Raw genomic sequence first — 56,106 nt, 5'->3', positions numbered from 1 at the left:
GAACCGGAACGCGCGGATGCCGACCTTGGTGCGGCACCACCCCACGAGATACCAATGGTCGCGGTGGACGAGGCAGGTGACGGGCTCGACGTCACGGGAGGTCACCCGGCCGGACGCGTCGCGGTAGTGCAGGCGGATCACCTGCCGACTGGTCACCGCGCCCGCGATCGTGCGGGCGCGCCTGGCGACCTCGGGCGGCAGCGGCGTGGTCAGGGTGTCGAGGGTCGTCGCGATGACCTCGTCGCCGAGGTCGAGGTTTTCGAACACGCGGCGCAGCCCGCGACGGGCGGTCAGCGCTTGCGGTCCCTCGCCGAGATGGGCGAGGGACAGGGCGAGAGCGGCGATTTCGGCGGTCGTCAGAGGGGGCGTGGTGACGTTGGCCATGCGTCCAGACTACGTCTCGACACCGACATTTTTCGAACACCAGATCTTGTTCCGGCCCTCCGGAAGGTGACTGTTGTTTACCTTCCGGTGAGGGCCGGCTTCCCTTCGAGCACATGCCTGCGAGTGCGGTGACCGCTCGCCTTCGCCGGGCGCCGTTCTTCGCCCGGTGTGATGCTCAGCGTGGTGCTCAGTGCTGCGAGAGCTGGGACAGGTCGCGGGAGGCTCCGGTGGAGGCGGAGGTGGTCAGGGCGGCGTAGGCCTGCAGCGCCGCGCTCACCGGACGCTCGCGGTCGCGAGGGCGGTATCGGCCGAGATCGGCCAGCAGCCGCTCGCGGCGCGCCGCGAGGTCGGCCTCGGAGACCTTCAGCTCGATGCCCCGGCCCGGGATGTCGATCTCGATGAGGTCGCCGTCCTCGACCAGCGCGATGATGCCGCCCTCCGCCGCCTCGGGAGAGGCGTGCCCGATCGACAGGCCAGAGGTGCCCCCGGAGAAGCGGCCGTCGGTGATCAGCGCGCACGCCTTGCCGAGCCCCTTGCCCTTCAGGAAGCTCGTCGGGTAGAGCATCTCCTGCATGCCGGGGCCGCCCTTGGGGCCCTCGTAGCGGATGACCACGACGTCGCCGGCCTTGACCTTGTTGCCCAGGATGCCCTCGGAGGCGTCCTCCTGTGACTCGAACACCACGGCGGGGCCGCTGAAGCGCCAGATCGACTCGTCGACGCCGGCGGTCTTGACGATGGCCCCCTCAGGAGCGAGGTTGCCGTACAGCACGGCCAGGCCGCCGTCGCGGGTGTAGGCGTGCTCGAAGTCGCGGATGCAGCCCTCGGCGCGGTCGAGGTCGAGGGACTCCCACCGGGCGTTCTGGGAGTAGGCCTTCACGGTGCGGACGTTGCCGGGCGCGGCGTGCCAGAGCTCCAGGGCCTCCTGCGACACGGTGGGCGACGCGGGATCCCAGGCGGACAGGAAGTCGGTGAGAGAGCTCGCGTGGATGCTGTGGGTGTCGCGGTGGAGCAGCCCCGCCCGGTCGAGCTCGCCGAGGATCGCCGGGATGCCGCCGGCGCGGTGGACGTCCTCCACGTGGTACTTGGCGGTGGCGGGCGCGACCTTGCACAGGCACGGCACCCGCAGCGACAGCTCGTTGATCTCTTTCAGGCCGAAGTCGACGCCGGCCTCGCGGGCCGCCGCGAGCAGGTGGAGGATCGTGTTGGTGGAGCCGCCCATGGCCACGTCGAGCGCCATGGCGTTCTCGAACGCGTCGCGGGTGGCGATGTTGCGCGGCAGCACCGACTCGTCGTCGCCCTCGTAGTAGCGCTTGGTGATCTCGACGACCTGGCGCCCGGCCTGCTCGAACAGCGCCTTGCGGGCCTGGTGGGTGGCCAGCGTGGTGCCGTTGCCCGGCAGGGCCAGGCCGATGGCCTCGGTGAGGCAGTTCATCGAGTTGGCGGTGAACATGCCGCTGCACGAGCCGCAGGTCGGGCAGGCGTTCTCCTCCATCTCGAGCAGCTCGGCGTCGGAGACGCTCTCGTCGGCCGCGGCGATCATCGGGTCGATGAGGTCGAGCTTGCGGCCGGGCGTCTTGCCGGCCTCCATGGGGCCGCCGGAGACGAAGACCGTCGGGATGTTCAGCCGCAACGCGGCCAGCAGCATGCCCGGGGTGATCTTGTCGCAGTTGGAGACGCAGACCAGCGCGTCGGCGCAGTGGGCGTTGACCATGTATTCGACGGCGTCGGCGATCAGCTCGCGCGAAGGCAGGGAGTAGAGCATGCCTCCGTGGCCCATGGCGATGCCGTCGTCCACCGCGATGGTGTTGAACTCGCGCGGAATCGCCCCCGCCTCGCGGATGCCGCCGGCCACGACCTCGGCCACCTCGCGCAGATGGACGTGACCGGGGACGAACTGGGTGAAGCTGTTGGCCACCGCGATGATCGGCTTGCCGAAGTCCCCCCCGGCTACACCCGTGGCCCGGAGCAGGGCACGAGCGCCCGCCATGTTCCTGCCGTGAGTGACCGTGCGAGATCTGAGGGCCGGCATGACCGTTCTCCCATCCGACGACTGCTGAGTCTTCAAATGGTACGGCCATCGCCCGCCTGGCGAGACCCACGGTCCACAGCGTGGACAGAACGGGGACGGAACGGGGCCGGAACGGGAGGGGGCATGGACGTCACAAGGTCCTTCGGGATCCCCGGGGGCAGTGGTGGAACAGGGACGGGAATCCCGAAGGACCTTCGCGACGGTCGGCTATTCGGGGTAACGCGGGGGCAGGACCTCTGCCGCGACGGCGTAGATGTCCTCGACCTCTTCGCCGGTCAGCGAACGCTCACGGTTGGTGATCCACTTACGCACGCGGGAGCCGTCGAAGACGTCGACCTCGCGGATGTTGAGGATCTTCCACGGAATCGCGGGCCCGTAGATGGCCAGGGACGGCACCACGGTGATCTCGCGGCCGAGCGCCTTGGTGATGAGCTCGCTGGCCTGGGAGGCCTCCCAGCGCGCCTCGTCGAGCCGGGGCTTCTGGTTGAACGGCCCATGGAACAGCTTGCGGTGGGACTGCACCCGCACCGGCAGCCGCTTGTCCCACTTCTCGGAGTCGACGGCGTACACCCCGGTCGGGCCGACGACCAGATGGTCGATCTGCGCGTCGCTGTGCGGGATCGCCCGGGCGTGCAGCGTCAGATAGCCGTTCCTCTCAAGCTTCCTGAGCTGGGCCTCGGTGCGCCGCTCGGCGGCCGACGCCCGGCGCCAGGGCGGCACCGTGGAGGTCGTCCGCGCGCGGTACACCGTGTCGGCGATGGCGGCGATGATCGCCGCGGCGAGGCCGAGCCGCCAGCTCCACAGCGGGATGCCGACCAGCAGCCCCGCGCCGGCCGCGATCAGCGCGCGAAGGCGCAGATGCCGGTATCTGGGCTGCTGAAGCATGCCGAGCAGCGACGCGCGGCCGACCGGAGCGTAAGTCTCCTCCGGGGCGGCGGGCCGAGATCTCGGCTGCGAGGGGCGGTCACTCACCCAGATGGGTGACGTATTGTGACCGTCATCGGGTTCTAGACCGGAATCCACGTAACTCACGGTAGTTGACGCCCAAGGGTGTGCCTAGTGTTGGCTAGTTCACATTTTTGTGGCCCCGTGTTCCCGCATTGTAGGGCGGAAGGACGGGTATCTACTTCTCTTCCTTCTGGATACCTCGTGCTGGATATCTCGTGGTCACAGGCCCTACTGTGCAGTAGCGTGGCGCACATACATGATCTTACAGCCCTGGAGCAGGCCGCGGCCGTCCGCGCCCGGGAGCTGTCCCCCGTCGAGATCACCGAGCACTACCTTGAGCGCGTCGAGCGGCTCGACCCCCAGGTCGGGGCCTTCGTCACGCCGACCCCCGAACGCGCTCTGGAGGAGGCCCGCCAGGCCGAGGCCCGGGTCCTGTCGGGCGCCGACCTGCCCGCGCTGCTCGGCGTGCCCATCCCGATCAAGGACCTGAACCTCGTCAAGGACGTGCCGATACGCTTCGGCTCGGCCACCTACGAGGGCTTCGTGGCGCCCGTGGACGACAGCGTGGTCGAACGGCTGCGCGAGGCCGGCACGATCATGCTCGGCAAGACCGCCACCCCCGAGTTCGGGCTGCCCTGCTACACCGAGACCGACGTGTCGGCCCCCTCGCGCACGCCCTGGGACCTGACCCGCTCGGCCGGTGGTTCGAGCGGGGGAGCGGCGGCCGCGGTCGCGGCGGGGCTCGCGCCCGCGGCGCAGGGCAGCGACGGTGCGGGCTCCATCCGCATCCCCGCCTCGGTGTGCGGCCTGTACGGCATCAAGCCCACCCGGGGGCGCATCTCGTTCGCGCCGATCATCCCCGACCTGGCCGGTCTGTCCACCAACGGGCCGATCACCCGCACGGTCGCCGACGCGGCCGCGCTGCTGGAGGTGATGGCGCACAACCAGCCGGGTGACCTGTACGTCGCGCCGCCCTCCCCGGTGGGCTTCGTGGAGGCCGTCACCCGCGAGCCCGGACGGCTGCGCATCGGCAGGAGCGCCACCCCCGCCGTGCCGGGCGCCGAGGTGCACCCGGACGTCATGGCCGCCTACGAGAAGGCCTCGGCGCTGCTGGAGTCGCTCGGTCACGAGGTCGTCGACATGCCGCCCGCCTTCGACGGCTCCATCCTCGGCGAGTTCGAGCGGCTGTGGTTCTGCTTCTCCTGCATGCACCCGGTCGATCCGTCCATGGAGCCCAAGCTGCGGCCCCTGACCAGATGGCTGCGCGAGCGGGGCTTCGCCACCCCTGCCCCCGTCTTCCTGCAGGCCCAGGCGACGCTGCAGACCGCGACCCGCTTCGCGTTCCTGGTGATGAACGACTACGACGCGATCTTGAGCCCGACCGTCACCCAGCCGCCCGTGCCGGTGGGCTGGTTCGAGGACGTCGAGGACCCTGAGGAGACCTTCCACCGCATGGAGCGGTTCGCGCCGTTCGCCGCGCCGTACAACATCAGCGGCCAGCCGGCGGTCAACCTCCCCCTGCACTGGACCGACGCGGGTCTGCCCATCGGCGTGATGCTCGCCGGCCGCTTCGGCGGCGAGGCCACGCTCATCTCCCTGTCGGCCCAGGTGGAGGCCGCGGTGGGCGGCTTCTGGGCGGACCGCCGCCCTGAGATCTGGTGACCTGGGGACGGCGGCTCGACGGCGGGCCGCCGCCCGAGGCCGTCCGAGCCGCGGGGCCTGCCCTCAGACGCGGGCCTCGCGCAGCACCGGTCCGCCGATCAGCGCGACCAGGTGGGCCGCCACGTCCGCGAGCAGCGTCGCGGGGGCGATCGGCGCGGCCGCCACCGCCGAGAACAGGCTCGGCAGGCCGGGCAGCGGGAAGCCGTCGTCCCGGGCGGCCTCGTGGCCGACGTCGTTCTTGTCCAGGTGGACGCGGCTGCGCGCCCAGGCGTCCAGCACCTCCTCCGGCGACGGGACGCCGAACCCGTGGCCGACGGGCGCGGCGTGCCGCAGCCGGATCAGCGGGGTCTCGGCGAACGTGAGCGCCACCTTGCACCGTTGCGACAGGCTCTCGCGGACCTCCGCCGGGATCCAGTCCATGGCCGTACACGGCCTGCGGCACTTGGCGACGCAGGTGGCCATGGCGCCGGAGAGCTGGCTGTGCTGCCGGTCGAAGTACGCCCGCCAGCCCTCGCCCGGCTCACGGGAGACCCGCAGCGTGCGCTCGGCGGCGGACTTCTCGGGCTTGGTGTGGTCGCACTCGCGGTCGCCGATCACGCCGAACCGGCTGCCCTCGGCCCGCAGGCCCTCAGGCCAGCGGGCGGGGTCGCCCGCGTGCCCGAGCACCGGCTCGAAGGCGAGGAGCGGCAGGTACTCGCCGGCGATGTGCAGCGCCGACATCACCGAACTGAGCTCGCGCCGCTGCCAGTGGACCTGGATGACCTCCAGCAGCAGCTCGTACGCGGGCCGCAGCGACGACAGCGCCCCGCGCGGCTGCTCGCGCGGGGTCTGCGGCATGTGGCACTCGCGCGCGCGGCGCCGCAGCGAGCCGGGAACGGCCTTGGCGTCCACTTCGGTGGCGAAGTCCTCGGCGTCCAGGGTGAGCAGGCGCTGGCCGAACTCGCACAACGCGGGGATCGCACCGGCCTCCCGCATCACCAGGGGAGCGAGGTCGCCGAGGTCGCCGAAGGCGTACCGCCGGGCGAGCGCGGTGAGCAGGTCGAGCGGGGCGAGCGGGTAGAGAGGGGCAGGGGGCGCGTCCACCCGGACACCCTCTCACGTTACCGGCGATCATTGTCGTCGCCGTTCACACCGCAGGCCCAGGACGGCAGGTCATGGACGAGCCGGGCGGCGGCGGACGCGGACCGGCCCGCCTGGGCGTCCAACCGGACTTGGCCGCCAGGCGGGCCGGGCTCGAGGAGGGTGCACCTCAGAATGGGAGGGCCCGCCGGGCGGCGGGCCCTGGTGACCGGCGGGTCAGGCGGCCGAGGCGTCCTTGGCGCGGGCGCGCAGGGCCCGGCTGATGGAGTCGGCGCCCTCGAGCAGCAGGCGCCGCAGCGCCGGGACCGGCTGGGAGGAGGAGATGTAGTCCTGGGTCCTGGCCACGGTCTCGGGCGCGATGAGCAGCGCCGGGTAGCACCCCATGGCGAACCGCTGGGCGCTGTCGGACGGCCAGCTCTTGTAGATGCGGCCGACCTCCTGGAAGAACCGCTCGCCGTAGGGCTGGAGCAGATCGACGTGGTGGGGGTCCATGAACCCGACGATCGTGGCGCGCAGCACCGCGCCGCTCAGCGTGCCGCCGGTGATCGAGGCCCACGCGTCGGCCTTGCCCTCGGCGGTCGGGATCGCCGCCTTGCACAGCGCCGCCGACTGCTCGCCCCTGGCCGACGGGTCGCGCCGCAGCTCGGCCGCGATGTCGTCGCCGGACAGCGCCCCGCCCGAGGCCAGCGCGTGCGTCAGCGTCCAGCGCAGTTCGGCGTCCACGGTCAGGCCGTCAAGGCCCGAGGTGCCGTCGAGGATGCCCTTGACGAAGGCGAGGTCCTCGGTGGTGGTGGCCACGGCGGTGAAGGCGTTGACATAGGCGAGCTGGTGGTCGGAGCCCGGCTCGGCCGAGGCGATCAGGCGGCGCAGGGCCGAGGAGAGCTCGGCCAGGCCGTCGGCGCGCCACGCAGGGTCGGCGTACTGCTGGACGGCCAGCCGCGCCTGGCGCAGCACCGTCTGCAGGACGGTGATGTCGGCGATCGCGTGGACGTTGGAGGTGACCAGCCGGACGTAGTCGCGCGTGGCCATCTCGGCGTCCCGGGCCATGTCCCAGGCGGCCGACCAGCTGAGCGCGCGCGGCAGCGACTCGGCGAAGCCGGCGATGCCGCCGTCGACCAGCGTGCGCAGCGAGCGCTCGTCGAGCCGGATCTTGGCGTAGGTCAGGTCGTCGTCGTTGATCAGCACCAGGTCGGGCTGGGTCTCGCCGACCAGCTCGGGCACGGCCGTGCGGGCGCCGACGACGTCGAGCTCGACCCGCTTGACCCGCTTGAGCGAGCCGTCGGCCCGGGAGTACAGGCCGATGGCGACGCGGTGCGAACGCAGGGTCGGGTAGTCGGCCGGGGCCTCCTGGAGCACCTCGAAGGTCAGGAAGCGGCCCTCGGAGTCCACCGTGAACGACGGCCGCAGCGTGTTGACCCAGGCGGTCTCCAGCCATTCCTTCGACCAGGAGGACAGGTCGCGGCCGGAGGTGCGCTCAAGGGCCGACAACAGGTCCTTCAGCTCGGTGTTGCCCCAGGCGTGCTCGTCGAAGTAGTCGCGCACGCCCGCCAGGAAGTTGTCCAGGCCGACGTAGGACACCAGCTGCTTGAGCACCGAGGCGCCCTTGGCGTAGGTGATGCCGTCGAAGTTGACCTCGACGGCCTGCATGTCGGGGATGTCGGCGGCGATCGGGTGGGTGGAGGGCAGTTGGTCCTGGCGGTAGGCCCAGGACTTCTCCACGTTGGCGAAGGTCGTCCACGCCCCCTGGCCCCAGCGGGTGGCCTCCGCCTGGCACAGCACCGACATGTAGGTGGCGAAGGACTCGTTCAGCCACAGGTCGTCCCACCAGCGCATGGTGACCAGGTCGCCGAACCACATGTGCGCCATCTCGTGCAGGATCGTCTCGGCGCGGCGCTCCACCACGGCGTCGGTGACGCGGGAGCGGAAGACGTAGTCCTCGAGGAAGGTCACGGCGCCGGCGTTCTCCATGGCCCCGGCGTTGAACTCGGGCACGAACACCTGGTCGTACTTGCCGAACGGGTAACGGGTGCCGAAGACGCGGTGGTAGAAGTCGAAGCCCTGCTTGGTGACCTCGAAGATGTTGCCGGCGTCCAGGTGCTCGGCCAGGGAGGCCCGGCAGAAGACGCCGAGCGGGATGCCGTCGTGCTCGTCGCGGACGACGGCGTACGGCCCGGCGATGAGGGCCGTGATGTAGGTCGACATCACCGGGGTCGGCGGGAAGTGCCAGCGCTTGGCGCGCTGGAGCGTGCCGTGGCGGCCGTGGTGCTCGTCGAGCTCCTCGACCGAGTCGGGCGCGGCGTTGGAGATGATCTCCCAGTCGGACGGCGCCAGCACGCCGAGCTCGAAGGTCGCCTTCAGGTCGGGCTGGTCGAAGCAGGCGTACATGCGGTGGGCGTCGGCCGTCTCGAACTGCGAGTGCAGGTAGATCTTCTGGTCGAGCGGGTCGACGAACCGGGTGAGGCCCTCGCCGGTGCGCATGTAGGTGCAGTCGGCGTCGACGAGCAGCTCGTTCTCGGCGGCCAGGCCCGGCAGGGGCAGGCGGCCGGTCTCGGCGTCGTAGGACGTCACGTCCAGCTCGGCGCCGTTCAGGACGGCCTTGCGGATCTTGGCCTCGGCCAGCTCGATGAACGTCGTCGCGCCGGGTTCGGCGCAGGAGAATCGGACCGTGGTGACGCTCTCGAAGCGCTCGTCGCCCTCGGTGAGGTCGAGCTCGACCGAGTAGGACCGCACGTCAAGCAGACGAGCCCGCACCCGGGCTTCGTCACGGGTCAGATTGCCTGCCACATCCGCTCCTCATCGCGACTCTCCCTCGCTCCGTCGCGAGAGGGATGCATGAATCCTGCCACGCCGGGCTCCGTGATGCGGCACCGGAGGCGTCGCATAAGGGGCACGAGACGAAATGATTTCCCACCTGGGTACAAGGGATAGGGAATACCGCGAGCCGGGTTGGGGCTGGCAGGTGTATCGAACGTCAACCCGCGAGCACGATCAGGAAGCTGGCCATGACTGAACCGACTCCAGTCGATCTTTGGTTCGACCCTCTTTGCCCGTGGGCCTGGATGACCTCGCGCTGGCTGCTCGAGGTGCGCGAGGTCCGGCCCGTCGAACCCCGCTGGCACATCATGAGCCTCGCCGTGCTGAACGAGGACAAGGACATCCCCGCCGAGTACCGCGAGATGCTCAAGGACGCCATGGCCTCGGTGCGGGTCGTACAGGCCGCCGCAGAGAAGTACGGGCAGCACGTCGTCGGCGACCTCTACACCGCGATCGGCACCCGCATCCACAACGAGGGCCGCCTCAAGCAACACGAGGGCGAGGAGGGCTTCGACGCGGTCGCCGCCGTGCGTGCGCTGCTCGCCGACGCCCTGGAGTCCGTCGGCCTGGACCGCGGGCTCGCGTCCGCCGCCGACTCCACCGAGTACGACGAGGCCGTGCGCCGCTCCCACCGCGAGGGCATCGAACTGGTCGGGCAGGAGGTCGGCACCCCGGTCATCTCCGTCGAGGGAGTGGCCTTCTTCGGCCCGGTGGTCTCTCCGGCCCCCAAGGGCGAGGCGGCCGCGAAGCTGTGGGACGGCGTGCTGCTGGTCGCCGGCACCGACGGCTTCTTCGAACTGAAGCGCTCGCGCACCCGTTCGCCGATCTTCGACTGATCCGCTGACCTGCGGTCCGGCCGTGACCGGTCGCGTGCGGAGGGTTGCGCCCCGGCTGACAGGCATGGTCAACTCGATCCGTTCGCCCAACTTGACCGTACTGAGAGACAGGACGGCGGCCGGATGGCGGCGACCGCGCGGCAGCACGGTGACGGCCGTCTTGACCGCCGGACGGTGATTCCCACCGTCCGGCGGCTCGTCCGCCCGCCATATGGACCGCGCGCGAGGATCGAGGGTCATGCGTCACCTTTACGTGCAAGGAGCCTGGGTAACCTCCTCGTCGGGTGAGGGCGTCGACGTCATCGACCCGTCGACCGAGCAGGTCATCGACCGGGTGCCCGCGGGCTCCCCCGCCGACGTCGACCGCGCCGTCAGCGCGGCCCGCGCCGTCTTCCCGTCATGGTCGGCCACCGCCGCCGCCGAGCGCGGGAAGATCCTCGAAGCGGCGGCCGACCTGCTGAAAGATCGCGCCGAGCAGGTGGCGCGCACCATCGCCACCGACATGGGCTCGCCGTACGCGTTCGCGCTCAAGGTGCAGACGCTGATGCCCGCCGCGGTGCTCGCCGACCACGCCCGGCTGGCGGAGGAGCGGGGCGAGGCCGAGACGCGCGTCGGCAACTCGCTGATCCTGCGAGAGCCGGTCGGCGTCGTCGGCGCGATCACCCCCTGGAACTATCCCCTGCACCAGGTGGTCTGCAAGGTGGCGCCCGCGCTCGCCGCGGGCTGCACCGTCGTGCTCAAGCCGAGCGAGGTCGCGCCGCTCGCGGCCTACGCCCTCGCCGAGATCCTGCACGACGCCGGTCTGCCCGCCGGGGTGTTCAACATGGTCAGCGGCCCTGGGCCGGTCGTGGGAGAGGCGATCGCCTCCCACCCGGACGTCGACATGGTCTCCTTCACCGGTTCCACCCGGGCGGGCAGGCGCGTCGCGGCGCTGGCATCCCACACGGTCAAGCGCGTCGCGCTGGAACTCGGAGGCAAGTCGGCCAACGTGATCCTCCCCGGCGCCGACCTGGCGACCGCCGTGAAGCTCGGGGTGGCGGGCGCGTTCGTCAACTCCGGCCAGACCTGCTCGGCGCTGACCCGCATGCTCGTGCACCGCGACCAGTACGACGAGGCGGTCGCCCAGGCGGCGGCCGTCGCCGGCACCTACACCCTCGGCGGCCCGTTCGACGAGGGCACCCGCCTTGGCCCGCTGGTGTCCGCCGCGCAGCGCGACCGCGTGGTCCACTACCTCAACCGGGGGCAGGAGGAGGGCGCCCGGCTGGTCGCGGGCGGCGGCGACCGGCCGCGCGATCGCGGCTTTTACGTCGAGCCGACCGTTTTCGCCGGCGTCGCGCCGGGCATGGTGATCGAACAGGAGGAGATCTTCGGTCCCGTGCTGTCGCTCATCCCCTACACCTCCGTCGACGAGGCCGTGGACATCGCCAACGGTACCCCCTACGGGCTGTCGGGCGCGGTGTGGGCGGCGACACAGGAGGAGGCCGTGGCCGTGGCGCGCAGGCTGCGCACCGGCCAGGTGGCGATCAACGGCGGCCGGTTCAACACCTCGGCTCCGTTCGGCGGTTACAAGCAGTCCGGCGTCGGCCGAGAGCTCGGTGAGTTCGGCCTGGAGGAGTACCTCGAGGTCAAGTCCCTGCAGCTTTAGCGAGAAGGGCGGTCGCGAGTGAAGCCGTCGGTCCGCCGAGCGCGCCGCATCAGCGCGTTCGAGATGGCGCTGGCGCTCGGCGGGCTGCTGCTCATGCTGCTCGCCGTCCAGAACGCCGGCCCGGCCCTCGCCGCCGTGCGCGGCCACGGCGTCCCGGGCACCTTCACCGCCCGGCGGCTCGACTGCATCCAGCACCCGGGCCATGAGCAGTGCACGTGGGTGGGCACGTTCCGCTCGCGCGACGGCAGGGACGTGCGGCAGGAGATCGGGTTCTACGGCAGCGAGCGCGGCACCTTCACGCCCGGCGCCACCTCGCCGGCGTTCGACACCGGCAGGCGCGGGCACGTGTACGGCCCCGGAGGCTCCAACGAGTGGGTCGTCGTCGCGGCCCTGTTCCTGGCCGGCCTGGGTCTGGTCGCCCGCCCCCTGCTGTGGCTGGCCTCGCTGCCCAGGGCGGCGCGACGCGGCCCTCAGGACCACGCGCCGGAAGGCTTCTAGGCGACGCCCGCCCCGGCGCGGGAGCGCCGAGGCGGGCGCGTGGCGGCTAGTGGGTGCGCAGCAGGATGTCGCGGGCGGCGTCCTTGGGCAGGCGGTCGACGTAGATGATCCCGTCGAGGTGGTCGAACTCGTGCTGGAAGCACCGGGCCAGCAGGCCCCGGGCCTTCACGCGCACCGGCCGCCCGAGCCGGTCGAACCCGCGGACGGTCACCCCCGCCGCGCGCGGCGTGCGCGCGTACAGCGGCTTGCCGGTGTCGCGGCTGGGCACCGAAAGGCACCCCTCCTCGTCCAGCACCTCATCGGCGTCGTCGACGGTGAGCTCGGGATTGACGACGTGACCCTTGCGCCCGCTGGCGTCGTACACGAAGAGCCTCTTGGACACCCCGATCTGCGGCGCGGCCAGGCCGACGCCGTCGGCGGCGTACATGGTCTCCATCATCTCGTCGATCAGCCGCCGCAGGTCGCGGTCGAAGGACGTGACCGGCTCGCCGGGCGTGCGCAGGACGGGGTCCCCGATCACGCGGATCTCTCGCATCAGGCTCTCCTGTAAGGGGTGATCTGGTCAACCGCCTATTACTGTAACGGAATCGCCGCCGATGGAGACAGGTGATCGGCATACGGCGCGGCCCGATGGACCGCGGGGAAGCCGTGCTGCGACAATGGGGCACGTGCGCGTCTACATCGCCGCCGATCACGCCGGCTACGAACTCAAGAACCACCTCGTCTCCTGGTTGAAGGAGCACGGTCACGACGTCGTCGACGGCGGCCCGTTCGTGTACGACGCCGAGGACGACTATCCGGCGTTCGTGCTGCGCGCGGCCGAGGGCGTGGTGAACGACCCCGGCGCCTTCGGCATCGTGATCGGCGGGTCGGGCAACGGCGAGCAGATCGCCGCCAACAAGGTGCGGGGGGTACGCGCTGCGCTGGCGTGGAGCGAGCAGACCGCCTCGCTCGCCCGGCAGCACAACGACGCCAACGTCATCAGCCTGGGCGCCCGCATGCACTCCGTCGAAGAGGCCACGCGCTTCGTCGAGGTCTTCTTGAGCACGCCGTTCTCCGGCGAGCAGCGCCACCAGCGCCGCATCGACCAGATGGGGGCGTACGAGGCCACCGGCGAGACGCCGCCCCTGCCCGGCCGCTGACCGCCCTCCACCCGCCCGCCGGCCCGCCCACGGGCCGGACGGCGCGCGCCCTGGGGGCCGGAGCCCGCCGTGGGGCCGGACGGCTCACTCGAGGCGTGGTGCTCCGGTGAGCCCTAGCCGTCCTTGCGGCGGCGCGTCTCGTTCTTGCGGGCGGGCTCGGGCCGTCGCGCCGGCTCGTTCTTGCGCGGGGTCTCGGCCTTGCGGGGCATCTCGTCGCGCAGGGGCCGGCGGTCGGCGGCCTCCTGCTGGCCGGTCGAGGGGCGCGAGACGTCGCGCGCCCGCATCGCGGTGATCGCGGTGATCTGCAAGCTCTGCAGTGCCATGCCCACACCCTAGGTCAGCGCGGCGTCCCGCGCCTCGCCCGTCAGAAGACCAGGCCGCCCCACGGCGCGGTCTCCCAGCCCATCGCGGCGGAAAGGGCGCGCAGCGAGCCGGGACGGGTCTCGCGGACGATGCCCGCCGCCTGGTAGGAGCCGAGCGTGCGCCCGCCCAGGTAGGCCGCGCCGAGCACGCTGACCGGCAGTTCGACGTCGGCCGGTTCGCTCGTGCGCTCGCAGGTGACCTCGCCGGCGTCCGCCGACAGCCGCCAGCGTCCCTCGTTCCACGGGCAGACGGCGTCCCGGACGTCCAGGACCACGTCCACCGGCGCGGCGTAGGCGCGGGAGGCGAGGGCCCGGTCGACGTCCACCAGCCGCACCCACATCTCGTCGAGGTGCGCTGCCTGCAGCAGGCGGGGCTCGGCGAGCAGATGCATGATCGGGTCGTCGACGGGGCGGTTGGCGGCCTGCACCCGCGCGCACAGGTCGCGCTCGAGCAGGTGGCGCCACAGCTGGGCGTAGGCGGCGGGGTCCAGGCCGAACAGCTCCGACAGCCGCACCTCGCCGTCGGGCAGGTCATGGTCGGTGAAGCCCGACCTGACGCGGAACAGGGCGTACCCGCGCGGCCCGGCGTCGTCCTCCGCGATCACGCAGCGTAGAGAACTCGCCCCGTGGCGCGAGTCGGGGTCGTCGTTCAGCACCAGATCCCACTTCGCGTCGCTGCGGGCGTACAGGCCCGGGCGGGTGGGGAGCACGGCGTCGAAGACCTTCCGCAGGTCGGCCCGCGCATCGGCGGGCGGCCGGACCAGGCGCAGTCGCAGGGAGGGGTCGACCGGCGCGTGCGGGACGAGACCGGCCCCGCGGGTCGGGATCCGGAAGAACAGGTTGTCGGTGGCCCTGCCGTAGCCGAACCGCCCGTAGATGGCGGCCTCGGACGCGTACAGCGCCGCGACCGGCTCCCCGCCCTCGTGCAGGTCGGTGAGCTGGCGCCGCATCAGGGAGGACAGCACGCCCCGGCGCCGGTGGGAGGGCCGCACCGCGACCGCCGTGACGCCGCAGACCGGCTTCGGCCCGCCGGGGACGGTCATGGTGAAGGTCAGCCCGGCGGTGACCCCGATCAGCAGGTCGCCGTCGAAGGCGCCGAGGGAGCGGTCGAACTCCATCGACGCCTTGAAGCGCTCGGCCCGGCCGGGGGAGTTGTCCTCGGCGAAGGCCTCCTCGTCCACGTCGAGCCACGCGGGCCACTCGGACTCGTCGAGCGGACGGATGACCGTGCTCGGCCGCACGCTTGGTTCGCTGTTCACCTGGCCAACGTTATGACCGGGCAAACCGGATCGGCCACCTAATATCCCCGTTTAATGATCAAGGTATTGGTCAAGTCGGCTGCCCAAACGGCAGATGGGCAGATAGAGTCGAGCGCATCATGACTTCCCGTCCGGCGCCGTTGATCCCCCCGCGGCTCCGCGCGATCTTGGTGCGCATCCCGTTTCTGGTGCGGATCGTGCGATTCCTGCGGAGGGGACCGTTGGCGCGTGATCGGAACCTGCTCATCACGCTGAGCGTCTCCACCCTGCTGCTCGGCGCCCTCGCCGCGCGGGTCTCCACCGAGTGGTTCTCGCCCAGCCTGTTCATCCTGGTCACCCTGGTCGGCGGCCTGCAGCTTCGCATGCGCAGCCTGGCCGTCCTCGTCGGGGCCGTCGCCGTGGCCCTGTCCTACATCGCCATCGTGCTCGGCGTGCGCTCCGTGGGCCCCGGGCTGCTGGTCACCATCGGGTTCACGACGGTGCTGGCCTTTCTCATGGCGCGCACCCGCGGCAAGCTCGGCGTGCAGGGCCTGCGCGGCGACGTGATGCTGCTGGAACTCAGAGACCGGCTCAAGCGGCAGGGCGAGCTTCCGCCGCTGCCGGCCAAAGACTGGGGTTCCCGCGTGGTGCTCAAGCAGGCCGGCGGCTCCTCCTTCGGAGGCGACTTCCTGGTCTCCATGCGCCACGGCGACATCCTGGAGGTCGCGCTGGTCGACGTGTCAGGCAAGGGGGTCGACGCGGGCACCCGCGCCCTGATGCTCTCGGGCACCTTCGGCGGGCTGCTCGGCTCGGTCGAGTCCTTCCTGCCCGCCTGCAACGCCTACCTGCACCGCCAGCCCGAGGGCGAGGGGTTCGTCACCGCCGTCCACCTGCGGCTCGACCTGTCGACGGGCGCCTACGAGATCACCTCGGCCGGGCACCCGCCGGTGGTCAAGTTCGACGCGGGCACCGGCACCTGGCAGGTGTCGGCCGCCAAGGGCGTCGTGCTGGGCGTCGTCCCCGATCTGCACTGCGAGCCCGACAGCGGCGTGCTGCGCAAGGGCGACGCGCTGATGCTCTACACCGACGGCCTGATCGAGCAGCCGGGGCGCGACATCGACTCCGGGCTCGACCGGCTGCTCGGCGAGGCCGAGCGCCTGGTGCCCTCGGGCTTCCACGACGGCGCCCGGCCGCTGGTCAACTCCATGTCGGCCGGGCACAACGACGACTGCGCGCTGATCCTCATCTGGCGGCCGTGACCATGGCGGCCCGGGTCTCAGAGCCAGCCGGTCTCCGCCGCGATGCGCACCGCGTCGGCGCGGTTGCGCGCTCCCGTCTTGCAGATGATGCGCGACAGGTGGTTTCGGACCGTTCCCACTGAGAGGTACAACTTCGCGGCGATCTCCTTCGAGGACGCCCCCTGCGCGGCGATGCGCAGAACGTCCTGCTCGCGAGGGGTGAGGGGGTTGTCGGCCGAAGTGAGGGCGGCGATGGCCAGGTCGGAGTCGACGGCCTTGCGTCCCGAGGCGACCCGGCGGATGCCGTCCGCCAGGTGCTCGGGGGCGACGTTCGTGCTCAGGAAGCCGAGTGCGTGGGCGGCGAAGGCCCGGCGCACCTGCCCGGGGTTCGGCCGGGCCGACAGCAGGACCACCTTGCAGCGGGGGGCCTTCTGGTGCAGGCGCGCGGCAGCGGTGAGCCCGTCGACGTCGGGAAGGTCAACGTCGATCACCGCCACATCGGGCGCGAGCTCCATGGCTGCCGGCACGATGTATTCGCCGGAGGCGACGTCGGCGATCACCATGAGATCTTTCTCGCCGTTCAGCGAGGCCACGAGGCCCCGCCGCACGAGCGGGAGATGTTCGGCAACCAGGATGCGTATCAAGGTGCTCCCTTGGGGCCTTGGAACAGATCCGGCAAATTATGCTTCGCCAGCTCATATCCCACGGTGTCTACATGATTGCTTACCGTCAATGCAGTCTCCCGATTCGCTCCACCGCGCGCAAGTCACTCCTACGCTTGGTCGTTGAGAGTTGTATTCCGGGGGAGACCGAAGTCCTCGCGCGTTCGGTTACGCTCGGAAGGGGCAATCCAAACAGAAGGCATCTTCTCCGCAGGTGGGGGTAGCACGTATGAGCTGGCTCGTCGTGGCCGGGTTTCTCATCTTCTTCGTCGGGATGGCCTTGTCCATTGCCCTCCACGAGTTGGGCCATCTGGTGCCCGCCAAGTACTACGGCGTCAAGGTGACGCAGTACATGGTCGGTTTCGGGCCGACCCTGTGGTCGCGCCGCCGGGGCGATACCGAATACGGCCTCAAGTGGATTCCACTGGGCGGCTACATCCGTATGATCGGCCCCCTGCCCCCGAGGCCCACCGACGATCCGAACAAACTGCGCAACATGTCCACAGGCCCGTGGCAAGGGCTCATCGAGAGCGCCCGGCAGGCATCGCTGGAGGAGGTCAAGCCCGGCGACGCCGACCGCGTCCTGTACCGCAAGCCCTGGTGGCAGCGAGTCGTCATCTTCACCGGCGGCCCCGCCATGAACTTCCTGCTGGCCTTCGCGCTGTTCGCGGTCGTCCTGATGGGCTTCGGCATCTCGGTGCCCAAGCCCGCCGTCGGCGAGGTCTCCAAGTGCGTCATCACCGTGGCCGAGCAGGAGAAGGGCCGGCAGTGCACGCCGGCGCACCGGCCCACCCCCGCGGCGGTCGCCGGCCTGCGGGCCAACGACAAGATCGTGTCGTTCGGCGGCAAGCCGGTGCGGTCGTGGGAGGACGCCACCGCGCTGATCCGCGCCCACGGCGCCGGCCCGGTCGCGATCGGCATCGAGCGTGACGGCAGGCCGATGACGCTGAACACCACCCTCATCGCGCAGGACCGCCCCTCCCTCGACGATCCCACCAAGCTGGACAAGAACGTCGGTTTCCTCGGCATCACCCCCGTCTTCGTCGTGGAGAAGCAGGGGCCGGGCTACGTCTTCGGCTTCATGGTGGACCTGGTCCAGCGCAGCGCCGACGCGCTGCTGCACATGCCCCAGAAGCTCGTCGGGGTATGGCAGGCGGCCTTCGGCGGCGCCGAGCGCGACCTCGACAGCCCGCAGAGCGTCGTCGGCGCCGGGCGCCTCGGCGGCCAGATCGCCGCCGCGGCCATCCCGCTGGAGAACAAGATCGCCGGGTTCATCCAGCTGCTCGCGGGGTTCAACCTCGCCGTCGGCATGTTCAACCTGATCCCGCTGCTGCCGCTGGACGGCGGTCAGATCGCCGGTGGTCTGTGGGAGGGGTTCAAGCGCGGGTACGCCCGGGTGCGCCGCCGGCCGATGCCGGGTCATGTGGACATCGCCAAGGCGCTCCCGCTGACGTACGCGGTGGCGCTCATGCTGGTGGCCATGGGCACCTTGCTCATCTACGCCGACATCGTCAACCCCATCCGGCTGCCGGGCTGATCCGCTCAGAGGGGGGTCGCGTGGAGACGTTGGAGGCCCCGGAGGCGCTCGAACGGCTCAGAGCGCTCTGCCTGGCGCTGCCCGAGACCAGCGAGCGGCTGAGCCACGGCGAGCCCACATGGTTCATCCGGGGCAAGAAGACCTTCGTGATGTTCGCCGACCACCACCACGACGACCGCCTGGCCTTCTGGTGCGCGGCCCCGCCCGGCGTACAGGAAGCCCTGGTCGCGGAGGCGCCCGACCGGTTCTTCCGGCCGCCCTACGTGGGTCACAGGGGCTGGCTCGGCGTCTATCTCGACGTGGCGGCCGACTGGGATGAGATCGCCGAGATCGTCACCGACGCCTACCGGCTGGTCGCTCCCAAGAGCCTGCTCGGCCGGCTCGGCTGAGCCCTCGGGCCGCCTGGTCCGGCCGGGCGGCGGGTCACGGAAGTCGCACCTCCAGGCCTGTGTCGAAGTGGAAGTTTCACTCCGCCGCGCCGCCGTGATGCCGTACCCTGACGCCGCCGTCCCGCTCCGGACCCTCAGCCGAGCGGCCGGACGGCTCGCGGCGCCGGCACATCGGCTCGTGGCGCTAGTACATCGAGATGTGCACGTGGTCGAAGTGGTTGGCCGTGATGCCGCCGCGGTTCGCCATCGCGCGCCAGCCGGGGAAACCCAGGTTGTAGATCCGCTGCCGGTAGATCACGTACTTCACGCCCAGCTTGCCGCCGTTCTTGATGGCCCAGGCGGCGACCTGCTCGCCCATCGCGACGCCGGCGGGCGAGGGCATCGCCCCGCCCGAGCTGAGCATGAAGTCGCACGCCCTGCCCAGAGGGTGCTCCCCGCTGTTCTCGGCGCGGTAGCAGCCGACGGGGAAGCGCAACGGAAAGTGGTCCTTGACCTCGGCGCGCATCAGCCGGGTCCGCGGGGTGATGTTGTCGCCGCCGGCGGGCAGCTCGGGAGCCCACGACCCGTTCGCCCGCTTGCCGGGGGCGATGGGGACGAGCCGGTCCAGCTTGTCCTTGATCTGGGCGATGAGCTGCTCGGCGTCCTTGCGCTGCGAGGTCACCTCGACGACGTCCTCGCGCAGGCGGTCGGTGAGCGCGGCCGCGTCGTCGGCGGCCTTCTTGCGGTCGTCGCGGGCGGCTGTGTACTGGCCGATCTTCGCCGCCTGCTCGGCCTGGAGCTGTTCCAGCATCGCCGCGCCGCCGAAGCCGGGGGCCAGGACCTCCCGCATCATGCCGAGGCCGCTGCCCGCCTGGTAGCGCAGCTGGGCGATGTCGCCGACCTGGCCCGCGGACGCGGTCAACGCGGTCTCGGCGGCCTTCAGCCGCTCGCGCGCCGTCTTCTCCTCGGCCTTGGCCTTGGCGACCGCGACGCGCTTTGCGTTGTAGGTGACGATCAGCTTGTCGACCCGCTTGCCGAGCGCGGCCAGCTGCGCCTTGAGCTGTTTCTCGGTGGGCTTGGGGGCGGCGTTCCCCGCCGTTGACGGGCCGAGCACGAGAGCGGCCACGACCAGAGCGCAGGCGGCCACGGAAGCATGGCGACCGGAAGTCGGGGGCAGAGCCCACTCCTCTCCATCTGCCGACCGGGTTAGCTGACGGGTTCGGGCCGGAGTCGCCCTACCACCTGAGTGGATTCACCCCAAGGAACCATTGGGTCCCCGGCTCCCAGGCGGGGCGCCTGGGATTAGGCGGACCGGCCGTTACGGCCGGTGTCTGAAGGATGCTAGTGGTAGATCCGTATATATGGCGACCCCGGGCATTGACGTGTTGTGAGTCACGGCTGTGACCGCAGCATCCGGGCCGCCTCCTCGGGCAGCACGTCGTTGACGAACGCCCCCATCGCCGACTCCGACCCGGCCAGGTACTTCAGCTTCTGCGCCGCCCGCCGGATGCTGAACAGCTGCAGGTGCAGGTAGGCGAGGTCGCGCCCGGTGCGCACCGGCGCCTGGTGCCAGGCCGCGACGTACGGCATCGTCACCCCGAACAGCCCGTCCAGCCGGCGCAGCACGTCGGTGTACAGCGGGCCGAAGGCCGCGCGCTCCTCGGCGTCCAGCTCGCGCAGGTCCGCGGCCTTGCGGTTGAGGTAGACGTGCACCTCGAACGGCCACCGCGCCGCCGCCGGGACGAACGCCGTCCAGTGCTCGTTCGACGCGACGACGCGCGTCTCGGCCTTGCGCTCGGCGGCGAGCACGTCCGCGAACAGATCGCCGCCCGTGCGCTCGCGGTAACGGGCGGCCGAGGCCAGCATCTGCCGCGTGCGCGGCGTCACGTACGGATAGGCGTAGATCTGGCCGTGCGGATGGGCCAGCGTGATGCCGATCTCCGCGCCGCGGTTCTCGAACGGGAAGACCTGCTCCACGCCGGGCAGCAGGGAGAGCCGCTCGGTGCGGTCGGCGAGCGCCAGCAGCACCAGGTCGACCTGCTCGGGCGAGAGCCGGGAGAAGGAGGAGTCGTGGTCGGCGGTGAAGCACACCACCTCGGTGCGGCCGACGCCGGGCCGCACCTCGCTCAGGCCGCCGACGTCCTCGTAGTGGCCGAGATTGAAGCTGAAGGACGGAAAGCGGTTCTCGAACACGGCGACGTCGTAGTCCGCGGCCGGGATCTCCGTGGGGTGGCCCGGCCGCGACGGGCACAACGGGCACTCGTCGGTGGGCGGCAGGAACGTGCGGCTCTGCCGGTGCCCGGCGATCGCGATCCACTCGTCCATCACCGGGTCGTAGCGCAGCTCCGAGGCCGGGGGACGCGCGGGAAGATCCCGGGTGTCGGCCGCGCCGCGGTCGGCGCCGTCACGGCGGTCGAAGTAGATCAGCTCTCGCCCGTCCGCGAGATGGGTGACGGTCCGCTTCATCGGGCCACCTCCTGTCCGGCGGCATCCTGCGCCGCCTGTTCGGTTCTGCCGGCGGCCCGCGCCGCTCGTTCGTCTGTTCCGGCGACGGCCCGCGCCGCCTGTCCCGTCTCCGGGCTCTGTGCCGTCCGGCCCGACGGGACGGCGGGTTCCGCGGCGGCGTCGTGCGCCGCCGTCTGGAGCGTCGTCTCGCCCGGATCGGCCAGCATGAGCGTGCCGGCCTGTTCGGACAGCGCCGACCGCGCCTCCTCGGGCAGGCCGGTATCGCTGACCACCACGTCGGCCTCCTCCAGCCTGGCGATCGTGCTGATGCCGACGGTGCCCCACTTGCTGTGGTCGGCCAGGACGACCAGCCGTTGCGCCGCCGCGACGAGCTCACGGTCGGTCTCGGCCTCCAGGAGGTTGGGCGTGGTGAACCCCGCCCTGACGTTCATGCCGTGCACGCCGAGCATCAGCGTGTCGACGTTGAGCGCGCGGATGGCCGCCACGGCGACCGGGCCCACCAGCGCGTCCGAGGGGGTGCGCTCGCCTCCGGTGAGCACGACGGTCTGGTCGGCGCGCCCGGCCCGGTGGAAGACGTCGGCCACCCGCACGGAGTTGGTGATGACCGTCAGGTGCGGGACGTCGACGAGGTGGTGGGCGAGGGTCCAGGTGGTCGTGCCGGCCGACAGCGCGACCGCGCTGCCCGGGCGCACCAGCTCGGCGGCCCGGCGGGCGATGGCCTCCTTCTCGGCCTGCTGGCGCACCGACTTGGCCGCGAATCCGGGCTCCTCGGTGGAGCCGGCGCCGGTGGCGGTCGCGCCGCCGTGCACCTTGTCGACCAGCCCGCGCTCGGCCAGGGCCTCAAGGTCGCGGCGGATCGTCATGTCGGACACCCCGAGCTCGCGCACCAGGTCGGCGACCCGTACCGCGCCGTTCCTGCGGACGCGCTCGAGGATCGCCTGCTGCCGTTGCTGGGCCAGCATCGCCTCACCTCTCCACCAAGTTCCATCAAAATACTACATAATCTCACCTAGTCGGTGTTGGAACATGGTGAAGCGGCGAGCTGAGGCGGCGATGAACCGGAAGCCGGTGGGTGCCTGTGGTGTCTCTTTGGCGTTTGGGCCTTGTACCGGTTCCGGCGCGGATGCATGGTAGGGGCACGGACCGTACCTATGGGAGGCCGAGATGGCGAGACGCGCGCGCAAGAGCCGGGCCCGCAAGAAGAGAAAGGCCAACCACGGCAAGCGTCCCGTCTCCCGCTGACCGCGGCTCCGGGCCTCGCTCCCTCTCTTGCCGACCGTGGCTCCAGGCTAAGCCCTGTTTCCCGCTGACCGCCGACTGCGGCTCCCGGATCCGTCCGTCCTGCCGCGTGTGAGCCCTGCCCGTCGGACTCCGCGCCCCCATGCGGCGAGCAGCCGGGTCTGCGGGTCGGCGCTCTCGGGCCGGGGGACCGTCATTCCAGGCGGCCCAGCGTGTCCTCGACCGCGCGGTGGAACGTCGGATAGGCGTAGATCATGCTCCTGAGCTCGTCGAGCGGGACCCGCGCGTGCACGGCCAGCGTCAGCAGCCCGAGCACCTCGCCGCCCGCCGGACCCACCACGGTCGCCCCCACCAGGACGCGGCCGTCGGTGACGATCTTGACCAGGCCCTCCGCCCGGTGGATCCAGCCCCGCGCCGAGGAGGAGATCGAGGTGACCGCCGTGCGCACGTCCATGCCGGCCTCGCGCGCCTGCCCCTCGGTGAGCCCCACCCCGCCCACCTCGGGGTCGGTGAAGGTGACCCGCGGCACCGCGCGGTAGTCCGCCGCCGGCGCCGGCTCGCCGAGGATGTCGGCGAGCGCGATGCGCGCCTGGTACACGGCGACGTGGGTGAACAGTCCCTTGCCCGTGACGTCGCCGAGCGCCCACACGCCGTCGGCGGCCCGCATGCGCTCATCCACCTCGATCGCGCGGGCCGACTCGTCCAGCCCGACGGCGCCCACCCCGAGCGCCGCGAGGTCGCAACGCCGCCCGGTGGCGACCAGCAGCCTCTCGGCGCGGTGGCTGCCCTCGTCGGTCATCACGGTGAAGGCGGCGCCGTGGTGGTCCACCCGCGTCACCTGGGTTCCGGTGCGGACCGTGATCCCCTCGTCGGCGAAGACCTTGGCGATCAGCTCGCCGGCCTCCGGCTCCTCGGGCGGCAGCAGGCGGTCGGCGACCTCAAGGACGGTGACCTCGGCGCCGAAACGGCGGAACACCTGGGCGAGCTCGACCCCGACCGCGCCGCCGCCGAGCACGATGAGCGACTCGGGCACCCGCTCGGCCTCGATCGCCTCGCGGTTGGTCCAGTACGGAGTGCCGGTGAGCCCGGCGATCGCCGGCACGGCAGGCTGCGAGCCGGTGGCGACGACGATGCCGCGGCGGGCGCGAAGCACCCGGGCGCCGTCGACGGTGACCTCGCCGGGGGCGGTGATGCGGCCGCGGCCGCGCACCAGCGTGCCGCCCTTGTCGTGGAAGCGGTCGGCCGCGACCTTGTCGTCCCAGTTGTCGGTGGCCTCCTCGCGGACGCGCCGGGCCACGGGCGTCCAGTCGGGGACGACGGTCGCCTCGCCCGCCATGGACGGTATGCGCCTGCCCTCGGCGAGCAGATCGGCCGCGCGCACCATCATCTTGGACGGGACGCACCCCCAGTAAGGGCATTCGCCGCCGACCAGGCGCGCCTCGACGCCGGCGACGGCCAGCCCGGCCTCCGCGAGACGCCCAGCGACCTCCTCGCCGCCCGGCCCGAGCCCAAGGACGACGACGTCGAACTCTTCCGTTTCCCCAGCCATGGCCTTCCCCTGCCCCAGCCCCGTCCCGCCGACACGACCGCCGCCAAGATCTTCCTGGGTGAGGCGGCGGAAGTGCGCGGCACGGAAATGCGCACCTGGCGGTCGGACGTCAAAAGGCCAGGCTTCCCTGGGCGGGGTGGCCTGGCCTTTCATGGTGAGAGCGGACGACGGGAATCGAACCCGCGTAGCCAGTTTGGAAGACTGGGGCTCTACCATTGAGCTACGTCCGCGCGAGCCGGTCGCCGTCTGGTCTAGACTTCATCCGGTCGTCAGGACGTAAGCGTACCGGAGTTTGCGAGTGCGCGAACGGCCCGATGTTCCGGGGTGTAGCGCAGCTTGGTAGCGCACCTGCTTTGGGAGCAGGGGGCCGCAGGTTCAAATCCTGTCACCCCGACACGCACGTCAAGGGCCGTTTCTCACCTGAGGAACGGCCCCCGCCGACACCTCGGTCGCGGACCCCCATGGAGGTCCGCGACCAAGTTGTTTCTCACGTCGCCCGGGCGCCCCCGGGGAATGTGCGCGCAGCCGCTATCCGCCGATGCTCGCCCACCCGCCGTCCTCGAAGTGCTGCACCGTGATGCCGTTGACGGGCGGCTTGGTGTGGTCGGTGCCGTCGATGCCGAGTCCGGGCAGCATGATGCCGATGTCGTCGACCTTCAGCGAGTTGATGGAGTCCATGAATCCCTGGCGGCTGACGGTCTTCGTCTTCTTCAGCGCCTCGACGAGCGCGGCGGCGGCGGCGTAGGTGTACGCCGCGTTGGAGATCTTCGGGTTGGCGTCGGACGCGTACTTCTTCATCTGCGCCGTCATGGTCTCGATCGCCGGGTCGTTCGCCCAGTGCGGGTCGTCGGCGCGTTTCACGAAGGAGGCCGAGTAGAGCTCCGGGTAGGCGGTGAGGCCGGCGGGGGCGATGACCTGGCTGACCGACGAGCTCACGCTGGCCATCACGACCTTGGGCTTCCAGCCGAGCGTGAGCGCGTGGTTGACCGCGCCTCCGACGACCGACGGGATCGCCGCCAGGTACAGCACGTCGGCCTTGGTCGCGGCCAGGTTCGTGATCTGGCTGTCGACGGTGGCGTCCGTCGGGGAGTAGGACTCCACCTTCTTGATCGTGACCTGCGATCCCGCGATGCCCTCCTCCAGCCCGTGCAGGAAGACCTCGCCGAACGTGTCGGACTGCCGGAGCACGGCCACCTTCAGCGGCTTGCCCTGGGCGGCCAGGTACTTGCCGTACGCGACGCCTTCCGACGCGTAGGTGGGCTGCCAGCCGACGGTCCACGGGTTGGCCTTGCGGTCGTTGCTGAACACCGCGTCGCCGGCGTTGACGAACGCCTCGGGGACGCCGTCCTCGTTGGCCTTCTTCATGATCGCCAGGTTCGTCGCGGTGCCGAACGTCTGGAACAGAGCGAAGACCCGGTCGGATTCGACGAGCTTGCTGTAGTTCTGGCGGGTCTTGGCCGGAGTGTACCCATCGTCGTAGTAGATGAATTTGATCTTGCGGGTCTTGCCGTCGGACATGGTGACGCCGCCGGCCTCGTTGATCGACTCGAAGTACGCGACGGCGGCGCCCTTCGACGCCGTCCCGTTGGCGCCGAGCGGTCCGGAGAGCGCGAAGCTGGACCCGATGGTGATGGTCGTGTCGGTGATGCCGGGATCGGCGCCGCTTCCCTCGGCGCTCGGTCGGCCGCCGCAGGCGGCGAGTGCCAGCACCAGCGTGCCGGCCGTGGCGGTCAGATGGACGAATTTCTGTGGACGCATCGTGCCGTTCCCTCGTGGAAGGTGATGAAAATGGATGGATGACCTCATTCGCCCGTGCGTTCTGACGGCGGGATGGCGACGAGTTCGGTTTTGAGGGGTTCAGAGAGCGCCACGGTCTCTCGCGGCTCCCCGGCGCTCGCCGGTTCGTGCCGCGGTCGTCGCTCTTTCCACCTTCGAGGTGTGGCCCGGGAGACGAGCCACTGCAGGCCTCCGTACACGCCCTTCGGGAAGAAGATGAGCACGACGAGCAGTGCCATGCCGAACACCAGGTAGGAACGCCCCGGTGCGACCTTGTCGGTGATGTTGGGGACCAGTACGTAGAACGCGGCGCCGATCACCGAGCCGAACGAACTGCGCAGCCCTCCGACGACCGCCGCGACGAGCATCAGGATGGTGAGGTTCAGGTGGAGCGTCTCGGGGGAGATGAACTGGACCGCTATCAGGCACAGCCAGCCGGCGAGCCCGCCGCACAGCGCCGAGATGGTGAAGGCCAGCACCTTGTACCGCATCACCGGGATGCCCATCGCGGTCGCCACGGTCTCGTTGGTGCGCAGCAGGTCGAGCCCGCGCCCGACGCGGCCGCGCAGCGTGTTGCGCACCAGGACGAACGCGATCGCGGCGATGACGAGCACGATGTAGTAGTGCCACTGGTCGTTGGCGAGGCCCGACCATCCCGGCGCGTCCAGCGCGTCGACCGTGAGGCCCTCGGAACCTCCGGTGACGCTTGAGAGGCGGATCGACAGCGGCACGGCGATGACCGGCAGCGCCAGGGTGATGGTGCCGAAGGCGAAGCCGCGGGTGCGGACCGCGGGCAGCGCCAGCAGCGTGCCGACGAGGCCGGTGCCGCCGACCGCCAGGGCGAAGGTCGGCACGACGGGCCAGTCGTGCGTGAAGCCGTAGGCCGCGATGTACCCGCCCAGCCCGAAGAACGCGGACTGGCCCAGCGACGCCTGCCCGGCGTGACCGGTGATGACGTCGATGCCGCGGATCGCGACGGCGTAGGCGGCGATCAGGGCGACCTGGAGGTTGAGGAACGGGCTCGCCGACAGCGGCAGGAGCGCGAGCGCCGCGACGGCGGCCGCCGCGGCCAGCCGGCTCACCAGCCGGGGGGTGAGCGGCCGGTTCGCCGTGGCCGGGCGGGGAGACGGGGTGTGGGTCATACCCGTGCCACCTCCCGGCGCCCGAACAGGCCCTGGGGCCTGGCCAGCAGGACCACGGCCATCAGCAGCATCGGCACCAGGATCTGCAGGTCGGACCCGATGAAGGCGACGTAGCTTCCCGCGAGGTTCTGCACGATGCCGATCGTCCAGGCCGCGAACACCGCGCCGATGGGGCTGTCGAGGCCGCCGAGGACGGCGGCCGCCAGCGCGTAGACGAGAACGGCGTCCATCATGTCCGGGTGCAGGGAGATCGTCGGGGCGACGAGGCAGCTCGCGATCGCGCCGACCACCGCGGCCAGCGCCCAGCCGCTCATCAGCAGCCGGCCGACCGGCAACCCGGACTGCGCGCTGGACTCGGGGTTCTCCGCGACGGCCCGCATCGCCAGTCCGAACCGGGTGCGCTGGAACAGCAGCTTCAACGCGATGATGATCATGATCAGGACCGCGACGATCCCGACGTCGGAGGCGGTGAAGTAGACCGAGCCGACGGACAGGTTCCGGTGGGGGAACAGCGAGGGGAACGGCTTCAGCTCGGCGCCCCAGACCAGCCTGATCAGGCCGTTGAGGCAGATCAGCACCGCGACCGTCACGATGATCGTGACGAGCTGGTCGCCGCCTTCGAAACGCCGGATCAGGAACCGCTCGAGCAGTGCGCCGAACACCGCGGAGGCGACGGCGGCGACGAGGACGGCGGGAACGATCGGCAGGCCCGCGCCCACCGCCGTGTAGGCGATGTAGGCCGATGCCACGGCCATCTGGCCCTGTGCGAAGTTGACCAGCCCGGTGGAGCGGTAGACGAGGACGAGCGCGAGCGCGAGCGCGCCGTAGATGGACCCCGACGTGATCCCGTCGGCGATCTGTTGGAGGAACGGCATGTGAGCTCCCTCAGGTGCCGAGGTAGGCGCGGCGGACGTCTTCATGGCCCGCGATGTCGGCGGCGGCGCCGGCCAGCGCGACCCGCCCGTTCTCGAGGACGACGGCGTCGTCGGCGAGCCCGAGGGCGAGGTTCGCGTTCTGCTCGACGACGAGGACGGCGGTGTTCCACTCGTCGCGGAGCACCGGCAGCAGGTCGAAGATCTGCCGGATGACGCCGGGGGCGAGCCCGAGCGAGGGTTCGTCGAGCAGCATCAGCCGCGGCCGCGACATCAGCGCGCGCGACAGCGCGAGCATCTGCTGCTCGCCTCCCGAGAGGGTTCCCGCGGCCGACCGCGCGCGCCGGCCGAGGATGGGGAACAGCGACGCGCAGCGGTCGAGGTCGGCGGCGACCCCCTTGCGGTCGCGCCTGCCCAGCGCGCCGACCAGCAGGTTGTCGTGCACCGAGAGCTGCGCGAAGGTGCCCCGGCCCTGCGGTACGTGCGCGATGCCGAGGCGGGCCACCCGGTCGGCGGTGAGGCCGGCCAGGTCGTGCCCGTCGAACATCACCGACCCGCGACGGAAGATCATGCCCGTGATGGCGCGCAGCGTCGTCGTCTTGCCGGCCCCATTGGCGCCGAGCAGCGCGGTGGTGCCGCCGGGGGCGACGTCGAGGTCCACGCCGTGGAGCACCTCGCCCGCGCCGTAGCCGGCGGTGAGGTCCCGGACGGTCAGCAGCGTCATGCCGCCGCCCCCAGGTAGGCGTCGATGACGACGGGGTGGCGCTGCACCTCGGCCGCGGGACCTTCGGCGACCTTCTCGCCCTGCACGAGGACGACGACGTTGTCGGTGATCGCGCTGACCAGCCCCATGTGGTGCTCGACGAGGAGGATGCCGACGTCGAAGTCGGAGCGGACCCGGCGGATCTGCTCGCCCAGCTCCAGCACCTCCTCGTGGGTGAGGCCGGCGGCGAGCTCGTCGAGCAGGAGCAGCGACGGGCGCGACATCAGAGCGCGCGCGAGATCGACGCGCTTCTGGCTCCCGTAGGACAGCTCGCCCGCCATCACGTGGGACAGGTGCGAGATCCGCAGGTAGTCGAGCAGTTCGGCCGCGCGGTCCGCCGCCGTCCGCTCGTCACGGCCCACCGCGATCCGGAATGCGTAGCGGAACGGTCCGCCGCGAATGATGCTGTGCCCGCCGGCCAGGACGTTGTCCAGCACCGACCTGTCGCGTTGCAGCACCGGGTGCTGGAACGTCCGCGCGATGCCCTGCCCGGCCCGGGTGTGCGGGGGGCGCCGGGTGAGGTCGGCGCCTCGCAGGAGGATCCGCCCCGCGGTCGGGCTGTAGTACCCGCAGACGCAGTTGAACAAAGAGGTCTTGCCCGCACCGTTCGGGCCGACGAGTCCGCAGATGGCGCCTTCGGCCACGTCGAGGTCCACGTCGGTGAGGGCCTTCACCCCGCCGAAGGCGAGGCTGAGCCCTTCGACGCGCAGCAGCGGCGGGGCGGTGGCGCCACCCCCGCGGTCGGCGGGCGGGTCGTCAGCAGGCATGTGAATCTCCGGTCGTTGTCCCGCGGCGTGTCGGCCGGGAGGTGCGAGGGTGGATGAGTCGGCGCGGCGCCGTGCCGGGGCCGGCTAGGCGTCGGCCGCGATGATCTGTTCGACGACCGACGCGATGTCGGGGCCGACGATGTCGGGCTGCTCGCCGAGCGGGCTGAGCGCCGTTCCAGGCCGGGCGACGAACGCCGCCCGGCAGCCGGCGCTCAGCGCCCCCGAGACGTCCCACGAGTGCGCGGCCACCAGCCGCACGTCCGAGATCGGCACGCCGTAGGCGTCCGCGACGGCCAGGTAGGGCTCTGGAGCGGGCTTCAGGCGCGCCACGGAGTCGGCCGAGACGACCCGGTCGAACCGCTCGCGGATGCCCGCGTTGCGCAGCTGGGCCTCGCCGACCGATTCGAGCGAGTTGACCAGCGCGACCACGCGCAGCGGTGTGCGGGCCAGCGCACGCAGCGCGCCGGGCACCTCGGGGTGCGGCGGGAGCGAGCTCATCTGGTGGACGAGCGCGTCGGCGTCCCCGGCCGAGATCGTGACGCCGTGCCGCTGCGCGAGCATCCGCAGCGCCGCGTGCTGGGCGGTGCTGAAGTCGACGTACCGGCCGGTCAGCCCGCCCACGAAGGACAGTTGCAGCATCTGGGCGAACCACTGCGGGCGCATCCCGGCGATGCCGAACAATCGCTCGAAGGCCGGGTCGAGGGCTCGCAGGTCGAGCAGCGTCTCATTGACGTCGAAGGCGATCACGCGTGCCAACGCCGGCTCCTCAGGGACTCGCCTCGGTGGAGGGAAGGGGGAGCGCCGGTCACGTCGCGGGAAGTTCCCGGTAGAGACCGAGCGCCCGCACGACGGGTTCGTTGGTGTAGGAGAACAGCACGGCGTCGTCGGACCGTGAGGCGTTGACGTGCTCGTAGCTCGCCCAGGACGGGACGACGAAGATGTCCTTCTCGCCCCACGCGATCTCCTGGCCGTCGACGACGGTGGTGCCTTCGCCGCGGACGACGTGCAGAATCGTGCCGGCGGTGTGCCGCCGCCGCGCGCCGTGGAAGCCGGGGATGAGCCGCTGCACCCGGCACGACATCGTCGGCATGACCGGTCCGCCGGTCCACGGGTTGGTGTATTCGAGCACGATGCCGTCGGCGTCGCTGCCGTCGGCGTGGTCGGCGATCGCCTCGAAGGCCCGCTGGGTCTCGGCCCAGGGGTAGTTGCCGATCGGGGAGCTGACCGTCCGCTCGCCGATCCAGGCCGGGTTCAGCCGGCCGTGGATGAACTGCAGCGACGACAGGCCGTCGGGGACCGAGGCCTTCTGCGCGGTCTCGGAGTACAGCTCGAAGAAGGCGTTGTCGAGGGAGTTGACCAGCGGGAAGTCCAGGCCGTCGAGCCACATCATCGGCCCGTCGCCCTCGTGGTAGTGGTCGTGCCACTGCCAGCCGGGCGTGAGCAGCAGGTCCCCGGGGTGCATGTGCACCCGCTCTCCGGCGACCGTCGTGTAGGCGCCTGAGCCCTCGATGATGTAGCGGAACGCGTTGGCGGAGTGCCGGTGCGCCTGCGCCTGCTCGCCGGGAAGGATGATCTGGATGCCGGCGTACAGGCCGGTGACCGTGGCCGACTCCTGCCGCAGGCCGGGGTTGATCAGCATCAGGACGCGGCGCTGCGCCTCTTCGATCGACAGCACGTCGGCGAAGTGCAGCATGTACGGCCGCAGCTTGCGGTAGTCCCAGTGGAACGGCACCGCCCTGGCGACGGGCTCGGCGGGAAACAGGTTGCTGAGATGGCGCCAGAGCGCGCCGACGCTCATCGACTCCATCGCCTCGTAGGCGCCGTCCGCGCAGGCGCTGTCCGTAGGCACAGATGTCCTGGTCATCGTGCGGGCTCCCTTTCGTGCCGGGTGCTTGTCGGGTCGTATCCGTAGAGCCAGTCGACGATCTCGAAGTCGTCCTCGGCGCGCTGTGAGAGCAGCGCGGCCCGCAGGCCGGCGCCGACGCCGTCGATGTGGAGGACGTCGCCCCACGCGCGGGCCGTGGTCTGGACCCGGGCCGCGCGCGGGAAGCGGACCGCCTCGTAGGCCTTGAAAGCGGCCTCGGTGTCGCCGGGATGCGCCGCCACGCTGTCCGCGAGCGCGACCGAGTCCTCGATCGCCTGGCAGGCGCCCTGCGCGAGGTACTGCAGCATCGGATGGGCGGCGTCGCCGATCAGCGTGATGTTGCCGCGGCTCCACCCGCTCAGCGGTTCCCTGTCCAGCATGGGCCAGCGCCGGGTGCGGTCCATGAGCGCGACACCGCGGGCGACCTCGGGGCAGGTGCCCTCGAAGGCGTGCTCCAGCTGGCGGCCGATGTCTTCGGCTCCCGCGGTGTAGCGGCGGGTGTCGAACGTGGCGACCTGGTTGCACAGCTCGCCGCGGCGCACCGGGTACTGCACCAGGTGCAGGCTCGGGCCGACCCAGATGACCATGCCGTCGGGCTCGCGCAGGCCGCCGTGCGCCGCCAGGGCCTCGATCGGCACCGTGCCGCGGTAGGCGACATACCCGGAGTCCACGGGGGCGCCGTCGTCGACCAGCATGTCGCGGGTCGGCGAGTACAGCCCGTCCGCGGCCACCAGCGCCGCGGTCTCGTACTCGCTGCCGTCGGCGCAGCGGACCAGCGCTCCGTTGTGGCGTGGTTCGACGCTCAGCACGTGCTTGGACGGCAGCAGCTCGACGAGCCCGCTCTGCTCGCAGGCCGCCCACACGGCCTGATGGAGGTCGGCCCGGTGGGTCACGAAGTAGCGGTGGCCGAACCGTTCGAGGAACGGCTCGGCCGTCTCCAGCGCGGTGATCCGCTCGCCGGTCATGGCGTCGCGCAGGACGAGACGGCGGGGGAAGAACGCGTCGCGCGTGACGTCGGCCAGGACGCCGAGGCGGTCCAGCACCCGGGACGCGTTCGGGCCCACCTGGAGCCCCGCGCCGACCTCGCCGAACTCCGGCGCGCGCTCCAGTACGCGGACCTGGTGCCCGTCGCGGGCCAGCGCGAGCGCGGCGGTGAGCCCGCCGATGCCCCCGCCGATCACGAGGAACTCGCTGTGCTCAGGTCGGGTCATCGTGGTGGCCCGCCTTGTTCGTGAACGAATTCATCAGCATGCGGATGAAAATGGCACGGGTGTTGGACGGGCGTCAAGGGGTTGCGCGAGGCGGCGGATCGCGAGTATCGCCGGCGGGCGGCACACGCGGCACGGCCCGGCCGCGGCCGATGGCGGCGCCCGTACGGCCGATGGCGGCCGGTCGTGGCGATTGGGCGGCCGGTGAGCGTCTTCGGGCGGCCCGCGGGCGACCGGGGTCAGTCGTCCTGGTAGTCGAGCAGGCCGCGGTGCTGGTCGAGCAGCGAGTTCAGCAGCGAGATCAGCTGCGTGCGCTGTGTGTCGTCGAGCCCGTGGAGCATCGCCTCGTTGACCTGCCGGGCCCGTGCGGTGGCCTCGACGTAGACCGCGCGGCCCGCGTTGGTCAGCCGCACGACGCGGCGCCGGGCGTCGTCGGGATCCTTCACCTGGCTCACCAGGCGTCGCGCGACCAGGCGCCTGATCACGTCGGCCGCGGTCGAGCGGTCCAGGCGGGCCCGTGACCTGAGCGTCGTCTGCTTGAGCTCGCCCTCGTGGGCCAGGGCGTGCAGCACGGCGAACTGCGGAGACGTGAGGCCGGCCGGGAAGACCTCGGACCAGATGGCGACATGGAGCTGCTGGCAGGTGCGCAGCAGGTGGCCGATCATGCCCGACAGCTCGAACTCGACGGCCTCTGTCAGGACCGCCCGAGTTTCCTTCACAGCCTTGTTTCCCTCCGCCTGCTCTGCTCTTGCCGCGTTCATGGCCAAGCGAACTCTCCGGATCGTAACAAGTGGGCGGCGGCCGGGTCACGTGCGGTGGCCACTCTTGACCGACACGCTCGCGATCAATATCGTCAGTACACGGATTAATTTCTCGGCGGGCTCGCTGTGCGTCCGCGCCGACTCGAACTAGGGCGGGCACGAATGCGACTGGTGACATACGACGGCGGCCGCGTCGGCTACATCGCCGGCGACCGGGTGGTCGATCTCGGCGAGGTGGCCGGCGGCTACGAGCTGCCCGGCGCGAAGGGCGCGATGCGCCGCCTGCTGGAGCGCTGGGATGAGGTCCGTTCGAGCCTGCCCGCACCCTCGTCGGCCAACAGCGTCGCGCTGGCCGACGTCCGCCTGGAGGCTCCGGTCCCCGACCCGACCAAGATCGTCGCCGCGCCGGTCAACTACCGCGACCACAAGTCCGAGATGGAGCTGACGGTCGACGTCAGCGACCTCGCGGTCTTCCTCAAGGCCCCTTCGTCGATCATCGCCCACGGCGGCACCGTCCGGCTGCCCTACTCCGACCGGCGCGTCGACCAGGAGGGCGAGCTCGCCGCCGTCATCGGGCGCCGGGCGCGCGACGTTTCCGAGGACGAGGCGCTCGAGTACGTCGCCGGCTACACCTGCTGCCTGGACATCACGATGCGGGGCGGCGAGGACCGGTCGACCCGCAAGTCGTTCGACACCTTCACGCCGCTGGGCCCGTGGCTGGTCACCCGGGACGAGGCCGACCCGGCCGACGACATCGACCTCGACTGCAGCGTCGGCGGCGAGCACCGCCAGAAGACCAACACCAAGCAGCTCATCTGGGGCGTCGCCAAGCTGGTCTCCTACATCTCGACGGTCATGACCCTGGAGGTCGGCGACGTGATCGCGACGGGCACCCCGTCGGGCGTCGGCCCCATCGTGGCGGGCGACGAGGTCTCGGTGACCCTGTCGAGCATCGGCACGCTCGCCGTCACCGTCGCGAGCGACAACCCCGGGCCGTCGCCCACCGGCACCCGGAAGCGCTGAGGAGCGAGATGCCCGTGATCGTCGATGTCCGCACCTCCTGGTCGCGGATCCCGCTCGGCGCCGGCCGCGGCGGCTCCGGAGCCACCAAGGTCGACCTGCTGCTCGTCACCGTCCTCGACGACGAGGGCGTGACCGGCACCGGTTTCACCTACGCGCTGACCGGCGGCATGGACGGCGTCCACGCACTGCTGGGCGGGACGGTCCGCGACCAGGTCGTCGGCGGCGAGCTCGACCACTGGCCGCGGATCTGGCAGCGCGTCTGGGACGACACCCACCGCCTCGGCCGCGGAGTCGCGCTGCCGGCGCTGTCCGCCGTCGACATCGCGGTGTGGGACCTGCGGGCCCGCCGCGCCGAGCTGCCCCTGTACAGGCTCCTCGGCGCGCACCGCGACGACGTCGAGGTCTACGGCAGCGGCCGTGCCACGCACGCCATGACCACCGACCAGCTCGTCGAGGGCGCGCGGAGCTACGTCGCCGAGGGGTACACGGCGGTGAAGCTGCGCATCGGCGCCCGCCGCGCGGAGCAGGACATCGCGCGCGTCCGCGCCGTCCGTGCGGCCGTCGGCGACGATGTGCGAATCATGGTCGACTGCAACGAACGGCTCGACCTGCCCACCGCGCAGTGGGCCGGCGCCCGCCTGGCCGACCTCGGCGTGTACTGGATGGAGGAGCCGTTGCGCTCCGACGACATCGAAGGCCACGCCACGCTCGCCGCCGGTCTCGGCCTGCCGATCGCCGTCGGCGAGCACCTGCACGGACGGTTCGAGTTCGCCGCCTACCTGCGTGAACGCGCCGCGTCGGTCCTCCAGCCCGACGTGCCGCTCACCGGCGGAGTGACGGAATGGCTGCGCATCTCGGCGATCGCCGAGGCGTTCGGCGCGACGCTGAGCCCGCACTTCCTGCCCGAACTGCACGTCCACCTCGCCGCGGCCGTGCCGAACTGTCCCTACATCGAGCACTTCCCGCTGATCGACGACGTGCTGCTCGAAACGCTGCAGATCAAGGACGGCCGCGCCGCCCCGCCCGACCGGCCCGGGCACGGCATGGCGTGGAACCACGACGCCCTCGACGACCTGAGGGTCCGCTGACCGAGACGCCCTGAGGTCCAACTATCGAGACGACCTGGGCCCACTGACCGGACGGAAGCCCGTGGGCGGCCGCATGGCCGCCTACGGGCGCCCGGCGCCGATCACGTCGCGCACCGTCTCGACGAAGCGGAGGACGGCGGGCGAGGCGTCGGCGCTCCGCCACGCCAGCCCTGTGTCCAGGGTGGCGACGGCCGGCGCCTTCAACGGCCTGTACGCGACATCGGGCCTGCGCAACGTCTTCATGGACTCCGGCACCAGCGCCACTCCGAGCCCCGCGGCGACGAGTCCCACGATCGCGTGGATCTGCTGCGCCTCCTGAACCACGTCAGGGCTGAACCCGGCGCTCAGGCACAGGCTGACGGCACGGTCGAAGACGATCGGCTCGCGCGAGCGCGGGACCATGATGAACGGCTCCCGCGCGAGATCGGTCAGGTCCACGGCGGCGTGCCCGCTCAGTGCGTGCTCCTCGGGCAGGACGACGCAGATCGGTTCCGTGAGCACCCGTTCGCAGGTGAACCGGTCGTCGTCGACGGGCATCCGCACGAAGCCGACATCGAGGGTGTTCGCGGCGAGCAGGTGGAGCTGCTCGGCCGTCGTGAGCTCGTGCAGGCTGAGATCGACATCGGGATGCCGTCCCCGGAACGCCCTGACGACGGCCGGCAGGACGCTGTAGGCGGCCGGGCCCACGAACCCCGCTTCGACGCGCCCGGTCTGCCCGCCGGCGGCGCGCCGCGCGGCGACGACCGCGCTCTCCCGGCGCTCCAGCAGGGCCCGCGCGTCCTCCAGGAAGACCCGCCCCGCGTCGGTGAGCTCCACATGACGCTTCGTGCGGGTCAGGAGCTTCACCCCCAGTTCCGTCTCAAGGCGGACGATCTGCTGGCTGAGCGCCGGCTGGACGATGTGCAGCCGCGCCGCGGCGCGCCGGAAGTGCAGCTCCTCGGCGACGGCGACGAAATATTCGAGATGTCGGAAATCCATGATGGTCGCCAATCCTGCGTCGGTGCCGGCCGTCCCGGACCTCTGATCATGCCATGTGATCAGAACGCCATCAGTGAGTATTGGACGGCTCTCAATCAGCAGGGCAAAGATGCTGCCATGACCGGCGAACAAGGAGCTGACAGCACATGTCCCAACTGAGCGAGACCGCGAACGGCGCGACGAGTGCGGCGGAGACGGCGGAGACGGGGGCCGCCGTGCTACCGGAAACGCCGGAGGCGGGCGCGGAGCAGGCGTCCGGCGGCCTGCCGGAGGGCGCCGCCACCTATGACCAACTGCTCACCCTGGCCAGGTACCGCCGCTCGGTGCGCGCGATCGACCCTCGGCGCGAGGTCCCGGACGAGCTCGTGGAGAAGGTCCTCGAAGTGGCCCGCTGGGCGCCCTCGGCGGGCAACGGGCAGCCGTGGGAGTTCCTCGTCATCCGTGACGACGAGATGCGCGCCCGCATCGCCGAGCTCTACGCCAGGCAGATGGCCGACAAGCGCGAGATGCAGGAGGCCGTGTGGGGGCACCGCAACCACATCGGCTTCACCGGGTTCCGGAACTCGCCGGTCTACGTCCTGGTCCTGGGGGACCCGCGGGTCATCGACGCGTACCCGGTGCGCACGGCGATCGAGAAGGGGGACAACCACTTCATCTCCAGCCTCGCGCAGGCGACGGTCTTCGCGCACCTGGCCGTGGCGTCGCTCGGCCTCGGTTCGCAGTGGGTGAGCGACGTGAGCTCGCCCTACATGAGCACGATGCTCAAGTCGTGGCTCGGGATCCCGCGCTTCATGAAGATCTACGACATGTTCGGCATCGGCTACCCGTCCGTCGTCCCGGCGCCCACGCAGCGGCGCGAGCTGGACGACATCATCCACCGCGAGAACTACGAGCAGGAGAAGTCGCGTGACGCCGAGGCCGTCCAGCGCTTCCTGTGGGACAACACCCTGCTCGGCGGATGGGGCACCACGAGCGGCGCCAAGGCGCATCGCGCGCAGCCGGAGGAGTGAGCACCCATGCGCCACGTCGCCGTGATAGGCGCGGGCCCCTCCGGCGTCTTCGCCACCGCTGAGCTGCTCAGGCGGCCGGACGTGCTCGTGGACGTCTTCGACCGGCTCCCGACGCCGTTCGGCCTGGTCCGGTACGGGGTCGCCCCGGACCACCTCAAGATCAAATCAGTGACGGCCTCGCTGTCGAAGGTGCTCGGCGATCCGCGGGTCCGTTTCCACGGCAACGTGGAGTACGGCGCCGACCTGTCGATGGCGGACCTGCGCGGCGCCTACGACGGCATCCTGTTCGCCACCGGAGCCCCGCTCGCGCGCGACCTCGGCGTCCCGGGCGAGGACCTGCCGGGCAACTACGCCGCGGCGGACCTGGTGTCCTGGTACAACGGCCACCCCCGCGCGGGCCGCGTCTTCGACACCCCGGCCGCGGCGGTCGCCGTCATCGGCGCCGGCAACGTGAGCCTCGACGTCGCGCGCGTCCTGCTGAAGGGCGGCTCAGGCCTGGCCGCGACCGACGTCCCGGACGAGGTGCTCCGGACGCTGGACGGCCACCCGGTCGCCTCCGTGCACATCGTCGTCCGGCGCGGAGTCGCCGACGTGAAGTTCTCGCCCGCGGAGCTGCGCGAGTTCGAGGAACTCGACGTCGACATCGTCGTCGACGAGGCGGATCTCGAACTCGGGCCCGACGGACGGACGCGCTACGACTCCGACCGCATGGTGGCGCAGCGGGTCGACGTCTTCCGGGCCTGGGCCGGGCGTCCCGGCGGCGGGGCCGCCAAGCGGCTGTCCTTCTTGTTCCACCGCAGTCCTGTCGCGATCACCGGACCCGGCCGGGTCGCGTCGGTGCGGCTGCGCTCGACCCGGCCCGGCGACGACCGGACCGCCGCCGGCCCGCCCCGCATCGAGGAGCTGCGGGTGCAGGCCGTCGTCCGGTCCATCGGCTACTCCGGCGAGCCGCTGCCCGCCGTCGCCTTCGACGCCGCCGCCGGGCTGGTCCCCAACGTCCAGGGACGCGTCGCCGCCGGGGTGTACGTCGCCGGGTGGATCAAGCGAGGCCCGAGCGGCATCATCGGCTCGAACAAGGCCTGCGCCATCGAGTCGGTCCGGCGGCTCCTCGCGGAGCTCGACGACACGCCGCCGCTCGCGACCGGCCCCGCGCGGCCCGCATTGGGCTCCGTCCTGCGCCGCCGCGGGTGCCGCGTCGTCGACTGGGCCGGCTGGACCGGCATCGACGCCGCAGAGGTCGCCCTCGGCGGCCGGCAGGGCCGGGCCCGCACGAAGATCGCCGATCACGAACGTCTCGTCGAGATCGGAACAGCCGGCGCGCGCTGACGCCCGCACGCACCCGTCCCCCCATAACCGTCAGGGAACCACCATGCCTTACGTCATCACCGGCGCCTGCGTCGACATCATGGACCGCTCATGCCTGGACCAGTGCCCGGTCGACTGCATCCAGCAGGGCGATCGCATGCTCTACATCGACCCCGAGGCCTGCATCGACTGCGGCGCCTGCGAACCGGCGTGCCCGCAGGAGGCGATCTACATGGACCTGAGCCTTCCCGAGCGGCTCAAGCGGTACCGCGAGGTCAACGCGGAGTTCTTCGGCGACGACGCATGCGGGCCGGCGGCCCCGGAGGCCGGCCGCCCGGTGGGCGTCGACCCGCCCGCGGTCCGCGACCTGCCCCGGCGGACCGCTCAATGACGGCGGTGCGGGCTCCGGCGGGCCGTCGGCGATTCGGCGACGGGGTCAGGGTTTCGCGCTCGCCCTCGGAGGGCGTGAAAGGTTCATGACGAGGGCCGCGCGGTGCGCGGCCGCTCCAGATGGCGAGCGCGGGGCCGGCGCGATTCTCCGGGCCGCGGAGGGCTCGGGCGCGGGCGAGCGAGAAGGGGCCGAAACTCGGCGGGGAAATTGCTGACCGATGGTCAGCGATCTGCGCGAAACAGGGCCCAGACGGCCTTGCCGCCCTCCTCCAGCGCCTCCCAGCCCCATGCCTTGCTGTAGGTGTCGACGATGTACAGGCCGCGGCCGTGCTCGGAGACGAAGTCCGGCTCCGTGCGCTTCGGCGCCTCGTCGCTGGGATCCGACACCGCCAGCAGCACGTGCGCCGACATCCGCAGAATCAGCAGCGTGATGGGGTGGTCGTCGTAGCGCCGGGCGGCGTGGGCGGCGTAGCACACGGCGTTGGTGACGAGTTCCGAGACCACGAGCGCCGCGTCCTCGCCGAGCTGCGGGCAGCCCCAGCCGCGCAGGGTGCTGCGGGTCACGTCGCGGGCCGTTTTCACCGAATCGGCCTGCGGGCGTAGCGGGCAGGTGGTCGCGTCGTCGTGCTGACCGGAGCGCAATAACCGCCGAAAACCCGCCCCTGGGGTTGCTTCCAGGCAATGGGCGGCGGATAGGGGCTCCAGCATCCTGCTGATACCTCCCGCCGTCATTGTGTCTCCGCAGCCAGTGCCGATATACGGGTTAGTGCACCTTTAGCCCAATATGCACTAGGCCATCATGGGTCAGTATTGGCCTTGGTGCAAGACCCAAATGCACGTGCACTTGCGCCGTGCAGCCGCAAGAACGGCCCGGTATGTCACCCTGGCGTCGCACTGTTGCGACCGCTGAACTCGACGCGCGGTCCAGACCTTGTCATGAGAGCCGGAAGTGGTGACACTGTGTGGGCTGGCCCGAGAAGAGAAGGAGGCCGAATGACGCCGTTCCAGCCTGGATCCGGTCCTACGGCTCTCCGTATCCTGCTGGGGTCCCAGCTCCGCCGACTTCGCGAACAAAAGGGCATTTCGCGAGAGGAGGCGGGACATCTTATCCGGGGATCCGAGTCCAAGATCAGCAGGATGGAGCTCGGACGCGTCGGATTCAAGGAACGCGACGTGTCCGACCTGCTCGCCCTTTACGGGGTCGAGGAGGGGGAGGCGCGGTCGGCCGTGATGGACCTCCTGCAGAGGGCGAACGAGCCCGGTTGGTGGCACCGGTTCAACGACCTGCTGCCCTCGTGGTTCCAGGCGTACGTCGGCCTTGAGGAGGCCGCGACCCGCATTCGCACCTATGAGGTGCAGTTCGTCCCCGGCCTGCTGCAGACCAAGGAGTACGCCCGCGCCGTCATCACGGCGGGCTCGGCGGGCATCGGGCCGGCCGAGATCGCGCGCCGCGTCGATCTGCGGATGGAGCGCCAGCACGTCCTCGACCGCGCCAACGGCCCGGTGTTCTGGGCGGTGATCGACGAGGCCGCGCTGCGCCGGCCGATCGGCGGCGCGGACGTCATGCGGGGGCAGTTGCAGCACCTGCTCGAGTCGATGCGCCAGCCGAACATCACGATTCAGGTCATGCCCTTCAGCTACGGCGGCCACAGCGCCGAGGGCGGGGCGTTCAGCATTCTTCGCTTCGAAGACAACGAACTTCCCGACGTGGTGTACGTCGAGCAGCTCGCGAGCGCCCTCTACCTGGACAAACGCGATGAAGTGGACCGTTACAGCGAGGTGATGGAACGGCTGTGCGCCGTCAGCACCACCCCGGATGCCACGGTCGACATCCTGCAAAAGATCATCGCGGAGAGATTCTGACGCCTGTCGGTGACTCCGGCGGTGCTCGTCTGCCCTAGACTGGCAAGCGGCGCTGGACACCCGCCACGATTGAGCACGCCCAGACAGGTTGTGCCGGCTGGCCCGTGCACTGAGCCGCCCATGTGGGCGCGGCGCGCGAGCATGTCGCGGTCGCCGTACGGCATGACGCGCCCGCGATCACCAGCAAGCTTGACCAAGGAGACCACCCCGTGAAGACCGCTGTCGAGGAGCTCAGCCCGACCCGGGTGAAGCTCACCGTCGAGGTGCCGTTCGAGGAGCTCGAGACGAGCATGCAGGCGGCGTACAAGAAGGTCGCGCAGCAGGTGCGCGTCCCTGGCTTCCGCCCCGGCAAGGTTCCCGCCCGCATCATCGAGCAGCGCTTCGGCCGCGCGGTGGTCCTGGAGGAGACGCTCAACGAGGCACTGCCGAAGCTGTACGGCCAGGCCGTGGACGAGAGCGACGTCTTCCCGGTGAGCCAGCCCGAGATCGAGGTCACCAAGATCGATGACGGCAAGGAGGTCGAGTTCACCGCCGAGGTCGACGTCCGTCCCTCCTTCGACATCCCCGCCTATGAGGGCCTCGAGGTCACCGTCCCCACCGCCGAGGTCTCCGACGACGACATCGACACCCAGATCGACGCCCTGCGGCAGCGTTTCGCGACGTTGACCGGCGTCGAGCGCGCCGCCGGCAACGGCGACTACGTCGTGATGGACCTCTCCGCCACCATCGACGGCAAGAACATCGAGGAGCAGCAGGCCTCGGACGTCTCCTACGAGGTGGGCGCGGGCTCGGTCCTGCAGGGCCTCGACGACGCCCTGGTCGGCATGGCCGCCGACGACGAGAAGTCATTCACCACGACCCTCGTGGGCGGCGAGAACGCCGGCGAGGAGGCCGAGGTCACCATCAAGGTCAAGAGCGTCAAGGAGAAGGTCCTCCCTGAGCTCGACGACGAGTTCGCCGGCCTGGCCAGCGAGTTCGACACGCTGGAGGAGCTCCGCGAGAGCCTGCGCGCCCAGGCCCGCCGCAACAAGCTCGTCGAGCAGGTCGTGCAGGCCCGCGAGAACGCCGTCACGGCCCTGCTGGACCAGATCGACATCCCGCTGCCCGACAGCGCGCTCAAGGCCGAGCTGGACGCGCGCAAGCACAACCTCGAGCACCAGATCGCCGAGAGCGGCCTCAGCCGCGAGGCGTTCTTCCGGCTCTACCAGACCACCGAGGAAGAGCGCTTCGCCGAGTTCGAGGAGAACTCCCAGAAGGCCATCAAGACCGGCTTCCTGCTCGACAAGATCGTCAAGAGCGAGGACATCGGGGTGAGCGAGGAGGAGCTGACCAGCTTCGTGGTCCGCCGCGCCATGCAGCTCGGCGTCGCCCCGAACACCCTGGCCCAGCACCTCGCCGACAACGACCAGCTCACGCTGGCCATGGTCGAGATCGTCCGCGACAAGGCCAAGACCGTCATCGGCGACGCCGTCAAGGTGGTCGACGAGGCCGGCGAAGAGGTCGACCTCAAGGCCATCTACGCCGAGCTCAACGAAGGCCAGGAGGACGCCGAAGGCGCTCCCGTGGCCGCCGCCCAGCCGGCCGAGTGATCCGGGCGCCCGCCGGCCCATCGTCGCCGGCGGCGCCGCACGATCGTCCCGATGCCCCCGTCGCGTGCCGCGGCGGGGGCATCGGCGTTCGCACCCCAAGCCGGCGCGGCGCCTGGGCACACGTTCATCGTCAAGCGCACGCTCCTCTTCGCACGCACGTTCATCTTCACGCGCTTTCGTACGTGCACGCGCCTTAGTGATGATCCGGGTGATTAGTGGGAGATTGAGGGCATCTCACGGCGTGTGAAACGGGTACCCGAGGAAGCCGATGATTGAGGAACACCTCCTCATCGCCGTGGCCATCGCGGTGATCATGCTGGTAGGGCGGGCTCTGGGGCGGGGCTTCGGCATACCCGTGGCGATCCCTCTCGTCCTGCTCGGACTGGCCGCGAGCTTCCTGCCCGGCATGTCCAAGGCGGTCGTGGCGCCCGACGTCATCCTCGCCCTCTACCTGCCGCCGCTGGTGTACCGCGCGGCATTCCTCACCGCGCCGCGCGAGACCAAGGAGGACGCCGTCCCGATCTCGGTGATGGCCTTCGGCCTCACCTGCGTGACCGCCCTGGCCGTCACGGCCGCCGTGCGCCTCGCCGTGCCGGAGGTGGGATGGCCGGTGGCGCTGGCGCTCGGCGCCGCGGTCGCGCCCACCGACCCGGTGGCGGCGACCTCCATCATGAAGCGCCTGGGCGCCCCCCGCCGCCTGGTGACCATCCTGGAGGGGGAGAGCCTGGTCAACGACGCCGTGGCCCTCACCCTGTTCGGCCTGGCCCTCACCGCGATCGCCGAGCCGGTCACCTGGGCCGACGGCGGCCTCCTGCTGCTTCGCGTCGTGGCGGGCGGCGTGCTGTACGGCCTGGCCCTCGGCTGGATCATGGCGAGGCTCCGCGGCCGGATCAAGGACGGCGGCGCGCAGATCGTCGTGTCGCTCATCACGCCGTTCGTGGCCTACCTCCCCGCCGAGCACTTCGGCTTCTCCGGAGTGCTCGCCACCATCACCACGGGCTTCTACCTCGGCATCCGCGCCCACGGCCTCCTGCAGCCCTCCTCCCGGCTCACCGGCAACGCGTTCTGGGAAGTTTTGGGGCTGCTGCTGGAGTCCAGCCTGTTCGTCCTGCTCGGACTGGAGATCCGCCAGGTGCTTTCCGGGGTGGCCGACTACTCGTTCGCCTCGCTCGCCGGGACGGCGGCGCTGGTTCTCGCCGTGGTCGTGCTGCTGAGGCTCGCATGGACCATGGTGGTGTTCCCGCTGGCCAAATGGCTCCCGGGCCGGCATCTGTCGTTCGACCGCGTCGGCAGGGTGCAACGCCTGGTGATGGGGTGGGCCGGCATGCGCGGGGCCATAACGCTCGCCGTCGCCCTCTCCATCCCGCTCACGGTGCCGGGCCGCCCGCTGCTCATCTTCCTCGCCGCGGCGGTGATCCTCGCCACGCTCATCGGCCAGGCCACCACGCTGGCCCCGCTGCTGCGGCGCCTCGGGCTCGGCGAGTCGGACCAGACCGTGGCCGAGGAGGCCCGGGCGCGGCAGTCCACCATGGAGGCGGCCCTGGCCAGGCTGGACGAGCTCGCCTCCGACGGCCGGGTCGACGAGCGCACCGCCGAGGTGTTCCGCCAGCTCCTTGAGCTGCGCCTGGACAGAGTGCGTGCGATACTCGACGAGGATGACGACGAGGACGGAGATGAGACCTCTCCCGACTCCGGCACCCGCTGGCTGCGCAGGCAACTCGCCCACACCCAGCGGGAGAAACTGGACGAGCTCTACGCCAAGGGCAAGATCAGCGCGGCGACGCAGCGGCATCTCATCCACGAGCTCGACCTCGAAGACCGCCGGCGCGCCTCCGGGTCGCACTGACCACCGGGTACCTGCGCCGACAGCGAACAGTGTCTAGACCGGGACTGACCGGTCGGCGGCGCGCGTTAAGGTCACAAGCAAAGCCCATCGATTACGACGCATCGGAAGGTGACGCTGTGACCAGCCCGCCGACCTCTAACCAGCCCACGAGCTTTGGGCCGGAGTCGCGTGGCCGTGAGAACGGCTCGTTCCGCCTTGAGGATCAGCTATACAACCGTCTGCTGCGTGAGCGCATCGTGGTGCTCGGCACCCAGGTGGACGACGAGGTCGCCAACCGCATCTGCGCTGAACTGCTCCTTCTGGCCGCCGATGACCCCGACCGCGACATCTGGCTGTACATCAACTCGCCGGGTGGTTCCGTGACGGCCGGCATGGCGATCTACGACATGATGGAGTACGTGCCGAACGACGTCTGCACCGTCGCCATGGGTCTGGCCGCCTCGATGGGGCAGTTCCTGCTGTGCGCCGGCGCGACGGGCAAGCGTTACGCGCTGCCGCACGCGCGCATCATGATGCACCAGCCTTCCGGTGGCATCGGCGGGACCGCGGCCGACATCGCGATCCAGGCCGAGCAGATGCTCTACGTCAAGAAGACCTTGGCCGAGCGCATCGCCCACCACACCGGCCAGCCGCTCGACCAGATCGAGAGGGACTCCGATCGCGACCGCTGGTTCACCGCCGAGGAGGCCAGGGACTACGGCTTCATCGACCACGTCGTGCGCAGCGCGCGGCAGGTGCCCTCTGAGGGCGCCGTCTCCTGAAGGGGCAACTCGTGAGTGATCTGATCCGGCCGGGAGACATCAGCGGCCGCTACATCATCCCCTCGTTCGTCGAGCGCACGACGTACGGCGTCAAGGAGATGAACCCGTACAACAAGCTGTTCGAAGATCGCATCATCTTCCTCGGGGTGCAGATCGACGACGCGTCGGCCAACGACGTGATGGCCCAGCTGCTGACGCTGGAGTCGCTCGACCCCGACCGCGACATCAGCATCTACATCAACTCGCCGGGCGGGTCGTTCACCGCGATGACCGCGATCTACGACACCATGCAGTTCGTCCGGCCGGAGATTCAGACCGTCTGCCTGGGCCAGGCGGCCTCGGCCGCGGCGGTGCTGCTGTCCGGCGGCACGCCGGGCAAGCGCTTCGCCCTGCCGAACGCCCGTGTCCTGATCCACCAGCCGTCCACCGAGGGTGGCGGCCAGGGGAGCGACATCGAGATCCAGGCCCGCGAGATCCTGCGCATGCGCTCGCTCCTGGAGGAGATCGTCGCCAGGCACTCGGGCAAGACACCCGAGGAGGTCCGTCGCGACATCGAGCGCGACAAGATCCTCAACGCCGACGAGGCCAAGGCATACGGCCTGATCGACGACATCATCCCCTCACGGAAGAAGCGCGCTCAAGCCGTGGCTTCCTGAGGACGCGGATCGCACCGGAACGGTGCCCAATTGGGCACGTTCCGGTGCGACTCACCGCTAGGGGGCGCACTGAGGGCCCAGAAGACGGTAACGTCGAAACCTGAGCGGGATGACTTTTCGGACCGAGTCCGCAAGATTCGGATCGCGGAGCAGGCGGTCCCACGCAAAGGAGTATCTGGGGTGGCACGCATCGGCGACGGCGGAGACCTGCTGAAGTGCTCGTTCTGCGGGAAGAGCCAGAAGCAAGTCAAAAAGCTCATCGCCGGACCAGGCGTCTACATCTGCGATGAGTGCATCGATCTCTGCAACGAGATCATCGAGGAGGAGCTCTCCGAGTCCTCCGAGCTCAAGTGGGACAGCCTTCCCAAACCGAGAGAGATCTACGAGTTCCTCGACGCCTATGTCATCGGTCAGGACAAGGCGAAGAAGGCCCTCTCGGTGGCGGTGTACAACCACTACAAGCGGGTGCAGTCCGGCGAACGCGGCCGAGACGACGGTCTGGAACTGGCGAAGTCGAACATTCTCTTGCTGGGCCCCACGGGCTCGGGCAAGACCCTCCTCGCGCAGACGCTCGCGAAGATGCTGAACGTGCCGTTCGCCATCGCGGACGCCACGGCGCTCACCGAGGCGGGGTACGTCGGGGAGGATGTCGAGAACATCCTGCTCAAGCTGATCCAGGCGGCCGACTACGACGTCAAGAAGGCCGAGACGGGCATCATCTACATCGACGAGGTCGACAAGATCGCCCGTAAGAGCGAGAACCCCTCGATCACCCGCGACGTCTCGGGCGAGGGCGTGCAGCAGGCCCTGCTGAAGATCCTTGAGGGCACCACGGCCAGCGTGCCGCCACAGGGCGGCCGCAAGCACCCGCACCAAGAGTTCATCCAGATCGACACCACGAACGTCCTGTTCATCTGTGGCGGCGCCTTCGCCGGGCTCGAAAAGATCATCGAGTCGCGCATCGGCAAGAAGGGCATCGGCTTCAACGCCATCATCCACTCCAAGGACGACATCGACGCCTCCGACATCTTCGCCGACGTCATGCCCGAGGACCTGCTGAAGTTCGGCATGATCCCCGAGTTCGTCGGCCGGCTGCCGGTGATCACCAGCGTGCACAACCTCGACCGTGAGGCGCTCATCCAGATCCTCACCGAGCCGAGGAACGCCCTGGTCAAGCAGTACCGCCGGCTGTTCGAGCTCGACAACGTGGAGCTCGAGTTCACCGATGACGCGCTCGAGGCCATCGCCGACCAGGCGATCCTGCGCGGCACCGGCGCCCGGGGCCTGCGCGCCATCATGGAAGAGGTCCTGCTGTCGGTGATGTACGAGGTGCCGTCCCGTCAGGACGTCGCCCGCGTCGTCATCACCCGCGAGTCGGTCCTGGAGCACGTGAACCCCACTCTGGTGCCTCGCGACCAGCTCACCGCCAAGCAGCAGCGCACCCCCAGAGAGAAGTCCGCCTGACCGGACGGCCCGCCCGCCGGGCTTCCGGCCGCTTTGCGGCCCACGACGCACACGGGGCGCGGCGCCATCGCCGAGCGGCCACCCGGCCGCCCGCGACGGCGCCGCGCCCTTGGTCGTTCACCGGCGTGCCCGGCCGCCGCGTTTCGCGGGTGTTAACGCCTCCGGCGGTGCCTCACCGCCGCCGGTCCGCCGGCGAAAGCCTTCACAGCGCTCTACGCAGGAGGTGAAGCCCGGATTCCCGTCCGACTCGCACGGTGGCATCGCTGTGGGATATCTCGCCGAAGTTACGCACCGTAATGAGACCACGCTTTCAGTCGTACCTAAGAGGCCTTTTCGGTGAGCGTGGCCGTATACCCGATTACGGGCGCTGAGCGGTTGCGACCCGGGCGAGTCGCCGCCGTCCCTACAATTGGTGACTGTGACAACGCCTGAGCTGCCTACCCAGTACGCACCCGCCGACGTCGAGACCCAGAGCTATGAGCGCTGGGTCGCCGAGGGCTACTTCACGGCGGATGTAGGCAGCGGGCGAGAGCCGTACAGCATCGTGCTCCCGCCGCCCAACGTCACCGGGGTCCTGCACATCGGCCACGCCCTCGACCACTCCATCCAGGACGCCCTGAGCAGGCGGGCCCGCATGCGCGGTTACGAGACGCTGTGGCTGCCCGGCATGGACCACGCCGGCATCGCCACCCAGAACGTCGTCGAGCGCGAGCTGGCCAAGCAGGGCCTCTCCCGGCACGACCTCGGCCGCGAGGCGTTCGTCGAGCGAGTCTGGCAGTGGAAGGAGGAGTCCGGCGGGCGCATCCTCGGCCAGATGAAGAAGCTCGGCGACAGCGTCGACTGGACGCGCGAGCGCTTCACCATGGACGAAGGGCTCTCCCGGGCCGTCCAGACCATCTTCAAGCGGTTGTACGACGACAACCTCATCTACCGCGCCGAGCGCATCATCAACTGGTGCCCGCGCTGCCTCACCGCCCTGTCCGACATCGAGGTCGACCACAGCGACGACGAGGGCGAGCTCGTCAGCATCCGCTACGGCGAGGGCGAGGCGTCCATCGTGGTCGCCACCACCCGCGCCGAGACGATGCTCGGAGACACCGCCGTCGCCGTCCACCCCGCCGACGAGCGCTACGCGCACCTTGTCGGCACCTCGGTGGAGGTGCCGCTCACCGGGCGGCTGATCCCGATCGTGGCCGACGAGCACGTCGACCCCGCGTTCGGCACCGGCGCCGTCAAGGTCACCCCGGCGCACGACCCCAACGACTTCGAGATCGGGCGGCGCCACGGCCTGCCGTCCCTCACGGTCATGGACGAGCGCGGCGTGATCACCGCGCACGGGCCCTTCCAGGGGCTCGACCGGTTCGAGGCGCGGCCCGCCGTGGTCGCGGCGCTGCGCGCCGAGGGCCGCGTCGTCGCAGAGAAGCGCCCGTACGTCCACGCCGTCGGCCACTGCTCGCGCTGCAAGACCGTGGTGGAGCCCAGGCTCTCACTGCAGTGGTTCGTCAACGTCCAGCCGCTCGCCAAGGCCGCCGGGGACGCCGTCCGTGACGGCCGCACCCGCATCCACCCGCCGGAGCTCGCCAAGCGCTACTTCGACTGGGTCGACGACATGCACGACTGGTGCATCTCCCGCCAGCTGTGGTGGGGCCACCGCATCCCGGTGTGGTACGGCCCCGAGGGCGAGGTCGTGTGCGTGGGGCCCGACGAGGAGCCCCCGGCCGGCTACGTCCAGGATTCCGACGTGCTCGACACCTGGTTCTCCTCGGGGCTGTGGCCGATCTCGACCCTCGGGTGGCCCGACCGCACCGCCGACCTCGAGCGCTTCTACCCGACCACCGTGCTGGTCACCGGGTACGACATCCTGTTCTTCTGGGTCGCCCGCATGATGATGTTCGGGTTGTACGCCATGGACGGCACGCCGCCGTTCCGCACGGTCGCCCTGCACGGCATCGTGCGCGACCAGTACGGCAAGAAGATGTCCAAGTCCTCCGGCAACGTCATCGACCCGCTCGACTGGGTCGACCGGTACGGCGCGGACGCGACGCGCTTCACCCTCCTGCGCGGCGCCGGTCCGGGCTCGGACGTGGCCATCAGCGAAGACTGGGCCGCGGGCTCCCGCAACTTCTGCAACAAGATCTGGAACGCCACCAGGTTCGCGCTGCTGAACGGCGCGACCGTCGCAGGGGCGCTGCCGTCTCCGGACGAGCTGACCGTCGCCGACCGGTGGATCCTGTCCCGGTTGCAGGTGGTCGTCGGGGCGGTGGACGCCGGGTACGACGACTTCGAGTTCGCCAAGATCTCCGACCAGCTCTACCACTTCGCGTGGGACGAGGTCTGCGACTGGTACGTGGAGCTCGCCAAGATCCAGATCGCGTCGGGCGGCGAGGTCGCCGAGCGCACCCGGCTGGTGCTCGGCCACGTGCTCGATGCCCTGCTGCGACTGCTGCACCCGCTCGTCCCGTTCGTGACCGAGGAGCTCTGGCGGGCGCTGACCTCCGGCACCTCGATCATGGCGGCCACCTGGCCGGCGCTCGCCGGCGAGTACGCCGACCGGCCGGCCGAGGAGGAGATCCTCGTCCTGCAGGAGCTCATCACCGAGGTCCGCCGGTTCCGTTCCGATCAGGGCCTGAAGCCCGGGCAGCGGGTCGCAGCCCGGCTGGCCCTCACCGGGTCGGCGCTCGCGGCGCACGAGCCGGCGATCCGCAGCCTGCTGAGGCTGGACGAACCGTCTGAGTCGTTCACGCCCACGGCGCGGCTCGCGGTCGGCTCGGCGTCGATCGAGATCGACACGGCCGGGGCCATCGACGTCGCCGCCGAGCGCAGGCGCATGGAGAAGGACCTCGCCGCGGCCCGCAAGGAGGCGGCCCAGGTCGCCGCGAAGCTCGCCAACGAGCAGTTCATGTCCAAGGCGCCCGACGACGTCGTCACCAAGGTGCGGTCCCGCGCCACCCAGGCCGACGCCGACATCGCCCGCCTGGAGGCCCAGCTCGCCGCCCTCCCCACGAGTTGAGCCGCCCCCGGCGCGCGGATCGTGGGCCGTGTCCGTCATGCGCGCGGATCGCGGTCCGTGCGCCGGACAGCGGCCCCCGTCCGTTATGAGCGGATAGTGGGGGAGTCATGTGGTGGCCGGAGTCAGCAGCCCGGCCAGGCGATGCAGGCCGCGTGCCGTCCGCGCCTTGACGGTGCCGAGCGGCACGCGCAGCCGCTCGGCGATCTCGCGTTGGGTCAGGTCCCCGTAGTAGGCCAGCTCGATGGCCTGGCGCTGGGCGTCGGGAAGCGCCGCCAGGGCCCGCATGATCCTGTCCCGCTCGGCGAGCGTGTCGCCGTCGGCGCGCCCGTCGTGGCCCTGCGGGTCGGCCACGCCCTCCAGCGGCACCGTGGCGAGGACGCGCACCCGCAGGTGGTCGATGGCGCGCTTGTGCGCGATGCCGAGCAGCCATGCCTTGAGGCTGCGGTCCGGGTCGAAGCGGTGCCCGAACCGCCACACCTCGGTGAAGACGACCTGAAGCACGTCCTCGACATCCTGCGGGGGCAGGTACCGGTGCAGGTAGGCCCGGACGGTGGCGGCATGCGCGCGATAGCAGTCGCCCAGCGCGCCCGCCTGGCCGGACGCGAGGCGTGACTCCAGGGTGTCGTCCATGCACACCCTTATGCCGCTATAAATCTACTCAAAACCTCTTCATGGCCATCCGTCAGCGGCCGGCGCGGCACACCTGCGAGATGGCGCCGTCCTCGCCGTAGAAACGCGACCCTCGCCGCGGCGTCCATGGCCGGACATGGAGCACCTCCGGGAGACGGCGCTTCGAAGGTGGCCGGGCAGGGGCAGGGATCGCCTCCGGAGACGGCGCGTCGGATACGGCCGGGCCGGGGCCTCAGCTCAGGAGGTCCATCACGGTCGTGATCGCCTGCGGGAAGGTGGATACGCGGATCGTGCCGGAGGGCAGGTCGTCCGCCCACCCCGGACCGCCGGCCACCAGACGGCTCGCCGGTCGCAGCCGGGGCAGCGCGCCGAGCGGGGCAGGGGCGCCGGTCTCCCGTTGCTGCGACCAGACGAAGACGACGGCGGGTCCGAGCCGTCGCATGGCGGCGGCCAGCGCCGCGTAGGGGGTGCGGGGGCCCAGCACCCGGGTCTCGACGGCCAGTTCGCCCAGTGCGGCCGCCAGCACGGCCGCGGGCAGGCTGTGCTCCTCGTCCTCGGCGCACGCGAGCAGCACCGGCCGCGGATGCGACGGAGCCGGGGCGCGCCGGGCGTGCGCGGCCAGCGCGTCCAGCAGGCGGTCGGAGAACAGATGCTCGATCTCCACGCCCTCGCCCGTCTCCTCCTGCTTGTGGACGATGGCGGCGAACGCCGGACGCACGAGCCGCTCCCAGGTCCAGGCGACACCCCGGCTCCGCAGCGCCGCGTCGAGCCCGCCGCCCACGGTGCGGCCGTCCAGAGCCAGCGCCGCCCGCGCCAGCATCGCGGCGGACGGCACGCCCACTCCGCCCCCGGCGCCGCGCGCCGCGCTCGCCCGGCCCTCCGCGCCGCGCGCCACCCTGCCCGCATCCCCGTTCGCCGCGCCCGCTTTCTCGGCTTCCCCGCTCGCGCCGCCTTCGCCGCCTTCCGGGTCACCCATGGGGCCGCGAGGCGCGCCGGCCTCCCCGCCCGTCGTGCCGTGCGCGGCCGCGCCCCGCGCGATCGGCGGCGCGCCCACGCCGAGGTCGCCTGGCGGCCCGTGCCGCAGCGCCTGCCGGGCGGCGTCCGCCGGGGCCACGCCGGCGTGGATGAGCCGGTTCATCTCCTCCAGGCGGCGCAGGTCGGAGGCGCCGTAGCGCCGGTGCCCGCCCGGACTGCGCCTGCTCGGGCCCATGCCGTAACGCATGTTCCAGGTGCGCAGCGTGGGCACGGGCACGCCGAGCCGCCGCGCGACGGCGCCGATGCCGTACGCGGGCTCCTCCACAGGCTCGTCCCCGGCCGACGGCGTCCCGTCGTCCCCCAGCGCGTCGCCGTCCTTCAGCGCGTCGTCGTTCCGCAGTGCGCCGTCCCGCAGCGTGCCGCCGTTCCGCAGCGCGTCGGCGTCCCCCAGCGCGTCGTCGTCCCGCGCCGCGTCGCCGTCCCCCGCCGCGCCGTTGTGCTCCACCGCAGCTCCACCGTCCGTCGTCCTACCCGTCCATGCCGCACCCGGCCCCGCCCGTCGGCTCCCCATGGCCGGCTCACGAGCCGGTCCGCTTGATCAGCGAACGTTCATCTGTTGTCCCGCTTCGCGGAGCATGCCCGGCATGGGTGCAACCGCACCGACGAGGAGGCACGAAAACTTTACTGATGACGCCGGTGACCCCGTACCACCGAAGGAGCAGTGCCCATGGTGACGTTGGCCCCGGAGAACCGTGAACTCCGCGAGCCGGTCGACCGCCACCTCGGGCGCCCGCCCGAACACGACGACGGGAACGCCCGCCACCTCGGGTGCCCGCTTGGACGCGACGACGGGAAGGCCCGTCACCTGCGGCGGCCGCTCCGACGCGGCGGCGGGAACGCCTGATGGCGGCACGGCACCCCGTCGTGGTCATCGGAGCGGGTCTCGGCGGACTGGCCACGGCCATGCGGCTGGCGGGAGCGGGCCGCGAGGTGACCGTCGTCGAGGCGCAGGACGGCCCCGGCGGCTGTTGCGGCACCGCGTCCGCCGGCCCCTACCGGTTCGACGTGGGACCCTCGGTGCTGACCATGCCCGGCGTGCTCGCCGACACCTTCGCCGCCGCGGGGGAGGAGATGGACGACCGGCTGCCGCTGCGGCGGCTGGACCCCTTCTACCGGCTCGCCTACCACGACGGGTCCCACCTGGATGTGGTCGCCGGCGCGGAGGCGATGACCGAGCAGGTGCGCGCGCTGTGCGGACCGGCCGAGGCCGCCAGGTACCGAAGGCTCCGGCCGCTGCTGGAGGAGATGTTCCGCGTCGAGTGGCCGGCGTTCATCGACCGGGACATGACGCGGCTGCGCGCGCTCGCCCGGCCGTACGCGCTGGCCAGGCTCGCCGCCCTCGGCGGGTTCCGCACGCTGGACGGCCTGGTGCGCCGGCACCTGACCGACGAGCGCCTGATCAGGGCCCACACCTTCCAGGCCCTCTACGTCGGCCTCGCCCCGCGCCGCGCGCTCGGCATCTACGCCGTCATCGCCCACATGGACACGGTCGGCGGCGTGTACTTCCCCGTCCACGGCGGGATGCACGCCATCCCCCTCGCCATGGCCGGCGCCGCGCACAAGGCCGGAGCCCACCTGCGGTACGGCGTGCGCGCCACCAAGGTCGAGGCCGACGGCGCGGGGGTCACCGGCGTCCGGCTCGACAGCGGCGAACTGCTCCGCGCCGGCCACGTGGTGGTCGCCTGCGACCGGGCCGCGGCGCACCGCGGGCTGCTGCCGGACGGGGCCGGCGACTGGCGGCTGCGTCGCCCCCGGTTCTCCCCGTCATGCCTGGTCGCCCATTTCGGCCTCGACCGGCGCCTGCCCGGCCAGGCCCACCACACCCTGCACTTCGGACGCGACTGGGCCACCACGTTCGACGCCCTGGCCGCGGGCCGCCCGCAGCCCGACCCGAGCCTGCTCGTCACCTACCCGAGCGGTGACGCCGGCGCCGCGCCCGAAGGCCACGCCACCCTCAGCGTGCTGGAGCCCACGGCGAACCTGACCGGCGGCGGCGACTGGGAGCGGCTGACCCCCCGGCTCGTGCGGCGCATGCTGCAACGACTCGACGCCCTCGGCTACGGCGACCTGTCGGACGCGCCGCGGCTCGTCCTGGACCCGCCCGCCTGGCGAAGGCGCGGGCACTCGGCGGGCACCCCGTTCGCCCTCGACCACCGGTTCACCCAGACGGGCTGGTTCCGGCCCGCCGGCGCGGCACGCCGCGTCCCCGGGCTGCACTTCGCGGGCATGTACACCGCGCCCGGCGTCGGAGTGCCACCGGTGCTGATCTCCGGCCGCCTGGCCGCGGAACGCATCCTGGAGTCCACCCCATGACATCCCACCCCCTGGCGCCGTCGCGCCCCGCCACGCTCACGGCCAGCTACGAACGGTGCCGGCGGCTGCACGCCGCCTACGGGCGCTCGTACTACCTGGCCACCATGCTGCTCCCTGCCTGGAAACGTCCCCACGTGCACGCGCTCTACGGCTTCGCCCGCCACGCCGACGAGATCGTCGACTCGTTCACGATGACGGACGACCGGGGGGCGGCGCTCGAAGAGCTCGTCGCCCAGCTGGCCTGCGGCATGGCCGGGGAGCCGGTAGCCGACCCGGTGCTGCCGGCGTTCACCCACACGGTGCGCGGCTTCGGCATCGGCCTCGCCGACATCGACGCCTTCCTCGCCGCCATGCGCGCCGACCTGACCGTCCGCCGCTACGCCACCTACGACGACCTGCTCGGGTACATGAACGGCTCGGCCGCGGTCATCGGCACCATGATGCTGCCCATCCTGGAACCGATGCCGGGCGCGGCCGAACGGGCGCGCGAGCCGGCCCGCCAGCTGGGCCTGGCCTTCCAGCTCACCAACTTCATCCGCGACGTGGCCGAGGACCTCGACCGGGGACGGATCTACCTGCCTCTCGAAGACCTCGACAAGTTCGGCGTCTCGGAGGAGGATCTGGCCGCCCGCCGGACCACCCCGGGCGTCCGCGACCTGATGGCGTTCGAGGCCGAACGGGCGCGCGACCACTACCGGCGGGCGCTGGAGGGCATCGACCTGCTCGTGCCGTCCTCGCGGCCGTGCGTGCGCGCCGCCTACGAGTTGTACGGCGGGATCCTCGACGAGGTCGCCGCGGCCGGATACAACGTGCTGGCGGGGCGGGTGCGCGTACCCCGGCGACGACGGCTGGCGATCTTCACCAGGTACCTGACGGCGGCGTCGACGGCCGGCCGCGCCGAGCGTCGCGGCCCCGCGAAGGCGCGCTGAGATGGACCGCGGGAAGGACACCCCCGCCCGGACGGTCGTCCTCGACGGCATGGGCGGCGACCACGGCCCGGCCGAGACCGTGCGCGGAGCCGTCCAGGCGAGGCGGGAGAGCGGCGTCCCGGTGATCATCGCAGGGCATCCGGACGTGCTCGGCGGCGAGCTGGCCCGTCTCGGCGCGGAGGGCGAGGTCGAGGTCGCGCCGGCCGCCGACGCCGTCCCGATGACCGAGCGCGGCGTCGGAGCCCTGGCCCAGACTGGCTCCAGTCTCGCCGTCGGCCTGGACCTGCTGCGGCGGGGCGTCGGCGGGTCCTTCGTGTCGGCCGGCTCCACCGGAGCCGTGGTCGCGAGCGCGGTCGGCCTGCTCGGCACGGCCCCGCCGGTGCTGCGCCCGGCCCTCGCCGTGGCGCTGCCGTCGGTGCGAGGCGGGGCCACGGTACTGGTAGACGCGGGCGCCACCGTCGACCCGACCCCGCAGATGATCGCCCAGTTCGCCCTGCTGGGAGTGTCCTACGCCCAGCTCGTGCTCGGCGTGGACGACCCTTCGGTGGGCCTGCTGTCCATCGGCGCGGAGGCGGGCAAGGGCAACCGGCTCACCCGCCGGTCCGCGGAACTCCTGCGCTGGATGCCGTTGCGCTTCCACGGCAACGTGGAGGGCGACGACGTCCTCGCCGGCGCCGTCGACGTCGTGGTCACCGACGGGTTCACCGGGAACGTGGTGCTGAAGAACGTGGAGGGCACGGTCAGGGCGACGCTGGCCCTGGTCGCCGGGTGCGGGATCGCCGGTCCGGACGAACTGCGCGAGGTCGCCCGCCGCTACGACCCCGAGACGCACGGCGGCGCGGCCCTTCTCGGGCTGTCCGGCACGGTGGTCGTCGCCCACGGCTCCTCCCGGGCCGCGACGATCGCCCGTGCCTGCGTCGTCGCCCGCGACCTCGCCGAGGGCCAGGTGGTGTCCCGCGTGCGGGAGCACCTGACCGTCACGCCCGCCCGGTGAGGAGCGCGGTGAGGCGCGCGGCGCTCTCAGGTGTTCTCGCTCGCGCGGGGAACGAGCGGGTCGGCGCCGTCCCAGGTGCCCTCGCTCGCGTAGGGCGCGAAACGGGCGAACAACTCCTCCGAGTACCAGCCTTCCGCGCGGACCCGCTCGATCACCCGCCGATGCTCGCCCCGCGCGTACGCGAAGTCGCGGACGGCCGCGGCGTCCCGCCACAGGGAGAAGGTGGCCTGGCGGGCCAGCGGCCACTCGCCGATGCCGACCGAGGCCAGGCAGCCGTCCCGCTCGCGCAGAGATCGTTCGACCCCCGCCACCGACCGGTAGAAGGCCACAAGCCGGGCAGGCCTGATCGCGGCCCTGGTCAACACGGCGACC

At 71.2% G+C, this 56,106-nt stretch carries 50 protein-coding genes, 2 tRNA genes, 2 pseudogenes and 1 riboswitch (1 of these 55 only partly in view); of the genes and pseudogenes, 26 read left to right on the top strand and 28 right to left on the bottom strand.

Features of this window, described 5'->3' with window-relative positions; all coding sequences use genetic code 11:
- From ACZ6QO_RS32610 to ACZ6QO_RS32600, 3 genes are all read right to left on the bottom strand, one after another.
- A protein-coding gene (locus ACZ6QO_RS32610) for a helix-turn-helix transcriptional regulator (RefSeq protein ID WP_465856423.1) crosses the window boundary here: on the bottom strand, nucleotides 1–384 show its 5' portion. Its footprint begins 144 nt before the window's first position; the window shows 384 of its 528 coding nt (coding positions 1–384); the start codon lies at nucleotides 382–384; the stop codon falls past the left edge of the window.
- A gap of 187 nt (nucleotides 385–571) precedes the next feature.
- Nucleotides 572–2,413 carry a dihydroxy-acid dehydratase gene (gene ilvD / locus ACZ6QO_RS32605; protein ID WP_465856421.1) on the bottom strand — a complete coding sequence of 614 codons (1,842 nt, stop codon included), beginning with the start codon at nucleotides 2,411–2,413 and terminating at the stop codon, nucleotides 572–574.
- 207 nt (nucleotides 2,414–2,620) lie between these two features.
- Nucleotides 2,621–3,298, bottom strand: a complete 678-nt coding sequence (locus ACZ6QO_RS32600; protein ID WP_465856419.1) for a nuclease-related domain-containing protein — start codon at nucleotides 3,296–3,298, stop codon at nucleotides 2,621–2,623.
- A 306-nt stretch (nucleotides 3,299–3,604) separates the two neighbouring features.
- On the opposite strand from ACZ6QO_RS32600, the gene ACZ6QO_RS32595 reads away from it, so the two are divergent.
- Nucleotides 3,605–5,023, top strand: coding sequence for an amidase (locus tag ACZ6QO_RS32595; protein ID WP_465856417.1), 1,419 nt, complete (start codon nucleotides 3,605–3,607; stop codon nucleotides 5,021–5,023).
- A gap of 63 nt (nucleotides 5,024–5,086) precedes the next feature.
- Here ACZ6QO_RS32595 and ACZ6QO_RS32590 read toward each other — a convergent pair whose 3' ends face one another.
- Entirely contained in the window at nucleotides 5,087–6,106 is a 1,020-nt protein-coding gene (locus tag ACZ6QO_RS32590) for a hypothetical protein (RefSeq protein ID WP_465856415.1), read from the bottom strand.
- Nucleotides 6,107–6,319: 213 nt separating this feature from the next.
- Entirely contained in the window at nucleotides 6,320–8,887 is a 2,568-nt protein-coding gene (pepN, locus tag ACZ6QO_RS32585; RefSeq protein ID WP_465856413.1) for an aminopeptidase N, read from the bottom strand.
- A 218-nt stretch (nucleotides 8,888–9,105) separates the two neighbouring features.
- On the opposite strand from pepN, the gene ACZ6QO_RS32580 reads away from it, so the two are divergent.
- From ACZ6QO_RS32580 to ACZ6QO_RS32570, 3 genes are all read left to right on the top strand, one after another.
- Nucleotides 9,106–9,753: a mycothiol-dependent nitroreductase Rv2466c family protein gene (locus tag ACZ6QO_RS32580; protein ID WP_465856411.1), complete on the top strand. Its 648-nt coding sequence runs from the start codon at nucleotides 9,106–9,108 to the stop codon at nucleotides 9,751–9,753.
- A 238-nt stretch (nucleotides 9,754–9,991) separates the two neighbouring features.
- On the top strand, nucleotides 9,992–11,398 hold the full coding sequence (locus ACZ6QO_RS32575; RefSeq protein WP_465856409.1) for an aldehyde dehydrogenase family protein: 1,407 nt from the start codon (nucleotides 9,992–9,994) through the stop codon (nucleotides 11,396–11,398).
- 18 nt (nucleotides 11,399–11,416) lie between these two features.
- Nucleotides 11,417–11,896 (top strand): hypothetical protein, encoded by a 480-nt coding sequence (locus ACZ6QO_RS32570; RefSeq protein WP_465856407.1) that lies wholly within the window; start codon nucleotides 11,417–11,419, stop codon nucleotides 11,894–11,896.
- Nucleotides 11,897–11,942: 46 nt separating this feature from the next.
- On the opposite strand, the gene def is transcribed toward ACZ6QO_RS32570, so the two are convergent.
- Complete coding sequence (gene def, locus ACZ6QO_RS32565; RefSeq protein ID WP_465856405.1) at nucleotides 11,943–12,431, bottom strand: peptide deformylase; 489 nt, start codon at nucleotides 12,429–12,431, stop codon at nucleotides 11,943–11,945.
- Between the two features lie 133 nt (nucleotides 12,432–12,564).
- Between def and ACZ6QO_RS32560 the strand changes: the two genes are divergently transcribed.
- Nucleotides 12,565–13,038 (top strand): ribose-5-phosphate isomerase, encoded by a 474-nt coding sequence (locus ACZ6QO_RS32560; RefSeq protein WP_465856403.1) that lies wholly within the window; start codon nucleotides 12,565–12,567, stop codon nucleotides 13,036–13,038.
- 113 nt (nucleotides 13,039–13,151) lie between these two features.
- On the opposite strand, the gene ACZ6QO_RS32555 is transcribed toward ACZ6QO_RS32560, so the two are convergent.
- Together ACZ6QO_RS32555 and ACZ6QO_RS32550 are read right to left on the bottom strand one after the other, a co-directional pair.
- Nucleotides 13,152–13,361, bottom strand: a complete 210-nt coding sequence (locus ACZ6QO_RS32555) for a hypothetical protein (protein WP_465856401.1) — start codon at nucleotides 13,359–13,361, stop codon at nucleotides 13,152–13,154.
- A gap of 41 nt (nucleotides 13,362–13,402) precedes the next feature.
- The gene (locus ACZ6QO_RS32550; protein WP_465856399.1) at nucleotides 13,403–14,659 is read right to left on the bottom strand and encodes a GNAT family N-acetyltransferase; all 1,257 of its coding nucleotides are present in this window, start codon (nucleotides 14,657–14,659) and stop codon (nucleotides 13,403–13,405) included.
- Between the two features lie 119 nt (nucleotides 14,660–14,778).
- On the opposite strand from ACZ6QO_RS32550, the gene ACZ6QO_RS32545 reads away from it, so the two are divergent.
- On the top strand, nucleotides 14,779–15,897 hold the full coding sequence (locus tag ACZ6QO_RS32545) for a PP2C family protein-serine/threonine phosphatase (RefSeq protein ID WP_465856397.1): 1,119 nt from the start codon (nucleotides 14,779–14,781) through the stop codon (nucleotides 15,895–15,897).
- A 17-nt stretch (nucleotides 15,898–15,914) separates the two neighbouring features.
- Here ACZ6QO_RS32545 and ACZ6QO_RS32540 read toward each other — a convergent pair whose 3' ends face one another.
- A complete protein-coding gene (locus ACZ6QO_RS32540; protein ID WP_465856395.1) occupies nucleotides 15,915–16,520 on the bottom strand; it encodes a response regulator in 606 nt (201 codons plus the stop codon).
- 247 nt (nucleotides 16,521–16,767) lie between these two features.
- Between ACZ6QO_RS32540 and ACZ6QO_RS32535 the strand changes: the two genes are divergently transcribed.
- Nucleotides 16,768–18,075, top strand: a complete 1,308-nt coding sequence (locus ACZ6QO_RS32535) for a M50 family metallopeptidase (RefSeq protein ID WP_465856393.1) — start codon at nucleotides 16,768–16,770, stop codon at nucleotides 18,073–18,075.
- A 20-nt stretch (nucleotides 18,076–18,095) separates the two neighbouring features.
- On the top strand, nucleotides 18,096–18,464 hold the full coding sequence (locus ACZ6QO_RS32530; protein WP_465856391.1) for an MmcQ/YjbR family DNA-binding protein: 369 nt from the start codon (nucleotides 18,096–18,098) through the stop codon (nucleotides 18,462–18,464).
- Between the two features lie 184 nt (nucleotides 18,465–18,648).
- Here the strand turns inward: ACZ6QO_RS32530 and ACZ6QO_RS32525 are convergent, their stop codons facing one another.
- The 3 genes and pseudogenes from ACZ6QO_RS32525 to ACZ6QO_RS32515 all read right to left on the bottom strand — a co-directional run.
- The gene (locus ACZ6QO_RS32525) at nucleotides 18,649–19,590 is read right to left on the bottom strand and encodes a coiled-coil domain-containing protein (protein WP_465856389.1); all 942 of its coding nucleotides are present in this window, start codon (nucleotides 19,588–19,590) and stop codon (nucleotides 18,649–18,651) included.
- Between the two features lie 34 nt (nucleotides 19,591–19,624).
- Nucleotides 19,625–19,762: riboswitch (cyclic di-AMP (ydaO/yuaA leader) on the bottom strand.
- Nucleotides 19,763–19,835: 73 nt separating this feature from the next.
- Nucleotides 19,836–20,909 (bottom strand): galactose-1-phosphate uridylyltransferase, encoded by a 1,074-nt coding sequence (gene galT / locus ACZ6QO_RS32520; protein ID WP_465856387.1) that lies wholly within the window; start codon nucleotides 20,907–20,909, stop codon nucleotides 19,836–19,838.
- 194 nt (nucleotides 20,910–21,103) lie between these two features.
- Nucleotides 21,104–21,871, bottom strand: a pseudogene (locus ACZ6QO_RS32515) (DeoR/GlpR family DNA-binding transcription regulator); the annotation flags it as partial.
- Nucleotides 21,872–22,073: 202 nt separating this feature from the next.
- Between ACZ6QO_RS32515 and ACZ6QO_RS32510 the strand changes: the two are divergent.
- Nucleotides 22,074–22,151, top strand: coding sequence for a 50S ribosomal protein bL37 (locus ACZ6QO_RS32510; RefSeq protein WP_380832349.1), 78 nt, complete (start codon nucleotides 22,074–22,076; stop codon nucleotides 22,149–22,151).
- Nucleotides 22,152–22,341: 190 nt separating this feature from the next.
- Here ACZ6QO_RS32510 and ACZ6QO_RS32505 read toward each other — a convergent pair whose 3' ends face one another.
- Together ACZ6QO_RS32505 and ACZ6QO_RS32500 are read right to left on the bottom strand one after the other, a co-directional pair.
- The gene (locus ACZ6QO_RS32505; RefSeq protein WP_465856385.1) at nucleotides 22,342–23,697 is read right to left on the bottom strand and encodes a dihydrolipoyl dehydrogenase family protein; all 1,356 of its coding nucleotides are present in this window, start codon (nucleotides 23,695–23,697) and stop codon (nucleotides 22,342–22,344) included.
- 159 nt (nucleotides 23,698–23,856) lie between these two features.
- Nucleotides 23,857–23,927 (bottom strand) — tRNA-Gly (locus tag ACZ6QO_RS32500).
- A 90-nt stretch (nucleotides 23,928–24,017) separates the two neighbouring features.
- Here ACZ6QO_RS32500 and ACZ6QO_RS32495 point away from each other — a divergent pair.
- Nucleotides 24,018–24,091: transfer RNA gene (locus tag ACZ6QO_RS32495), tRNA-Pro, on the top strand.
- 134 nt (nucleotides 24,092–24,225) lie between these two features.
- On the opposite strand, the gene ACZ6QO_RS32490 is transcribed toward ACZ6QO_RS32495, so the two are convergent.
- The 9 genes from ACZ6QO_RS32490 to ACZ6QO_RS32450 form a co-directional block, all read right to left on the bottom strand.
- On the bottom strand, nucleotides 24,226–25,455 hold the full coding sequence (locus ACZ6QO_RS32490) for an ABC transporter substrate-binding protein (protein WP_465856383.1): 1,230 nt from the start codon (nucleotides 25,453–25,455) through the stop codon (nucleotides 24,226–24,228).
- A 44-nt stretch (nucleotides 25,456–25,499) separates the two neighbouring features.
- Complete coding sequence (locus ACZ6QO_RS32485; protein WP_465856381.1) at nucleotides 25,500–26,615, bottom strand: branched-chain amino acid ABC transporter permease; 1,116 nt, start codon at nucleotides 26,613–26,615, stop codon at nucleotides 25,500–25,502.
- Complete coding sequence (locus ACZ6QO_RS32480) at nucleotides 26,612–27,490, bottom strand: branched-chain amino acid ABC transporter permease (RefSeq protein ID WP_465856379.1); 879 nt, start codon at nucleotides 27,488–27,490, stop codon at nucleotides 26,612–26,614. Before ACZ6QO_RS32480 ends, ACZ6QO_RS32485 begins: the two co-directional genes overlap by 4 nt.
- A 10-nt stretch (nucleotides 27,491–27,500) precedes the next feature.
- Nucleotides 27,501–28,211 (bottom strand): ABC transporter ATP-binding protein, encoded by a 711-nt coding sequence (locus ACZ6QO_RS32475; protein WP_465856377.1) that lies wholly within the window; start codon nucleotides 28,209–28,211, stop codon nucleotides 27,501–27,503.
- Entirely contained in the window at nucleotides 28,208–29,017 is an 810-nt protein-coding gene (locus tag ACZ6QO_RS32470; protein WP_465856375.1) for an ABC transporter ATP-binding protein, read from the bottom strand. Before ACZ6QO_RS32470 ends, ACZ6QO_RS32475 begins: the two co-directional genes overlap by 4 nt.
- An 84-nt stretch (nucleotides 29,018–29,101) precedes the next feature.
- Nucleotides 29,102–29,764 (bottom strand): haloacid dehalogenase type II, encoded by a 663-nt coding sequence (locus ACZ6QO_RS32465; protein WP_465856545.1) that lies wholly within the window; start codon nucleotides 29,762–29,764, stop codon nucleotides 29,102–29,104.
- 58 nt (nucleotides 29,765–29,822) lie between these two features.
- The gene (locus ACZ6QO_RS32460) at nucleotides 29,823–30,881 is read right to left on the bottom strand and encodes a cupin domain-containing protein (protein ID WP_465856373.1); all 1,059 of its coding nucleotides are present in this window, start codon (nucleotides 30,879–30,881) and stop codon (nucleotides 29,823–29,825) included.
- Nucleotides 30,878–32,092 (bottom strand): FAD-dependent oxidoreductase, encoded by a 1,215-nt coding sequence (locus ACZ6QO_RS32455; RefSeq protein ID WP_465856371.1) that lies wholly within the window; start codon nucleotides 32,090–32,092, stop codon nucleotides 30,878–30,880. Before ACZ6QO_RS32455 ends, ACZ6QO_RS32460 begins: the two co-directional genes overlap by 4 nt.
- Before the next feature lie 236 nt (nucleotides 32,093–32,328).
- Complete coding sequence (locus ACZ6QO_RS32450) at nucleotides 32,329–32,808, bottom strand: MarR family winged helix-turn-helix transcriptional regulator (protein WP_465856369.1); 480 nt, start codon at nucleotides 32,806–32,808, stop codon at nucleotides 32,329–32,331.
- Between the two features lie 204 nt (nucleotides 32,809–33,012).
- On the opposite strand from ACZ6QO_RS32450, the gene ACZ6QO_RS32445 reads away from it, so the two are divergent.
- On the top strand, nucleotides 33,013–33,873 hold the full coding sequence (locus tag ACZ6QO_RS32445) for a fumarylacetoacetate hydrolase family protein (RefSeq protein ID WP_465856367.1): 861 nt from the start codon (nucleotides 33,013–33,015) through the stop codon (nucleotides 33,871–33,873).
- A 14-nt stretch (nucleotides 33,874–33,887) separates the two neighbouring features.
- The gene (locus ACZ6QO_RS32440) at nucleotides 33,888–34,961 is read left to right on the top strand and encodes a mandelate racemase/muconate lactonizing enzyme family protein (RefSeq protein ID WP_465856365.1); all 1,074 of its coding nucleotides are present in this window, start codon (nucleotides 33,888–33,890) and stop codon (nucleotides 34,959–34,961) included.
- Between the two features lie 81 nt (nucleotides 34,962–35,042).
- Here the strand turns inward: ACZ6QO_RS32440 and ACZ6QO_RS32435 are convergent, their stop codons facing one another.
- Nucleotides 35,043–35,939: a LysR family transcriptional regulator gene (locus ACZ6QO_RS32435; protein ID WP_465856363.1), complete on the bottom strand. Its 897-nt coding sequence runs from the start codon at nucleotides 35,937–35,939 to the stop codon at nucleotides 35,043–35,045.
- Nucleotides 35,940–36,085: 146 nt separating this feature from the next.
- Between ACZ6QO_RS32435 and ACZ6QO_RS32430 the strand changes: the two genes are divergently transcribed.
- Genes ACZ6QO_RS32430 through fdxA form a run of 3 tightly spaced genes read left to right on the top strand, consistent with a single transcriptional unit; the run spans nucleotide 36,086 to nucleotide 38,645 of the window.
- Nucleotides 36,086–36,949 (top strand): nitroreductase family protein, encoded by an 864-nt coding sequence (locus tag ACZ6QO_RS32430; protein WP_465856361.1) that lies wholly within the window; start codon nucleotides 36,086–36,088, stop codon nucleotides 36,947–36,949.
- Between the two features lie 6 nt (nucleotides 36,950–36,955).
- Nucleotides 36,956–38,275, top strand: coding sequence for an FAD-dependent oxidoreductase (locus tag ACZ6QO_RS32425; protein ID WP_465856359.1), 1,320 nt, complete (start codon nucleotides 36,956–36,958; stop codon nucleotides 38,273–38,275).
- 43 nt (nucleotides 38,276–38,318) lie between these two features.
- Entirely contained in the window at nucleotides 38,319–38,645 is a 327-nt protein-coding gene (gene fdxA / locus ACZ6QO_RS32420; protein ID WP_465856357.1) for a ferredoxin, read from the top strand.
- Between the two features lie 221 nt (nucleotides 38,646–38,866).
- Here fdxA and ACZ6QO_RS32415 read toward each other — a convergent pair whose 3' ends face one another.
- Complete coding sequence (locus ACZ6QO_RS32415) at nucleotides 38,867–39,352, bottom strand: ATP-binding protein (RefSeq protein ID WP_465856355.1); 486 nt, start codon at nucleotides 39,350–39,352, stop codon at nucleotides 38,867–38,869.
- 285 nt (nucleotides 39,353–39,637) lie between these two features.
- Here ACZ6QO_RS32415 and ACZ6QO_RS32410 point away from each other — a divergent pair, with 285 nt between their 5' ends.
- From ACZ6QO_RS32410 to ACZ6QO_RS32380, 7 genes are all read left to right on the top strand, one after another.
- Nucleotides 39,638–40,507: a helix-turn-helix domain-containing protein gene (locus ACZ6QO_RS32410; RefSeq protein WP_465856353.1), complete on the top strand. Its 870-nt coding sequence runs from the start codon at nucleotides 39,638–39,640 to the stop codon at nucleotides 40,505–40,507.
- Between the two features lie 209 nt (nucleotides 40,508–40,716).
- Nucleotides 40,717–42,096 (top strand): trigger factor, encoded by a 1,380-nt coding sequence (gene tig, locus ACZ6QO_RS32405; protein WP_465856351.1) that lies wholly within the window; start codon nucleotides 40,717–40,719, stop codon nucleotides 42,094–42,096.
- A gap of 268 nt (nucleotides 42,097–42,364) precedes the next feature.
- Nucleotides 42,365–43,942, top strand: a complete 1,578-nt coding sequence (locus tag ACZ6QO_RS32400; RefSeq protein WP_465856350.1) for a Na+/H+ antiporter — start codon at nucleotides 42,365–42,367, stop codon at nucleotides 43,940–43,942.
- A 116-nt stretch (nucleotides 43,943–44,058) separates the two neighbouring features.
- The gene (locus tag ACZ6QO_RS32395; protein WP_465856348.1) at nucleotides 44,059–44,703 is read left to right on the top strand and encodes a ClpP family protease; all 645 of its coding nucleotides are present in this window, start codon (nucleotides 44,059–44,061) and stop codon (nucleotides 44,701–44,703) included.
- An 11-nt stretch (nucleotides 44,704–44,714) separates the two neighbouring features.
- Entirely contained in the window at nucleotides 44,715–45,359 is a 645-nt protein-coding gene (locus tag ACZ6QO_RS32390; RefSeq protein WP_465856346.1) for an ATP-dependent Clp protease proteolytic subunit, read from the top strand.
- Nucleotides 45,360–45,539: 180 nt separating this feature from the next.
- A complete protein-coding gene (gene clpX / locus ACZ6QO_RS32385; RefSeq protein WP_465856344.1) occupies nucleotides 45,540–46,823 on the top strand; it encodes an ATP-dependent Clp protease ATP-binding subunit ClpX in 1,284 nt (427 codons plus the stop codon).
- A 409-nt stretch (nucleotides 46,824–47,232) separates the two neighbouring features.
- A complete protein-coding gene (locus tag ACZ6QO_RS32380) occupies nucleotides 47,233–49,833 on the top strand; it encodes a valine--tRNA ligase (RefSeq protein WP_465856342.1) in 2,601 nt (866 codons plus the stop codon).
- Nucleotides 49,834–49,938: 105 nt separating this feature from the next.
- Here ACZ6QO_RS32380 and ACZ6QO_RS32375 read toward each other — a convergent pair whose 3' ends face one another.
- On the bottom strand, nucleotides 49,939–50,463 hold the full coding sequence (locus tag ACZ6QO_RS32375) for an RNA polymerase sigma factor (protein WP_465856340.1): 525 nt from the start codon (nucleotides 50,461–50,463) through the stop codon (nucleotides 49,939–49,941).
- Nucleotides 50,464–50,695: 232 nt separating this feature from the next.
- Entirely contained in the window at nucleotides 50,696–51,943 is a 1,248-nt protein-coding gene (locus ACZ6QO_RS32370) for a MerR family transcriptional regulator (protein ID WP_465856338.1), read from the bottom strand.
- Nucleotides 51,944–52,165: 222 nt separating this feature from the next.
- Between ACZ6QO_RS32370 and ACZ6QO_RS32365 the strand changes: the two genes are divergently transcribed.
- Genes ACZ6QO_RS32365 through plsX form a run of 4 tightly spaced genes read left to right on the top strand, consistent with a single transcriptional unit; the run spans nucleotide 52,166 to nucleotide 55,734 of the window.
- Entirely contained in the window at nucleotides 52,166–52,342 is a 177-nt protein-coding gene (locus ACZ6QO_RS32365) for a hypothetical protein (protein WP_465856336.1), read from the top strand.
- The gene (locus tag ACZ6QO_RS32360; RefSeq protein WP_465856334.1) at nucleotides 52,342–53,811 is read left to right on the top strand and encodes a phytoene desaturase family protein; all 1,470 of its coding nucleotides are present in this window, start codon (nucleotides 52,342–52,344) and stop codon (nucleotides 53,809–53,811) included. Before ACZ6QO_RS32365 ends, ACZ6QO_RS32360 begins: the two co-directional genes overlap by 1 nt.
- A complete protein-coding gene (locus tag ACZ6QO_RS32355) occupies nucleotides 53,808–54,740 on the top strand; it encodes a phytoene/squalene synthase family protein (RefSeq protein ID WP_465856332.1) in 933 nt (310 codons plus the stop codon). Before ACZ6QO_RS32360 ends, ACZ6QO_RS32355 begins: the two co-directional genes overlap by 4 nt.
- Before the next feature lies 1 nt (nucleotide 54,741).
- Nucleotides 54,742–55,734, top strand: coding sequence for a phosphate acyltransferase PlsX (gene plsX, locus ACZ6QO_RS32350; protein WP_465856330.1), 993 nt, complete (start codon nucleotides 54,742–54,744; stop codon nucleotides 55,732–55,734).
- A gap of 26 nt (nucleotides 55,735–55,760) precedes the next feature.
- Here the strand turns inward: plsX and ACZ6QO_RS32345 are convergent.
- A pseudogene (locus ACZ6QO_RS32345) lies at nucleotides 55,761–56,106 on the bottom strand (spheroidene monooxygenase); the annotation flags it as partial.

It is taken from the genome of Sphaerisporangium sp. NPDC049457 (assembly GCF_055586705.1).
This window is presented reverse-complemented; position numbering and strand designations above follow the sequence as displayed.

Coding starts and splice junctions, on each gene's coding strand:
- ACZ6QO_RS32400 (WP_465856350.1), top strand. CDS start 42,365: ATGATTGAGGAACACCTCCTCATCGCCGTGGCCATCGCGGTGATCATG.
- fdxA (WP_465856357.1), top strand. CDS start 38,319: ATGCCTTACGTCATCACCGGCGCCTGCGTCGACATCATGGACCGCTCA.
- galT (WP_465856387.1), bottom strand. CDS start 20,909: ATGAAGCGGACCGTCACCCATCTCGCGGACGGGCGAGAGCTGATCTAC.
- ACZ6QO_RS32360 (WP_465856334.1), top strand. CDS start 52,342: ATGGCGGCACGGCACCCCGTCGTGGTCATCGGAGCGGGTCTCGGCGGA.
- ACZ6QO_RS32575 (WP_465856409.1), top strand. CDS start 9,992: ATGCGTCACCTTTACGTGCAAGGAGCCTGGGTAACCTCCTCGTCGGGT.
- ACZ6QO_RS32485 (WP_465856381.1), bottom strand. CDS start 26,615: ATGACCCACACCCCGTCTCCCCGCCCGGCCACGGCGAACCGGCCGCTC.
- ACZ6QO_RS32475 (WP_465856377.1), bottom strand. CDS start 28,211: ATGACGCTGCTGACCGTCCGGGACCTCACCGCCGGCTACGGCGCGGGC.
- ACZ6QO_RS32445 (WP_465856367.1), top strand. CDS start 33,013: ATGCGACTGGTGACATACGACGGCGGCCGCGTCGGCTACATCGCCGGC.
- ACZ6QO_RS32490 (WP_465856383.1), bottom strand. CDS start 25,455: ATGCGTCCACAGAAATTCGTCCATCTGACCGCCACGGCCGGCACGCTG.
- ACZ6QO_RS32510 (WP_380832349.1), top strand. CDS start 22,074: ATGGCGAGACGCGCGCGCAAGAGCCGGGCCCGCAAGAAGAGAAAGGCC.
- ACZ6QO_RS32600 (WP_465856419.1), bottom strand. CDS start 3,298: ATGCTTCAGCAGCCCAGATACCGGCATCTGCGCCTTCGCGCGCTGATC.
- ACZ6QO_RS32480 (WP_465856379.1), bottom strand. CDS start 27,490: ATGCCGTTCCTCCAACAGATCGCCGACGGGATCACGTCGGGGTCCATC.
- ACZ6QO_RS32415 (WP_465856355.1), bottom strand. CDS start 39,352: ATGCTGGAGCCCCTATCCGCCGCCCATTGCCTGGAAGCAACCCCAGGG.
- ACZ6QO_RS32545 (WP_465856397.1), top strand. CDS start 14,779: ATGACTTCCCGTCCGGCGCCGTTGATCCCCCCGCGGCTCCGCGCGATC.
- ACZ6QO_RS32535 (WP_465856393.1), top strand. CDS start 16,768: ATGAGCTGGCTCGTCGTGGCCGGGTTTCTCATCTTCTTCGTCGGGATG.
- ACZ6QO_RS32470 (WP_465856375.1), bottom strand. CDS start 29,017: ATGCCTGCTGACGACCCGCCCGCCGACCGCGGGGGTGGCGCCACCGCC.
- ACZ6QO_RS32365 (WP_465856336.1), top strand. CDS start 52,166: ATGGTGACGTTGGCCCCGGAGAACCGTGAACTCCGCGAGCCGGTCGAC.
- plsX (WP_465856330.1), top strand. CDS start 54,742: ATGGACCGCGGGAAGGACACCCCCGCCCGGACGGTCGTCCTCGACGGC.
- ACZ6QO_RS32435 (WP_465856363.1), bottom strand. CDS start 35,939: ATGGATTTCCGACATCTCGAATATTTCGTCGCCGTCGCCGAGGAGCTG.
- ACZ6QO_RS32375 (WP_465856340.1), bottom strand. CDS start 50,463: ATGGACGACACCCTGGAGTCACGCCTCGCGTCCGGCCAGGCGGGCGCG.
- ACZ6QO_RS32555 (WP_465856401.1), bottom strand. CDS start 13,361: ATGGCACTGCAGAGCTTGCAGATCACCGCGATCACCGCGATGCGGGCG.
- ACZ6QO_RS32455 (WP_465856371.1), bottom strand. CDS start 32,092: ATGACCCGACCTGAGCACAGCGAGTTCCTCGTGATCGGCGGGGGCATC.
- ilvD (WP_465856421.1), bottom strand. CDS start 2,413: ATGCCGGCCCTCAGATCTCGCACGGTCACTCACGGCAGGAACATGGCG.
- ACZ6QO_RS32355 (WP_465856332.1), top strand. CDS start 53,808: ATGACATCCCACCCCCTGGCGCCGTCGCGCCCCGCCACGCTCACGGCC.
- ACZ6QO_RS32505 (WP_465856385.1), bottom strand. CDS start 23,697: ATGGCTGGGGAAACGGAAGAGTTCGACGTCGTCGTCCTTGGGCTCGGG.
- ACZ6QO_RS32430 (WP_465856361.1), top strand. CDS start 36,086: ATGTCCCAACTGAGCGAGACCGCGAACGGCGCGACGAGTGCGGCGGAG.
- ACZ6QO_RS32460 (WP_465856373.1), bottom strand. CDS start 30,881: ATGACCAGGACATCTGTGCCTACGGACAGCGCCTGCGCGGACGGCGCC.
- ACZ6QO_RS32425 (WP_465856359.1), top strand. CDS start 36,956: ATGCGCCACGTCGCCGTGATAGGCGCGGGCCCCTCCGGCGTCTTCGCC.
- def (WP_465856405.1), bottom strand. CDS start 12,431: ATGCGAGAGATCCGCGTGATCGGGGACCCCGTCCTGCGCACGCCCGGC.
- ACZ6QO_RS32410 (WP_465856353.1), top strand. CDS start 39,638: ATGACGCCGTTCCAGCCTGGATCCGGTCCTACGGCTCTCCGTATCCTG.
- ACZ6QO_RS32580 (WP_465856411.1), top strand. CDS start 9,106: ATGACTGAACCGACTCCAGTCGATCTTTGGTTCGACCCTCTTTGCCCG.